The 57,228-nt window shown below is 71.3% G+C and carries 46 protein-coding genes and 1 pseudogene (1 of these 47 only partly in view); 23 read left to right on the plus strand and 24 right to left on the minus strand.

The annotated features are described in order from the left end of the window. The coding region (locus tag ACFVQG_RS18570) for a maltotransferase domain-containing protein (RefSeq protein ID WP_383383864.1) at nt 1-872 on the minus strand (872 nt) is incomplete at its 3' end. A gap of 206 nt (nt 873-1,078) precedes the next feature. Further along, nucleotides 1,079-2,290, minus strand: coding sequence for a S8 family peptidase (locus ACFVQG_RS18575; RefSeq protein WP_383383867.1), 1,212 nt, complete (start codon nt 2,288-2,290; stop codon nt 1,079-1,081). Between the two features lie 291 nt (nt 2,291-2,581). On the opposite strand from ACFVQG_RS18575, the gene ACFVQG_RS18580 reads away from it, so the two are divergent. Further along, complete coding sequence (locus tag ACFVQG_RS18580) at nt 2,582-5,206, plus strand: glycosyltransferase family 1 protein (protein ID WP_383383870.1); 2,625 nt, start codon at nt 2,582-2,584, stop codon at nt 5,204-5,206. 4 nt (nt 5,207-5,210) lie between these two features. On the opposite strand, the gene ACFVQG_RS18585 is transcribed toward ACFVQG_RS18580, so the two are convergent. From ACFVQG_RS18585 to ACFVQG_RS18600, 4 genes are all read right to left on the minus strand, one after another. After that, nucleotides 5,211-7,445 carry a HelD family protein gene (locus ACFVQG_RS18585; protein WP_383383872.1) on the minus strand — a complete coding sequence of 745 codons (2,235 nt, stop codon included), beginning with the start codon at nt 7,443-7,445 and terminating at the stop codon, nt 5,211-5,213. A 232-nt stretch (nt 7,446-7,677) separates the two neighbouring features. Further along, on the minus strand, nt 7,678-8,022 hold the full coding sequence (locus ACFVQG_RS18590; RefSeq protein ID WP_383383874.1) for a thioredoxin family protein: 345 nt from the start codon (nt 8,020-8,022) through the stop codon (nt 7,678-7,680). Beyond that, nucleotides 8,019-8,405, minus strand: a complete 387-nt coding sequence (locus ACFVQG_RS18595; protein ID WP_383383877.1) for a MerR family transcriptional regulator — start codon at nt 8,403-8,405, stop codon at nt 8,019-8,021. The genes ACFVQG_RS18590 and ACFVQG_RS18595 overlap by 4 nt, the downstream gene beginning before the upstream one ends. A 74-nt stretch (nt 8,406-8,479) precedes the next feature. Continuing rightward, complete coding sequence (locus ACFVQG_RS18600; protein ID WP_383385520.1) at nt 8,480-9,910, minus strand: cation:dicarboxylate symporter family transporter; 1,431 nt, start codon at nt 9,908-9,910, stop codon at nt 8,480-8,482. 131 nt (nt 9,911-10,041) lie between these two features. On the opposite strand from ACFVQG_RS18600, the gene ACFVQG_RS18605 reads away from it, so the two are divergent. Both ACFVQG_RS18605 and ACFVQG_RS18610 read left to right on the plus strand, forming a co-directional pair. Beyond that, on the plus strand, nt 10,042-11,661 hold the full coding sequence (locus ACFVQG_RS18605) for an ATP-binding protein (protein WP_383383879.1): 1,620 nt from the start codon (nt 10,042-10,044) through the stop codon (nt 11,659-11,661). Continuing rightward, the gene (locus ACFVQG_RS18610) at nt 11,658-12,353 is read left to right on the plus strand and encodes a response regulator (protein ID WP_383383883.1); all 696 of its coding nucleotides are present in this window, start codon (nt 11,658-11,660) and stop codon (nt 12,351-12,353) included. Before ACFVQG_RS18605 ends, ACFVQG_RS18610 begins: the two co-directional genes overlap by 4 nt. 1,090 nt (nt 12,354-13,443) lie before the next feature. Here the strand turns inward: ACFVQG_RS18610 and ACFVQG_RS18615 are convergent. Both ACFVQG_RS18615 and ACFVQG_RS18620 read right to left on the minus strand, forming a co-directional pair. After that, a pseudogene (locus ACFVQG_RS18615) lies at nt 13,444-14,538 on the minus strand (NB-ARC domain-containing protein); the annotation flags it as partial. 19 nt (nt 14,539-14,557) lie between these two features. Continuing rightward, nucleotides 14,558-15,118, minus strand: a complete 561-nt coding sequence (locus tag ACFVQG_RS18620) for a hypothetical protein (RefSeq protein ID WP_383383887.1) — start codon at nt 15,116-15,118, stop codon at nt 14,558-14,560. Between the two features lie 70 nt (nt 15,119-15,188). On the opposite strand from ACFVQG_RS18620, the gene ACFVQG_RS18625 reads away from it, so the two are divergent. From ACFVQG_RS18625 to ACFVQG_RS18650, 6 genes are all read left to right on the plus strand, one after another. After that, the gene (locus ACFVQG_RS18625) at nt 15,189-16,049 is read left to right on the plus strand and encodes a nucleosidase (protein WP_383383890.1); all 861 of its coding nucleotides are present in this window, start codon (nt 15,189-15,191) and stop codon (nt 16,047-16,049) included. A 37-nt stretch (nt 16,050-16,086) separates the two neighbouring features. Next, nucleotides 16,087-18,060 carry a tetratricopeptide repeat protein gene (locus ACFVQG_RS18630; protein ID WP_383383893.1) on the plus strand — a complete coding sequence of 658 codons (1,974 nt, stop codon included), beginning with the start codon at nt 16,087-16,089 and terminating at the stop codon, nt 18,058-18,060. A 69-nt stretch (nt 18,061-18,129) separates the two neighbouring features. Next, on the plus strand, nt 18,130-19,506 hold the full coding sequence (locus tag ACFVQG_RS18635) for an extracellular solute-binding protein (RefSeq protein WP_383383896.1): 1,377 nt from the start codon (nt 18,130-18,132) through the stop codon (nt 19,504-19,506). Then, entirely contained in the window at nt 19,503-20,378 is an 876-nt protein-coding gene (locus tag ACFVQG_RS18640; protein WP_383383899.1) for a carbohydrate ABC transporter permease, read from the plus strand. The genes ACFVQG_RS18635 and ACFVQG_RS18640 overlap by 4 nt, the downstream gene beginning before the upstream one ends. Before the next feature lie 6 nt (nt 20,379-20,384). Continuing rightward, on the plus strand, nt 20,385-21,212 hold the full coding sequence (locus tag ACFVQG_RS18645) for a carbohydrate ABC transporter permease (protein WP_383383902.1): 828 nt from the start codon (nt 20,385-20,387) through the stop codon (nt 21,210-21,212). A 377-nt stretch (nt 21,213-21,589) separates the two neighbouring features. After that, nucleotides 21,590-22,306 carry a helix-turn-helix domain-containing protein gene (locus tag ACFVQG_RS18650; RefSeq protein WP_383383905.1) on the plus strand — a complete coding sequence of 239 codons (717 nt, stop codon included), beginning with the start codon at nt 21,590-21,592 and terminating at the stop codon, nt 22,304-22,306. A 20-nt stretch (nt 22,307-22,326) separates the two neighbouring features. Here ACFVQG_RS18650 and ACFVQG_RS18655 read toward each other — a convergent pair whose 3' ends face one another. After that, nucleotides 22,327-23,352, minus strand: a complete 1,026-nt coding sequence (locus tag ACFVQG_RS18655; RefSeq protein WP_383383908.1) for an ATP-dependent 6-phosphofructokinase — start codon at nt 23,350-23,352, stop codon at nt 22,327-22,329. A 237-nt stretch (nt 23,353-23,589) separates the two neighbouring features. Here ACFVQG_RS18655 and pta point away from each other — a divergent pair, with 237 nt between their 5' ends. From pta to pyk, 3 genes are all read left to right on the plus strand, one after another. After that, complete coding sequence (pta, locus tag ACFVQG_RS18660; protein ID WP_383383910.1) at nt 23,590-25,683, plus strand: phosphate acetyltransferase; 2,094 nt, start codon at nt 23,590-23,592, stop codon at nt 25,681-25,683. Nucleotides 25,684-25,688: 5 nt separating this feature from the next. Next, on the plus strand, nt 25,689-26,900 hold the full coding sequence (locus ACFVQG_RS18665; protein ID WP_383383913.1) for an acetate kinase: 1,212 nt from the start codon (nt 25,689-25,691) through the stop codon (nt 26,898-26,900). 73 nt (nt 26,901-26,973) lie between these two features. Next, nucleotides 26,974-28,404 (plus strand): pyruvate kinase, encoded by a 1,431-nt coding sequence (pyk, locus tag ACFVQG_RS18670; RefSeq protein ID WP_383383916.1) that lies wholly within the window; start codon nt 26,974-26,976, stop codon nt 28,402-28,404. Between the two features lie 108 nt (nt 28,405-28,512). Here the strand turns inward: pyk and ACFVQG_RS18675 are convergent, their stop codons facing one another. The 4 genes from ACFVQG_RS18675 to ACFVQG_RS18690 form a co-directional block, all read right to left on the minus strand. Beyond that, the gene (locus tag ACFVQG_RS18675; RefSeq protein ID WP_383383919.1) at nt 28,513-29,838 is read right to left on the minus strand and encodes a hypothetical protein; all 1,326 of its coding nucleotides are present in this window, start codon (nt 29,836-29,838) and stop codon (nt 28,513-28,515) included. Continuing rightward, nucleotides 29,828-30,472, minus strand: a complete 645-nt coding sequence (locus tag ACFVQG_RS18680; protein WP_383383921.1) for a DUF6114 domain-containing protein — start codon at nt 30,470-30,472, stop codon at nt 29,828-29,830. Before ACFVQG_RS18680 ends, ACFVQG_RS18675 begins: the two co-directional genes overlap by 11 nt. Before the next feature lie 155 nt (nt 30,473-30,627). Next, nucleotides 30,628-31,263 carry a DUF6230 family protein gene (locus tag ACFVQG_RS18685; RefSeq protein ID WP_383383924.1) on the minus strand — a complete coding sequence of 212 codons (636 nt, stop codon included), beginning with the start codon at nt 31,261-31,263 and terminating at the stop codon, nt 30,628-30,630. A 602-nt stretch (nt 31,264-31,865) separates the two neighbouring features. Further along, complete coding sequence (locus ACFVQG_RS18690; protein ID WP_383383927.1) at nt 31,866-32,849, minus strand: tetratricopeptide repeat protein; 984 nt, start codon at nt 32,847-32,849, stop codon at nt 31,866-31,868. Nucleotides 32,850-33,042: 193 nt separating this feature from the next. Between ACFVQG_RS18690 and ACFVQG_RS18695 the strand changes: the two genes are divergently transcribed. Then, entirely contained in the window at nt 33,043-33,675 is a 633-nt protein-coding gene (locus ACFVQG_RS18695) for a TetR/AcrR family transcriptional regulator (protein ID WP_383383929.1), read from the plus strand. A 246-nt stretch (nt 33,676-33,921) separates the two neighbouring features. Here ACFVQG_RS18695 and ACFVQG_RS18700 read toward each other — a convergent pair whose 3' ends face one another. The 3 genes from ACFVQG_RS18700 to ACFVQG_RS18710 all read right to left on the minus strand — a co-directional run bounded on the left by ACFVQG_RS18700 (nt 33,922) and on the right by ACFVQG_RS18710 (nt 36,631). Beyond that, entirely contained in the window at nt 33,922-35,622 is a 1,701-nt protein-coding gene (locus ACFVQG_RS18700) for a methylmalonyl-CoA mutase (RefSeq protein ID WP_383383932.1), read from the minus strand. A gap of 105 nt (nt 35,623-35,727) precedes the next feature. Next, entirely contained in the window at nt 35,728-36,066 is a 339-nt protein-coding gene (locus ACFVQG_RS18705; protein ID WP_383383935.1) for a DUF3817 domain-containing protein, read from the minus strand. A 55-nt stretch (nt 36,067-36,121) separates the two neighbouring features. Then, complete coding sequence (locus ACFVQG_RS18710; RefSeq protein WP_383383938.1) at nt 36,122-36,631, minus strand: MarR family winged helix-turn-helix transcriptional regulator; 510 nt, start codon at nt 36,629-36,631, stop codon at nt 36,122-36,124. Nucleotides 36,632-36,817: 186 nt separating this feature from the next. On the opposite strand from ACFVQG_RS18710, the gene ACFVQG_RS18715 reads away from it, so the two are divergent. Beyond that, nucleotides 36,818-37,816, plus strand: coding sequence for a glycoside hydrolase family 6 protein (locus ACFVQG_RS18715; protein WP_383383941.1), 999 nt, complete (start codon nt 36,818-36,820; stop codon nt 37,814-37,816). A gap of 11 nt (nt 37,817-37,827) precedes the next feature. On the opposite strand, the gene ACFVQG_RS18720 is transcribed toward ACFVQG_RS18715, so the two are convergent. The 4 genes from ACFVQG_RS18720 to ACFVQG_RS18735 all read right to left on the minus strand — a co-directional run bounded on the left by ACFVQG_RS18720 (nt 37,828) and on the right by ACFVQG_RS18735 (nt 42,359). Next, nucleotides 37,828-39,783, minus strand: coding sequence for a galactose oxidase-like domain-containing protein (locus ACFVQG_RS18720; protein WP_383383944.1), 1,956 nt, complete (start codon nt 39,781-39,783; stop codon nt 37,828-37,830). Between the two features lie 3 nt (nt 39,784-39,786). Beyond that, nucleotides 39,787-41,598 carry a glycosyltransferase family 2 protein gene (locus ACFVQG_RS18725; RefSeq protein ID WP_383383947.1) on the minus strand — a complete coding sequence of 604 codons (1,812 nt, stop codon included), beginning with the start codon at nt 41,596-41,598 and terminating at the stop codon, nt 39,787-39,789. A gap of 126 nt (nt 41,599-41,724) precedes the next feature. Then, nucleotides 41,725-42,018, minus strand: a complete 294-nt coding sequence (locus ACFVQG_RS18730) for an MTH1187 family thiamine-binding protein (protein WP_383383950.1) — start codon at nt 42,016-42,018, stop codon at nt 41,725-41,727. Continuing rightward, nucleotides 42,015-42,359 carry a DUF3817 domain-containing protein gene (locus ACFVQG_RS18735; protein WP_383383955.1) on the minus strand — a complete coding sequence of 115 codons (345 nt, stop codon included), beginning with the start codon at nt 42,357-42,359 and terminating at the stop codon, nt 42,015-42,017. Before ACFVQG_RS18735 ends, ACFVQG_RS18730 begins: the two co-directional genes overlap by 4 nt. A 173-nt stretch (nt 42,360-42,532) precedes the next feature. Here ACFVQG_RS18735 and ACFVQG_RS18740 point away from each other — a divergent pair, with 173 nt between their 5' ends. The 4 genes from ACFVQG_RS18740 to ACFVQG_RS18755 all read left to right on the plus strand — a co-directional run bounded on the left by ACFVQG_RS18740 (nt 42,533) and on the right by ACFVQG_RS18755 (nt 45,159). Continuing rightward, complete coding sequence (locus tag ACFVQG_RS18740) at nt 42,533-43,165, plus strand: AIM24 family protein (protein ID WP_383385523.1); 633 nt, start codon at nt 42,533-42,535, stop codon at nt 43,163-43,165. A 1-nt stretch (nt 43,166) separates the two neighbouring features. Then, nucleotides 43,167-43,817, plus strand: a complete 651-nt coding sequence (locus tag ACFVQG_RS18745; protein WP_383383958.1) for an AIM24 family protein — start codon at nt 43,167-43,169, stop codon at nt 43,815-43,817. Between the two features lie 20 nt (nt 43,818-43,837). After that, complete coding sequence (locus ACFVQG_RS18750) at nt 43,838-44,590, plus strand: AIM24 family protein (RefSeq protein WP_383385526.1); 753 nt, start codon at nt 43,838-43,840, stop codon at nt 44,588-44,590. 92 nt (nt 44,591-44,682) lie between these two features. Further along, nucleotides 44,683-45,159 carry a MarR family winged helix-turn-helix transcriptional regulator gene (locus tag ACFVQG_RS18755; protein ID WP_383383961.1) on the plus strand — a complete coding sequence of 159 codons (477 nt, stop codon included), beginning with the start codon at nt 44,683-44,685 and terminating at the stop codon, nt 45,157-45,159. A 52-nt stretch (nt 45,160-45,211) separates the two neighbouring features. Here ACFVQG_RS18755 and ACFVQG_RS18760 read toward each other — a convergent pair whose 3' ends face one another. Further along, nucleotides 45,212-46,657: a sensor histidine kinase gene (locus tag ACFVQG_RS18760; RefSeq protein ID WP_383383964.1), complete on the minus strand. Its 1,446-nt coding sequence runs from the start codon at nt 46,655-46,657 to the stop codon at nt 45,212-45,214. Then, the gene (locus ACFVQG_RS18765; RefSeq protein WP_383383967.1) at nt 46,654-47,319 is read right to left on the minus strand and encodes a response regulator transcription factor; all 666 of its coding nucleotides are present in this window, start codon (nt 47,317-47,319) and stop codon (nt 46,654-46,656) included. Before ACFVQG_RS18765 ends, ACFVQG_RS18760 begins: the two co-directional genes overlap by 4 nt. Nucleotides 47,320-47,448: 129 nt before the next feature. Between ACFVQG_RS18765 and ACFVQG_RS18770 the strand changes: the two genes are divergently transcribed. Further along, complete coding sequence (locus ACFVQG_RS18770; protein WP_383383970.1) at nt 47,449-48,165, plus strand: PepSY domain-containing protein; 717 nt, start codon at nt 47,449-47,451, stop codon at nt 48,163-48,165. 177 nt (nt 48,166-48,342) lie between these two features. On the opposite strand, the gene meaB is transcribed toward ACFVQG_RS18770, so the two are convergent. Then, the gene (gene meaB, locus ACFVQG_RS18775) at nt 48,343-49,314 is read right to left on the minus strand and encodes a methylmalonyl Co-A mutase-associated GTPase MeaB (RefSeq protein ID WP_383383973.1); all 972 of its coding nucleotides are present in this window, start codon (nt 49,312-49,314) and stop codon (nt 48,343-48,345) included. A 51-nt stretch (nt 49,315-49,365) separates the two neighbouring features. After that, a complete protein-coding gene (locus ACFVQG_RS18780; protein WP_383383976.1) occupies nt 49,366-50,571 on the minus strand; it encodes an acetyl-CoA C-acetyltransferase in 1,206 nt (401 codons plus the stop codon). 149 nt (nt 50,572-50,720) lie between these two features. On the opposite strand from ACFVQG_RS18780, the gene mce reads away from it, so the two are divergent. The 4 genes from mce to ACFVQG_RS18800 form a co-directional block, all read left to right on the plus strand. Continuing rightward, nucleotides 50,721-51,161 (plus strand): methylmalonyl-CoA epimerase, encoded by a 441-nt coding sequence (gene mce, locus ACFVQG_RS18785; RefSeq protein ID WP_383383979.1) that lies wholly within the window; start codon nt 50,721-50,723, stop codon nt 51,159-51,161. A gap of 209 nt (nt 51,162-51,370) precedes the next feature. Next, on the plus strand, nt 51,371-55,216 hold the full coding sequence (gene scy, locus ACFVQG_RS18790) for a polarized growth protein Scy (protein WP_383383982.1): 3,846 nt from the start codon (nt 51,371-51,373) through the stop codon (nt 55,214-55,216). 183 nt (nt 55,217-55,399) lie between these two features. Continuing rightward, complete coding sequence (locus ACFVQG_RS18795; protein ID WP_210924660.1) at nt 55,400-56,335, plus strand: cellulose-binding protein; 936 nt, start codon at nt 55,400-55,402, stop codon at nt 56,333-56,335. An 85-nt stretch (nt 56,336-56,420) separates the two neighbouring features. After that, nucleotides 56,421-57,228 carry the 5' portion of an ABC transporter ATP-binding protein gene (locus ACFVQG_RS18800; protein ID WP_383383987.1) on the plus strand. It continues 152 nt past the right edge of the window, so 808 of the gene's 960 nt are visible here — the first part of the coding sequence; it begins with the start codon at nt 56,421-56,423; its stop codon lies off the right edge, out of view.

The raw sequence follows: 57,228 nt of genomic DNA on the forward strand, positions 1-57,228 counted from the left end.
TTGCGGAACGTGGTCCCGATCGGGTGGACGGGCGGCAGGTACACCACGTCAAAGCCCATCGCCGCGATCGCGGGCAGCCGACGCGCGGCGGTACGGAACGTCCCGTGCGGCTGCTCCGGCGTGCCCTCCGAGCGCGGGAAGAACTCGTACCAGGCGCCGTACAGGGCCCGTTCCCGCTCCACCAGCAGCGGCAACTCGTCCGAGGCGGTGACCAGCTCGCGCAGCGGGTAGCGGGCGAGCACCGCGTCCACCTCGGGCGTCAGCGCCGCGGCGAGGCGGGAGGCGGCCGGACGGGACTCGTCGCGCAGGGCGTCGGCGGCGGCCTGGACGGTGGCGCGCATCCCGTCCAGCGCGGGCACTTTGGCGGCGGCCCGCTCGTGCAGTCGTGCGCCTTCCTCCAGGACCAGGTCCGTGTCGATCCCGGCGGGGACCTTGATCCGGGCGTGGTGCCGCCAGGTGGTGACCGGATCGCCCCAGGCCTCGACGGTGTACGTCCACCGGCCGGGTGTGTCGGCGGTGACGGTGGCGCCCCAGCGGTCGGTGCCGGGGGCCAGCTCCCGCATGGGCGTCCAGGGTCCTGGCCGTCCTTCGGGATCCTTCAGTACGACATTGGCGGCGACGGCGTCGTGCCCCTCGCGGAACACGGTGGCCGAGACCTCGAACGCCTCGCCGGTGACGGCCTTGGCTGGTCGGCGTCCGTGCTGGACGACCGGGCGGACGTCCAGGACCGGTATGCGCCCGACAACGGTGTCGGCGCCCACGGAGGGTGGCTCCGGGGCGGGCGGACCGGCGTCGACGGGGCGCGCGGGGAAGGCCTGGTGGTCTTCCGCGCTGGGTGTCGGGGGTGCTGACGAGTGGTGCGTGGCGGGCATCACCGCTCCTGTTTCCGCGTCAACGTGGGTGGGCGGACGGCATGTGGGAGGTGGGCCATGCGTGAGGTGCCTGCGGGGTGTTCCGCAGGAGCCTTCCCACCCTATTCGGGTGAGCAATCCGGCACTTTGTTAACTACTCACGCGTATGTCTACACACAAGACCGGCCCCGACCGAGAGGGACGGAGCCGGTGGCCGGACTGTGCCACTAAGCGCCTGGTATGTGCAGAAGTCTGTTCGGTGAGCCACGGCCCTTGCCGGACACCTTTGCGGTCGCCGCGCCCTCGGTGAGCGCCCGGGAGACCTGGGCGGGCGAGGCCTTCGGATGGTCGGCGAGATACAGCGCGGCGGCCCCCGCGACGTGCGGCGACGCCATCGACGTACCGGAGAGGGTGGACCGTGCGGTGTCGCCGGTGTGGGCGGCCGAGGTGATCGCCACGCCCGGCGCGAACAGGTCCAGTGCGGGGCCGTGGTTGGAGAAGACGGCGCGGGTGTCGTCGCGGTCGGTAGCACCCACGGTGATGGCCTGGGACACCCTCGCGGGTGAGTGGAGAACGGCCGGAAGTCCACCGTTGCCCGCGGCGATGGTGTAGGTGACACCGGAGTTGATGGAGTCGCGTACGGCGTGGTCCAGCTGTGCGTTGCGGTGGCCGCCCAGGCTGAGGTTGGCCACGGCGGGGCCGGGGGTGTGGCGGGCGTGCCGGGTGACCCAGTCGATGCCCGCGATCAGCCGGGAGGTGGTCCCGGCCCCGGCGCTGTCGAGCACCCGCACGGCGACGACCTCGGCCTTCTTGGCGACGCCGAAGGTGCGGCCGACGGCGGTGGCGGCGACATGGGTGCCGTGGCCGTTGGCGTCGTTCGCGGTCCGGTCGCCGCCGACGAAGTCCCAGCCGTCGCGGGCCCGGCCGCCGAAGTCCCGGTGGCCGACGCGGACGCCGGTGTCGATGACGTAGACGGTGACGCCCTCGCCCGCCGACCGCGGCCAGGTGAAGCGGCGGTCCAGGGGGAGGCTCGGCTGGTCGACGCGGTCCAGGCCCCAGGAGGGCGGGGTGCGCCGGGTGCCGCCGACGAGGACACGGGTGTCCTGGACGACGGAGGCGACCGCGGGGTCGGCGGCGAGGCGTTCGGCCTGTCTCTCGGTGGCGTGGACGGCGTAGCCGTTGAGGACCGTGCCGTAGGTCCGGCGCACGCCGACCCCGTACCGCTCGGCGACGCCCTTCCCGGCCGCCGACCGGGCGTCGGTGTCCCCCTTGAGGGTCACCAGGTAGCTTCCGCTGACGGATCCGGGTTCCCCGGCGCCGAGTACGTGCCCCTCCGGGGCGGCCCGCGCGGGTGCGGCGGTGACCGAGAGCGCCGCCGTGCACAGCACCGCGGTCAGGCCGCACACCCAGCGCGGACGCCGTGCCCGCGTCCGTGCCATGGTCGGGACCCCCTCCTCACCTAGGCGCCCTCCTGCCCCCGTTCGCCGGAGGTGCCCGGCGTGGACCGGTACCCCCCTGGGCAGCCTCTCGTGCGGGGTGAAGCGCCACAAGGACGCCTACGGGGGCGGAATCGGCCATATCGGCCAGGATGGGCGAGGGAAGGTTGCGGCGATTTCCGGACGAACTGTCGGGTGACACTCCCAGCGGGAGCGGTGCCGACGCCGGTACCGTTCTGCGTCAGACGACGAGACCGCCGACGGCGGTCTCTTCCACAACCACCGAGGTGGAATGTGAAGGCGATCCGTCGATTCACCGTCCGTCCCGTACTCCCCGAGCCCCTCCAGCCCCTGATCGATCTCGCACGCAACCTCCGCTGGTCCTGGCATCCGGAGACCCGTGACCTGTTCCAGTCCGTCGACCCCGAACGCTGGGCCGCCTCGGACGGTGATCCGGTGCGGCTGCTGGGCAGCGTGGCGCCGGAGCGGCTCGCGGAGCTGGCCGGGGACCGCCGCTTCCTGCGCCGCCTCACCACGGTCGCGGGCGATCTGCACGACTACGTCAGCGGCGACCGCTGGTACCAGGCGCAGTCCTCCGAACTGCCCGCCGCCATCGCCTACTTCTCCCCCGAGTTCGGCATCACGGCCGCGCTGCCCCAGTACTCCGGCGGCCTCGGCATCCTCGCCGGTGACCATCTGAAGGCGGCCAGCGACCTCGGCGTGCCGCTGATCGGCGTCGGACTGCTCTACCGGCACGGCTACTTCCGCCAGACCCTCTCCCGGGACGGCTGGCAGCAGGAGCACTATCCGGTCCTCGACCCCAACGAACTGCCGCTCACCCTGCTCAAGGAGGCCGACGGCACGCCCTCCCAGGTCTCCCTGGCGCTGCCCGGCGGACGCTCGCTGGCGGCCCGGATCTGGGTGGCCCAGGTCGGGCGCGTCCCGCTGCTGCTGCTCGACTCCGACGTGGAGGACAACGACCACGGCGAACGCGGGGTGACCGACCGGCTCTACGGCGGGGGCAGCGAGCACCGGCTGCTCCAGGAGATGCTGCTGGGTATAGGAGGGGTGCGGGCGGTACGGGCGTACTGCCGCCTCAGCGGTCATCCGGCGCCGGAGGTGTTCCACACCAACGAGGGCCACGCGGGCTTCCTCGGCCTGGAGCGCATCGCCGAGCTGTGCAACGACGGGCTGGAGTTCGACGCGGCGCTCGAGGCGGTGCGCGCCGGGACCGTGTTCACCACCCACACGCCCGTCCCGGCCGGGATCGACCGCTTCGACCGTGAGCTGGTCGCCCGCCACTTCGGGCCCGACGCCGAGCTGCCCCGTATCGACGTGGAGCACATCCTGAACCTGGGGATGGAGACCTACCCCGGCGGCGAGGCCAACCTGTTCAACATGGCCGTGATGGGCCTGCGGCTGGCCCAGCGCGCCAACGGCGTGTCCCTGCTGCACGGGAACGTCAGCCGGGAGATGTTCTCCGGGCTGTGGCCGGGCTTCGACCCCGACGAGGTGCCGATCACCTCCGTCACCAACGGGGTGCACGCGCCCACCTGGGTGGCGCCGGAGGTGTTCCGGCTGGGGGCCCGGCAGGTCGGCGCCCAGCGCGCCGAGGACGCGCTGACGATCGGCGGCTCGGACCGCTGGGACGCCGTCGCCGACATCCCCGACCAGGACGTCTGGGAGCTGCGCCGCGGTCTGCGCGAACAGCTCGTCGAGGAGGTGCGCAGGCGGCTGCGGGTCTCCTGGCGGCAGCGCGGGGCGGGCACGGCGGAGCTGGGCTGGATCGACGGGGTGCTCGACCCGGACGTCCTGACCATCGGGTTCGCGCGCCGTGTGCCGTCGTACAAGCGGCTGACGCTGATGCTGCGCGACCGGGACCGGCTGATGGACCTGCTGCTGCATCCCGAGCGGCCGGTGCAGATCGTCGTCGCGGGCAAGGCGCACCCGGCGGACGACGGTGGCAAGCGGCTCGTCCAGGAACTGGTCCGCTTCACCGACGACCCGCGCGTGCGCCACCGGATCGTCTTCCTGCCGGACTACGGCATGGCGATGGCGCAGAAGCTCTACCCCGGCTGTGACATCTGGCTGAACAATCCGCTGCGGCCACTGGAGGCGTGCGGGACGAGCGGGATGAAGGCGGCCCTCAACGGCTGCCTCAACCTGTCGGTCCTGGACGGCTGGTGGGACGAGTGGTTCCAGCCCGACTTCGGCTGGGCGATCCCGACCGCCGACGGGGCGGCCACCGACCCGGACCGGCGCGACGACATAGAGGCCGCGGCGCTGTACGACCTGCTGGAGCAGCGGGTGACCCCGCGCTTCTACGAGCGCGGGACGGGCGGACTGCCGGACCGCTGGATCGAGATGGTCCGCCAGACGCTCAGCCTGCTCGGCCCGAAGGTGCTGGCGGGCCGCATGGTCCGCGAGTACGTCGAGCGGCTGTACGCCCCCGCCGCCCGCGCCCACCGGGCCGCCGACCCGGACTCGGCGCGCGAGCTGGCGGTGTGGAAGTCCCGGGTGCGGGCGTCCTGGTCGCAGGTCACCGTCGACCACGTGGAGACCTCGGCGACCGCCGCCACCGCCGAACTCGGCACCACCCTCACCCTCCGCGTCCGCGTCGGCCTCGGCGACCTCGCCCCCGACGACATCGAGGTCCAGGCCGTCTCCGGGCGCGTCGACTCCGAGGACCGCATCGCGGACGCCACGACCGTCGCCCTGAAGGCCGCGGGCGGCCCCGACCTGGAGGGCCGCTGGGTGTACGAGGGCCCCCTGTCCCTCGACCGCACCGGTCCGTACGGCTACACGGTCCGCATCCTTCCGGCGCACCGGCTGCTGGCGTCCGGCGCGGAGGTGGGGCTGGTGACGGTGCCTTCCGAGGAACTGGCCGAGGGGGTGGGGGGCGGGCTGCTGATGCGGTAGCGGGTCAGGCGGACGCCCGTGCCTGCAGCCCTGGCGGCAGCGTCCCGGTGTGCAGCACCCCCAGCCGCTGCGTCGCCCGGGTCAGCGCCACGTACAGGTCGCTCGTGCCGTACCGGCCCGGCTCCACCACCAGCACCGAGTCGAACTCCAGGCCCTTGGCCTGCCGGGGGTCCAGAAGGACGACGGACTGGGTGAGGTCGGGTTCGGTGCCCGCCGTGACGCCGTCGAGGCGGGCGGCGAGCGCGCGGTGCAGTTCGCGTGGGGCGATCACCGCGAGACGGCCCTCGGCCGGGGCCAGTTCCGGGACCGCCTTGGCGACCGCGCCGGGCAGGTCGTCGGTGGCGCGTACCCAGGGGCGTACACCGGTGGAGCGGACCGAACTCGGGGGTGTGAAGCCGGGCTGCTCGGCGCGGACGACCGCCGCCGCGAGGTCCATGATCTCGGCGGGGGTGCGGTAGTTGACGCCGAGGCGGGTGTGGTCCCAGCGGTCCTCGACATAGGGGGCGAGGATGTCGGCCCAGGAGCCGACCCCGGCCGCCTCGGCGGTCTGCGCGGGGTCGCCGACCAGGGTCATGGAGCGGGTGGGGCTGCGGCGCATCAGCAGCCGCCACGCCATCGGTGACAGCTCCTGTGCCTCGTCGACGATGATGTGGCCGAACGCCCAGGTGCGGTCGGCCGCCGCGCGCTCGGCCGCGCTGCGGTGGTCGTCCTCCTCCTGGCGTTCGGCGAAGCGTTCGGCGTCGATGATGTCGTGCGCGGACAGCACCTCGGAGGCCTCCGGGTCGTCCTCCTCCTTGTCGTCGAACTCGTAGGTGCGCGAGGCGTAGGAGACGTCGAGCACGCCCTGCGCGTAGGCGACCTGCGTCTCCCACTCGCGGGCCGCGCGGGCACGGGCGCGGCGGTCGTCCTCGCCGAGGAGTTCGGCCGCCTCGTCGAGGAGCGGTACGTCCGCGACCGTCCACCTGCGGGTCACCGGGCGGCGGATCGCGGCGGCGTCCGTCTCGTCGAGGTAGCCCTCCGGGGCGGCCAGGAAGTCCGCGATCAGGCGCTGCGGGGTGAGCGGTGGCCACAGCTGGTCGATGGCCGCCCAGACCTCGGGGTTCTCGGCGAGTTCGTCGCGGATCTGGGTGAGGTCGGCGGCGTCCAGCAGGCTGGAGCCGTCGTAGGGGTCGGTGCCGATGCGTTCGGCGTACAGCTCGGTGAGGGTGTTGAGGATGTGGCCCTCGAAGTGCTCGCGGGCGGCGTTGTGCGGCAGCTTGGCCTCGCGGGTGCGCTCGCGGGCGACGCGGACCAGGCCGTCGTCGAGCATCAGGACCTCGCGGTCGTGCTCGATCGCGATGACCGGGTCGGGCAGCGCCTGCCGGTCGCGTACGACGGTGGCGAGCACGTCGGCCATCTCGGCGCGGCCCTTGACGGCGGCGGCCTCGGGGGTGTCGGCGGCGGTGGCCTTCACGCCGGGGAACAGCTCGCCGACGGTGGCGAGGAGTACGCCGGTCTCACCGAGGGAGGGCAGCACCTCGCCGATGTAGCCGAGGAACGCCGGGTTGGGGCCGACGATCAGGACGGCCCGCTTGGCGAGCAGTTCCCGGTACTCGTAGAGGAGGTACGCGGCGCGGTGCAGGGCGACGGCCGTCTTGCCGGTGCCGGGGCCGCCCTCGACGACCAGGACGCCCTGGTGCGGGGCGCGGATGATCTCGTCCTGCTCGGCCTGGATGGTCTGCACGATGTCGGTCATCCGGCCGGTGCGCGCGGAGTTCAGCGCGGCGAGCAGCACGGCGTCGCCGGTGGGGTCCTCGTGGCCGGTGCGGGTGGCGTCGCCGAGGTCGAGGATCTCGTCGTGCAGGGCGGTGACCCGGTGGCCGTCGGTGGAGATGTGGCGGCGTCGGCGCAGGCCCATCGGGGTGTGGCCGGTGGCCAGGTAGAAGGGACGGGCCACCTCCGCGCGCCAGTCGATCAGGATCGGGGTGCGGTCGGCGTCGTCGGCGCGCAGGCCGATGCGGCCGATGTGGTGGTCCACGCCGGAGCTGAGGTCGATGCGGCCGAAGCACAGGGAGCCGTCGACCGCGTTGAGCGCGGCGAGCAGCATCGAGCGCTCCGCGACCCGGATGTCCCGCTCCAGCCGGGCCTGCATGGGCTTGTCGCCCTGCGCGAGCGCCTCGGTGACCGCGCTCTCGGCCGCGCCGCGCAGCACGTCCACGCGCGCGTACAGCCCGTCGATGAATTCCTGCTCCCCGCGCATTTCATCGTCTGGAAATTCGGCGTTTGACAATTCCGCTCCCGGCCGGATATACTGTGCTCACTTAAGCTTTTATCGCGACCGATTATTCGAAGTCGCGAACTGCTGAATATACGCAGAGAAATCCCCCGGGCGCAATTGCCCGGGGGATTTTTCGTGGACTGTGACCCTGTACTGCGGCCGTGAACCGTGGCCGTGGACTCTGGCCAAGGACTGCGGCCGTGGACTGTGGCGGCTACCGCGCCTCCGCGAGGCCCTCCGCCAGTTCCTCCAGCAGTCTGCGCTTGGGCCGCGCCCCGACCATCGCCTTCACCGGCTCACCGCCCCGGAAGAGCATGAAGGTCGGCATTGACAGCACCTTGTAGGCGTGGGTGGTCTCCGGACTGGCGTCCACGTCCAACTGCACCACCTTCAGCCGCTCGGCCTCCTCCACCGCCAGCGCGCTGAGCACCGGCGCCATCTGCCTGCACGGCGGACACCAGTCGGCGGTGAACTCCACCAGCACGGGAAGATCCGCGCCGATCACCTCCGCCTCGAAGTCCGCGTCCGTCACCTCGGCCACACCCGCCGCCTTGCTCACAGCTCCCGCCCTCCCAGTTCGCACAACGGTGACACGTCCTCGGCCATGGCCAGCCGTAGCCCGATCTTCGCCCGCACGGCCTGCAACTCCCCGATCAGCGCGTCCAGTTCGTCCAGCTTGCGCCGGTAGACCGCGAGCGAGGCGGGGCACAGGTCCCCCTCGGGGTGCCCGGCCCGCAGACACTCCACGAAGGGCCGGGTCTCCTCCAGGTCGAACCCGAAGTCCTGGAGCGTGCGGATCTGCCGCAGCAGCTTCAGATCGTGCTCGCCGTAGGTCCGGTGCCCCTTGCCGTCGCGCCGCGCGGGCAGCAGGCCGCGGGACTCGTAGTACCGCAGCGTCCGCGTGGTGGTCCCGGCCCGGGCGGCCAGTTCGCCGATTCGCATGCGGACGAACGTACGGCCTGACGCCGACGTCAAGGCAAGACGTCGGCGTCAGGCGAGTGGGCGGTCGCGGGGGCTCAGGCCTTGGCCAGCTCCTTCTCGCCGCCCGGACGCTGCTCCGGGACCTCGTCGGCGGCCGGGGCGGCGCCGTGCCCGTGGTCGTCGAGCAGGGTCTTCTCGTCGAAGGGCAGGCGTCCGGCGAGCACCTGCTCCACCCGCTCCTTGTCGATCTCCTTGGTCCAGGTGCCGATCAGCACCGTGGCGACGGCGTTGCCCGCGAAGTTGGTCAGGGCGCGGGCCTCGCTCATGAAGCGGTCGATGCCGACGATCAGGCCGACGCCGTCCACCAGGGCGGGCTTGTGGGACTGGAGCCCACCGGCGAGGGTGGCCAGGCCCGCGCCCGTGACACCGGCCGCGCCCTTGGAGGCGACCAGCAGGAACAGCAGCAGCGGGATCTGCTCGCCGACCGACATCGGGGTGCCCATGGCGTCGGCGATGAACAGGGACGCCATGGTCATGTAGATCATGGTGCCGTCGAGGTTGAAGGAGTAGCCGGTCGGCACGGTGATGCCGACGACCGGCTTGCTGACGCCCAGGTGCTCCATCTTGGCGATCAGCCGCGGCAGCGCCGACTCGGAGGACGAGGTGGACAGGATCAGCAGGAACTCCCGGCCCAGGTACTTGAACAGGGTGAGGATGTTCAGGCCGGAGACGACCCGCAGCAGCGCGCCGAGCACGATGAAGATGAACAGCACGCAGGTCACGTAGAAGCCGAGCATCAGCACGGCCAGGCTCTTGAGCGCGTCCACGCCCGCGGAGCCGGTGACGGCGGCGATCGCGCCGAACGCGCCGACCGGGGCGGCCCACATGATCATCGCGAGGATGCGGAAGACGAGGCGCTGGATGTGCTCGATGCCCCGCAGGATCGGCTGCCCGGCGTCGCCCATGGCCTGCAGCGCGAACCCGGCGAGCAGCGCGAACAGCAGGGTCTGGAGCACCTCGCCCGAGGTGAACGCGGACACGATCGTGGTCGGGATGATGCCGAGCAGGAACTCGGTGGTGTCCTTGGCCTCGGCCTCCACCTGGGCCTGGCCGGTCTCGCGCACCGCGTCGGTGACGGCGAGGCTGGAGCCGGGCTCCAGGATGTTGCCGACGACCAGGCCGATGCCGAGCGCCACCAGCGACATCACCAGGAAGTAGCCGAGCGCGATACCGCCGACGGCACCGACCTTGGCGGCCTTCCTCACCGATCCGATACCGAGCACGATCGTGCAGAAGATGATCGGCGAGATCATCATCTTGATCAGGTTGACGAATCCGGTGCCGATCGGCTTCAGCTCGACCGCGAAGTCCGGCGCGGCCAGACCCACGGCGATGCCGAGCACCACCGCGATGATCACCGCGATGTAGAGGTAGTGGGTGCGGTCCCGCTTCACGCGGGGCGCGGCTGGTGCCGTATCGGAAGTACTGGCGGCCACGGCTGCCCTCCTTGACGTCTTCGTCGGCATCACCGGCGTGCGGCTCACGTCCGGGGGATGGCTCGGGGAGATGGGGAACGCGGTGACTATCTCCCGGCGTGTGAGGGCGGTCACCCTTCCGTTCATTTAGTTCACGCTTGGGTGCCGTGCACACTGGCGGGGTGCGCCTCCCCGTCCCCCGGCCCCGCAGCCTCGCCGGTCAGCTCTTCGCCATGCAGGCCGTGCTGATCGCCGTGGTCGTGGCCGGGTGCGCGCTGTTCACGTACGTCAGCGACCGCAGCCAGGCCGAGGAGGCGGGGGGCCGCCAGGCCATGGCGGTGGCCCGCTCCGTCGCCGACTCCCCCTCGGTACGGGGAGCGATCGGCACCCCCGACCCGACGGCCACCCTCCAGCCGTACGCTCTGGACGTCATGCGCGACACCGACGTCGACTTCGTCACGATCATGAACCCGGACGGCATCCGCTGGACCCACCCCCGCGAGGAGGAGATAGGGCAGCGGTTCCTGGGGCACACCACGCCCGCCGTGCGGGGCACGGCCTTCACCGAGACCTACACCGGCACCCTCGGCCCGTCCGTCCGGGCGGTCGTGCCGGTCCTGGACGGCGGCCGGGTCGTCGGCCTGGTCAGCGCGGGCATCAAGGTCGAGGCGATCAGCAAGCGGGTGCAGGGCCAGCTGACCGCCCTGCTCGGCGTCGCGGCCGGCGCCCTCGCCCTGGGCGCGGTCGGCACCTACGTGATCAACGCCCGGCTGCGCCGCCACACCCACGGCATGAACGCGTCCGAGCTGAGCCGGATGCACGACTACCACCAGGCCGCCCTGCACGCCGTACGCGAGGGGCTGCTGATGCTGGACGGGCAGTACAGGGTGGCGCTGATCAACGACGGCGGCCGGGAGCTGCTCGGCGTCGCCGGTGACGTCGTCGGCCGGTCGGTCGCCGACCTCGGGCTGCCCGCCCCGCTCACCGGCGCGCTGCTGGCCTCCGAGCCCCGCGTCGACGAGGTCCACCTCACCGCGGACCGGGTGCTGGTCGTGAACACCTCACCGGTGTCCGGCGGCGAGCGGCGCGGCAGCGTCGTCACCCTGCGCGATGTCACCGAGCTGCAGTCGCTGATGGGCGAGCTGGACTCCGAGCGCGGCTTCACCCAGGCCCTGCGCTCCCAGGCCCACGAGGCCGCCAACCGGCTGCACACCGTCGTCTCCCTGATCGAACTGGGGCGCGCCGAGGACGCGGTCGAGTTCGCCACCGCCGAACTCGAACTGGCCCAGGCGCTCACCGACCAGGTCGTGGCCGCCGTCAGCGAGCCCGTGCTGGCCGCGCTCCTGCTCGGCAAGACCGCGCAGGCCAACGAGCGGGGCGTGGAGCTGGTGGTGTCCGGGGACAGCTCCCTCGACGACGGGCTGCTCCCGGCCGACCTGCCGTCCCGGGACCTGGTGACGATCCTCGGCAACCTCATCGACAACGCCGTGGACGCGGCGCAGGGCAGCGTGCGGGCGCGGGTGACCGTGACGGCGTACGCGGAGCGGGGGGAACTCGTCCTCAGCGTCTCGGACACCGGCGCGGGCGTCGACCCCGCCCACGCCGACCTGGTCTTCCAGCGCGGCTTCTCCACCAAACCGGCGGGGCCGGGCGGCCGGGGCCTGGGCCTGGCCCTCGTACGGCAGGCCGTGCACCGGCACGAGGGCACGCTGACGGTGACGGCGGCCGACGAGGGCGGCGCCGAGTTCGAGGTACGGCTGCCGCTGCGGGTGCCTGCCGTACGGACGGGAGCCGACCGATGACGACCGGCGACGAACCGATCCGCGTCCTGGTCGTGGAGGACGACCCCGTCGCCGCCGACGCCCACGTCATGTACGTCGGCCGCGTCCCCGGCTTCGTCGCCGTGGGCAAGGCCCACACCGGCGCGGAGGCGCGGCGCGCGCTGGAGCGGACGCCGGTCGATCTGCTCCTCCTTGACCTGCACCTGCCGGACGCCCACGGACTCCAGCTGGCCCGCACCCTGCGCGCCGCCGGGTACCACGCCGACGTCATCGCGGTGACCTCGGCGCGGGACCTCGCCGTCGTACGGGAAGGGGTCTCACTCGGGGTCGTGCAGTACGTACTCAAACCCTTCACCTTCGCGACCCTGCGCGACCGCCTCGTGCGCTACGCCGAGTTCCGGGCGGCGGCCGGGGAGGCCAGCGGCCAGGCCGAGGTCGACCGCGCCCTCGCGACCCTGCGCGCCCCTGGACCAGTGGCCCTGCCGAAGGGCCTGAGCGGACCGACCCTGGAGCGGGTGACGGACGCCCTGCGGGGGTCGGAGGAGGGGCTCACGGCGGCGGCGCTCGCCGAGACCGTCGGCATCTCGCGGATCACCGCCCGGCGGTACCTGGAGCACCTGGTGGACGCGGGGCGTGCGGGGCGGAGTCCGCAGTACGGGCAGGTGGGGCGGCCGGAGTTGGTGTACCGGTGGGCTCGGGAGCATCCGCGCTGAGGAGGCGGGCGGCTTCGGCGGGGCGTTCGCCCGAGTGAAGGCCTCGGCGGCGGCGAGTCGGCAGGCGCGGGCCGCCACCGGTTCTCCGGCGGCGGTGTGGGCGAGGGCGAGGTTGCGCAGAACGTTGCCCAGCCAGGAGCCGGAACAGGTCGCGGGCGACGGTGATGGCGGCGATCGCCTCCACGGTGCGGCCCGCCTCCCACAGGACCCTCGCCGAGTTGAGCCGCGCCATCGCCTCGCCGTGGCTGTCCGCGTCGTCGTGCAGCAGATCCCGGGCCTCGGCGTACACGTCGAGCGCCTCGCCACCCCGGCCCGCCATCTCCAGGCCGATGGCCAGGTTCATCAATGCCAGTCCCTCGGCGCGCCGATCCCCCGTGTCCCGGAGCAGATCGCGAGCCCTCGTGTGCGCGTCGATCCCCTCCACAGGGCGGCCCACCAGGTCGAGGGCGCTACCGAGACAGTCCTCCGCCTGGGCCTCGCTCATCGTGTCACCCATGCGCCGGGCGGCCACCACGGCTACGCCGGACACGATCAGCCAGTCGTCGAAGAGGCGGCGCCAGTTCAGGTAGAAGCCCAGGCGCTCGGCCAGCCGAACCGCCGCCTCCCCGTGCCGCTCCTGACGCCCCCACTCCACCGCCGCGACCAGCCCCGCCCGCTCCCGGTCCAGCCAGTCAACCGCCTGCGCCCGGTCCGCGAACGGCGGTGTCTCCGCCATCCCCGGCAGCCACTGCAGGCGTTCGTCGGCGGCACGGGCCCGGCGCAGATACCAGGCGAGCACCCGCTCCCGCGCCGCCCCCGCCTCGTCCTCCCCCACCACCCCCGCCCCGAACTCCCGCACCAGGTCGTGCAGCCGCCACCGCCCGCGTCCACCCGCCCGCTCCACGAGGTGGGCCCGCACCAGTGCCTTCAACTCCCGCACCGGCGCCGCCTCGGCCCCCACCAGCGCGGCCACCACCTCATCGGTCACGTCCGTCCCCGGTGCCACCGCCAGCAGCCGCAGCAACCGCGCCTGCTCGTCCGTCAGCCGCCGATACGACAGGTCGAAGGCGGCCCGCACACTCCGCTCCCCGTCGTCGAGGAACGCCAACCGGTCCCGGGACGCGGCGAGTTCGTCCACCAGCTCCGCCACGGGCTGCTCCGGGCTCTCCGCCAGCAGGGCCGCCGCGATCTGCAGGGCCAGCGGCAGATGCCCACACAGCTCGGCAAGCCGCCCGGCCCCGTCGGTGTCCCCCGGAACCCGCCGGTCGTCGGGACCGGCGATCCGCAGGGCGAGGTCGAGGAGGTCGTACGCGGCGTCCGGTGTGAGCTGCTCCAAGGGCACCAACCGCGCCCCGAGTTGAGGCAGTCGGCCCCGCGACGTCACCAGCACCCGATGCCGACCGTCCCCCGGCAACAACGGCCGCACCTGCTCCGGCGACGAAGCGTTGTCCGCCACGACGAGCACCGCCCCGCGCGACGCGAGCACCGACCGGTAGAGCACGGCACGCTCGTCCGCCCTGGCCGGGACGTGCTCGGGCGGCGTACCAAGGGCCCGCAGCAGCGACTGGAGTGCCTGGTCGGCGCTGACGGGGTCGGCGTCGTACCCGTGCAGGTCGACGAAGAGGACCCCGCCCGGGAACCACCCCTTCTCGCAGGCCAGATGGGCGGCCTCCACGGCCAGCGCGGTCTTGCCGATCCCGCCGAGCCCGGACACGGCGGCGACGAGCACGGCGGGCGACCCGACGGGCGCCGCCGGATCGAGGGCGGACAGCAGGACCTCCGTCTCCCGCCCCCGCCCGGTGAAGCCACCGGGCCGCGGCGGCAGCGAGGCCAGCGCCTCGGGTACCGCCCCTGCCTGCGGCCGTACCACCACCTGTACGCCGATGACGTCGCTCAGGAAGAGTCCGCCCCGGAAGTCGGTGTGGTCGCCGCCGTACCAGGCCGCCGCGCTCCCCGGCGCATGCCGCTCCATGGCCTCGGCGACGTCCGCGGCGAGCCGCGCGTCGGCAAAGAGCAGCGCGGCCAGCCGGTCCCCCCAATCCCGCACCTCCGCACGCCGGTGGGGATCGGCGGCGGCCTCGGCGAGGGCGGACGCGGAGACTTCGCCCTCCGGGGCCGCCAGGATCCGCGCCAGTTCCCCGACCGCACGCCGCCCGGCCTCGCCGCCCGCGCCCTCGGTGAGGGCCGCCAGTAACGCCGCTTTCATGAGGGTCAACGGTACGACGTCACGCGCGCGGCGGGGCGGGCCGCAGGTACATCAGGACCTGCGCCCCGAGCCCGGCCACGGCCAGCGCCTCCAGTACCGACAGGGCGAGGAGCAGCCCGCCCTCGTCGCCGGTCGCCCAGAAGACGGTCAGGGCCGCCAGGGGCACCCCGCAGAACGCGGTGAGGTCGACGACCGCCTGGATCGTCTTGCGGGAGCGGCGGCGGGTGTCGCCGCGGTGGTAGGCCTCCCAGCCGAAGGTCGTGAACCCGCTGCCGGAGGCGGTGAGCGCGGCCAGGCGGGGGCCGAGGTCGTCGCGCACGTAGTGGCCGATCGCGGTGATCTTCTCGTCGTTGACGAGGTAGGTCCACCCGAGGACCACGCACACCGGCGGCAGCGCGAGCAGCATCGCGGGCTGCTTCGCCTGGGCCGCGGCGGCGATGACGGCGGCGACGACCGCGAGGGTGACGTAGAGCAGGTTGTCCCGGAAGCCGATGCGGGCCTTCTGCTCGTCCTTGACCGTCTGGTACTCGGTGAGGAGCAGCTGGCCCACGGTGATGTCGCTCGGTCCCTGTCCCGGCACGTGCCTCGTCTCCCCCTCGTCCCCTGCCAACGCACGCTCCGCGCGGCGCACTTGGAAGTACCTTAAGGGGGTGCCTGAGACACGACCCACCGTGGCGGTGCTGACCGCGTTGTCCCTGGAGTACACGGCCGTACGGGCCCACCTGACCGGTGTGCGGAAGCGGGAGCACCCCCGCGGCACCCGGGCCGAGGTGGGGCTGCTGCCCGGCACCCCCTGGTCGGTGGCGCTGGTGGAGATGGGCGTCGGGAACCTGACGGCGGCGGCGCTCACCGAGCGGGTGCTGTCCTGGCTGGAGCCCGAGGCCGTCTTCTTCGTCGGAGTGGCCGGGGGGCTGAAGAAGGACATCGCGCTCGGCGACGTCGTCGTGGCGACGAAGGTGTACGCGGTGCACGGCGGCAAGGAGACGCCGGAGGGCTTTCTCGTACGGCCGGAGGCGTGGCGTGCCTCGCACCGGCTGACCGCGGCGGCGCGGGACGCGCTACGCGACGATCCGCGGGCCCATCTGAAGCCGATCGCGGCGGGCGACGTGGTGCTCGCGGACGCGAAGTCGGCCCTGGCCGAGCATCTGCGCACGCACTACAACGACGCCGCCGCCATCGAGATGGAGGGCTCGGGCGTGGTCAGCGCCGTCGATCTCGCCGGTGGCGACGCCCTGGTGATCCGGGGCATCAGCGACCGCGCCGACGGCCGCAAGTCCCGTGCGGACGGGGAGGGCTGGCAGCCGCGGGCGGCGGCGAGCGCGGCGGCGGCGCTGGTGGAGGTGTTGCGGGAGCTGCGGCCGTTCGGGGGGCGGTCGGGTCCCGGGGGCCGGGAGGCCGAGGACTCCGAGGAGGGGCCCCAACGGGGGGCGCGGTACGGCGGCGACCACCTCGACTTCCGGGGGAGCACCTTCCACGGGCCGTTCACCGGCAAGCGGGTGGGGGACGGGTAGCGGCGCGGAACGGGGCTTGGTCCATGGTCCGGTGCCGGTGGCTACGGCCGATCTGCCGCCGGTGCCGGTGGGGTTCACGGGGCGGGAGGAGGATCTCGCCCGGCTGATGCCGGTGCTGGACCCGGGGGCGGTGTCCGACCTTCCGGTGGTGATCTGCGCGGTGTCCGGGCTGGGCGGGATCGGGAAGACGTCGTTGGCGCTGTGCGCGGGACACCGGGCGGTCGGTGCGGGCTGGTTCCCCGGTGGCACGCTGTTCGTGGACTTCCGGGGGTACGACGAGGATCCCGTGACGGCGGACCAGGCACTGATCGCACTGCTGGACGGGATGGACGTGCGGGCCTCCGAGCTGCCGCAGACGGCGCACGCGCGGTACGCGCTGTACCGGCGGCGGCTGTCCGAGGAGCGGCGGCCGATGCTGCTGGTCCTCGACAACGTGTCGGACCCGGCGCAGGTGACCCCGCTCTTCCCCGGGGCCGACCAGCACCGGGTGCTGATCACCTCCCGGGACCGGCTGACCGACCTGGACGCCCGGCTGCTGGACCTCGACGTGCTGAAGCCGGAGGCCGCGGCCGGGCTCGTCGACCGGTCGCTGCGGCTGAGCGACGGCGACGACGACCGGGCCGCGCGGGAGCCGGAGGCCGTCGCCGAGCTGGCCGAGCTGTGCGGCCATCATCCGCTGGCGCTGCGGATCGCCGTGGGCATGCTGCGCAAGCGCCGCTACCGGGCCATCGCCTCCCTCGCGGGCGAGCTGCGCGCGGCGGAGGACCGGGCGGGGGCCCTCGGGGTGCGGCCGGTGTTCGAGGTGGCGTACGGGCAACTACCGCTCGAACAGGCACGGTTGCTGCGGCTGGTGTGCGTGGCGCCTACGGCCGAGGTCAGCGGGGAGGCGGCGGAGGCGCTCGCGGGCCTCGGGGCCGGCCGGACCGCCGAACTGCTGGAGGAGCTTGCCGCCTCGCACCTGGTGACCCCGGTACCGACGGACGGCGCGGTGCGGTGGCGGCTGCACGACCTGGTGCGGGCGTTCGGGGTGAGCGTGGTGACGGAGGAGGAGGCGGGGGCGGCGCGGGAGCGGCTGCTGGAGTTCTACGACCGGTGGGCGGACGCGGCCGACGACCGGCTGCGGTGGCTGCCGGGGCTGCCGGAGCCGGAGCGATTCGCGGACCGCGGGGCGGCGCTGGCCTGGCTGGACGGGGAGCGGGCGGGGCTGGTGGCGGCGGTGCAGTGGGCGGACGATGAGCGGCACGGGAGGGCGGCGGTGCGGCTGGCCTCGCGTCTGGCGAAGTACCTGTCCTGGCGACGGTACTTCGACGACCTGATCACCACCGGGCGCTCCGCCCAGGAAGCGGCCCACCGCACTGGGGACACCGGCGCCGAGGCCATCGCCTGGGCCGTTCTCGGCGGCGGCCTCCTGGAAGCGGGCCTGGACGAGGAGGCCATCGACGCACACGAGAGCGCCCTTGGCCTGTACCAGGTCACCGGGGACCGGCTCAGCGAGGCCGACGTGTGGAACAACCTGGGCACGACGCTGCGCCTGTTGAAGCGCGCCGACGAGGCCATCGAGGCCCATACGCGCGCCCGCGACCTGTACCGGGACGCTGGGAACCGCAACCGCGAGGGCCACGCGTGGAGCAGTCTCGGTCTCGCGCTGCGGTTCGCGGGCCGGACCCAGCAGGCCATCGACGCTCTGACCCACGCCCGTGACCTGCTCCGGAGCACCGGTGACCGCCACGGCGAGGGAATGGCGTGGCACGGCCTCGGCGACGCCCTGCGGCACGCGGGCCGGGCGGCGGAGGCGATCGAGGTGTACGGCGAGGCCCTCAAGGTCTGGCGCGAGTTCGAAGACCGGTACGCCGAGGGTCGGGCCCTGTACGGCCTGGCTCTCGTCCACAGGGACCTCGACCAGGACACCGAGGCCTACGCCTGCTACCTCCGGTCAGCCGACGCCTTCACCCGAGCCGACGCCCCCGCCGAAGCCACCCACGCCCAATCCGCCGCAGACGCATTGACCTGACCAGACTCCCCTCCTACGTTCACCACGCAGCCATCTCTCGGCCACAACGACGTGCGTCCGCAGGAGGTCATGCCCGTGCGCCCCACCGCAACCCCCGCCCTGCTCCTCGCCTCCGCCACCCTCGCCGCGACCGCCCTCACCGCCTGCGGCGGCGGCTCCGGCAGTGATCCCGACACCGTGAGGGTCTCCTTCAAGCAGTCCACGGACAACAACATCAAGGTGCTGGACACCTTCCTCGCGGACATCAAGAAGGAGTTCGAGAAGGAGTACCCGGACAAGAAGGTCGAGTTCGTCCCCATCAAGGCCCCGGACTCGGAGTACTACACCAAGCTCCAGCAGATGCTCCGCTCCCCCAAGACCGCCCCCGACCTGGTCTACGAGGACACGTTCCTCATCAACTCCGACATCACCAGCGGGTACTTGGAGCCCCTGGACCCCTATCTCGCCGACTGGCCGGACTGGAACCAGTTCATCGACACGGCGAAGGCGGCGGCCAAGGGCGAGGACGGCAAGACGTACGGCGTCCCCGACGGCACGGACACCCGGGGCCTCTGGTTCGACAAGGCCATCTTCGCGAAGGCCGGGCTGCCCGCCGACTGGCAGCCGAAGACCTGGGACGACGTCCTCGACGCGGCCCGCACGATCAAGGAGAGAGTCCCCGGGGTGACACCGCTCAACGTCTACACGGGCAAACCGGCGGGCGAGGCGGCCACCATGCAGGGCTTCCAGATGCTGCTCTACGGCACGAACGACGGCACCACCGACCCCCTCTACGACGAGGCGTCGAAGAAGTGGATCGCGGGCGGCCAGGGTTTCAAGGACGCCCTCGCCTTCGTCGAGACGGTCTACGAGGAGAAGCTCGGCCCCGATGTCGCCGACGCCCTCGACCCCAACTTCGGCACCAGGGTCCGCGGCGAACTCCTCCCCCAGGGCAAGCTCGGCATCAACCTGGACGGCTCCTGGCTGCCGCAGGACTGGCTGGAGGGCAGCGGCCACGAATGGCCGGAGTGGTCCGAGAGGCTGGGCCTGGCCGCCATGCCCACCCAGCACGGCCAGGCGCCCGGCAAGGTGAGCATGTCCGGCGGCTGGACCTGGGCGATCCCGGCCAAGGCGGCCAACCCCGACCTCGCCTTCGACTTCATCAAGACGATGCAGACCAAGGCCAACGCCCAGAAGTGGTACATCGCCAACTCCGGCATCGCGGTCCGCGAGGACGTCGCGAACGACCCCGCCTACGCCGACGCCCAGCCCGGCATCACGTTCTTCACGGACCTGGTGAGCCACACCCACTACCGCCCCGCCTACCCGGCGTACCCGAAGGTCTCCACGGCCATCCAGGAGGCGATGGAGGGCGTGACCACCGGTGATGTGTCGGTCGAGGACGCGGCGCGCGGCTACGACGAGAGCCTCAGGGAGGTCACCGACAACCAAGTGATCGAAAGGTGAACACCCCGGCCGTCGTCCGCAGGGCAGCCGTCCGGCTCCTCCCCCTCACCCCCGCGGTCGTCCTCCTGCTCCTCTTCCTCGCCGGGCCGATCGCGTACTGCGCCTACATCGCCTTCACCGACCTCCAGCTCACCGGGCAGGCCGAGGACTCCTTCGTCGGCTTCGAGAACTTCCGTACGGCGTTCGGGGACGAGGCGTTCCTGAACGCCGTATGGCTGACGCTCGTCTTCACGGTCGTGTCGGCGCTGATCGGCCAGAACACCCTGGGCCTGGCGCTGGCGTCCCTGATGCGGCGCGCGTCGAAGCCGGTGCGCACGCTGACCGGCGGGATCGTCATCGCGGCCTGGGTGCTCCCGGAGGTCGTGGCGGGCTTCCTCCTGTACGCCTTCTTCCGCCGCGAGGGCACCCTGAACGCCATCCTCGACTGGCTCCACCTGCCGTCCCAGAACTGGCTGTACACGCTGCCGATCCTGGCGGTGTCGTTCGCCAACGTGTGGCGGGGCACGGCCTTCTCGATGCTCGTCTACTCGGCGGCGCTGAACGAGATCCCCCAGGAGATCACGGAGGCGGCCGAGGTCGACGGCGCGGGCGGCTGGCGCCGCATGTGGCACATCACGCTCCCGATGATCCGCCGCTCCATCGGCACGAACCTGATGCTCATCACCCTCCAGACCCTCTCCGTCTTCGGGCTGATCTGGGTGATGACCAGGGGCGGCCCGAGTGGCAAGAGCCAGACGCTGCCGCTGTTCATGTACGAGGAGGCCTTCCAGAAGAGCATGATCGGCTACGGCACGGCGGTGGCCCTGCTCCTGCTGGTCGTCGGCTCCCTGTTCTCGGTGGTGTACCTGCGGCTGCTGCGGACGGAGGTGTAGCGCGCCATGCGATCTCGCAGAGCGGCACACCGGCTGGCCGCCGACGCGGGCCTGTTGGCGGTGGCGGCGGCCTTCGTCCTGCCCATGGCGTGGGTGATCCTGTCGTCGCTCGACCCGCACGCGGACCTGACGGTGACGGTGCCGGACGGGATGACCTGGGACAACTTCGACGCCGTCCTGACAGACGACGTCACCTTCACCCCCCTCCTCAACAGCCTGCTGCTGTGCGGAGGCGGCACCGCGCTGACGGTGGCGTGCGCGGCGCTCGCGGCATACCCACTGTCCCGCTTCCGGTCCCGCCTGAACCGCCCCTTCCTCCTGACGATCCTGTTCGCGACCTGCCTGCCGATCACGGCGATCATGGTCCCGGTGTACGCGCTGTTCGTCCAGGTGAGCCTCATCGACACGATGCGGGGCACGATCTTCTTCTTCGCCGCGTCGCAACTGCCGTTCGCGATATGGCTGATGAAGAACTTCATGGACGGGGTGCCAAAGGAACTGGAGGAGGCGGCATGGACGGACGGAGCGAACTCCCTCCAGTCCCTCATCCGCGTCGTGCTCCCCCTGATGGGCCCAGGGGTGGCGGTAGTGACCGTCTTCTCCTTCGTCATGATGTGGGGGAACTTCTTCGTGCCGTTCATGCTGCTGCTGACACCGGACCAGATGCCCGCCGCGGTGAGCATCAACGAGTTCTTCGGGAACCGGGGTTCGGTGGTCTACGGGCAGTTGGCGGCGTTCTCGGTCATCTACTCGACGCCGGTGATCCTGCTGTACGTGCTGGTGGCGCGGCGGTTGGGCGGGGGGTTCGCGCTGGGCGGGGCGGTGAAGGGGTGAAGGGGTGAAGGCGTCGACTCCGGTCGTAGGCGGGCGAGGTGCTGCCCGCCGACGCCGACTCCCGGCCGCGGGCCGCCGCCCGGCCCGCGGAAGCGGAAGCACACGACGCCCAGCCACACACCGCCGCCAACCGGCCCACAGGAGCGGAAGCACAACCCGCCGAAAGGCGACCCCGACCTGCCGGACCTGGCCGACGTGGACACCCCGGCTCCGGCTCGTCCACGAGCGGGTGGTGCCCGCGTTCGGCTGAGGGATCACACCGGGCCGTCAAGGGGTGACCGGACGGTAACCCTCCGGGGCAGCCAAAACCGTACCTTCCTACGATCTGTGATTGTGTCCGGACAGCCCGTAGTCACCGCGGCCGCCCCGGGCCTAGCTTGAGGCGGGTGCACCAACCCTCAGCTCGACCGAGCCAGCCGACCCCGCCCTTCAACTCCCTGGCCGCCCGCAGACTCCGCGCCGGACTCGGGATGGGGCCCGAGCATGTCGCCCACGGACTGCGCACCTCGTACGGGCTGCCGTATGTCACCGCGGATCTGGTGGTGGCGTGGGAGCGCGGGGCGGCGAGTCCCAGCGGCAGCGAAGTCACCGCGCTCTCGGGGGTGTTGTGGTGCTCCCCCGCCGAACTCGTCGGCCGTCCGCGCACCCTGCGTGAGCACCGGATCGCCCGGGGGGTCGCCCCGGAGGACGTGGCGCGGGCGGTCGGGATGGAGCTGCAGGCCTATCTGCGCCTGGAGGAGCACGACACCTGGCGCGGCAACGACCGCCAGTCCGCCGCCCTCGCCGACGCCCTCGAACTCGACCTGCCCGGCTTCGTCGCCGTGACGGGGCGGGAGCCGAAACTCACCGAGTTGCTGCGCGATGCCGTCACCACGCGCTGGCAGGGGTACGTGCGGCCGGTGAGCAAGGCGGTGCCCCTGGAGCGGGCACTCCTGGAGACGGTCCTCCGGGAGATGCACGGCGCCTACCAGGGGCAGATGACCGCGACGCTGAGCTGGGGCGGCGGCAGCGGTGACGCGGGCCAGCGCGGCCGGGACTTCCTGGACCGGATCGTCGACCACTTCTGGCAGACGGTCCGGTCCCATACCGCGTGAAGCAGCGGCCCGGGGCGGGTCTAGAAGACCGACTCCGCCTCGTCCATCCGGTCCTTCGGGACCGTCTTCAGCTCCGTGACCGCGTCCGCCAGCGGCACCATCCGGATCTCGGTGCCGCGCAGCGCCGTCATGTTGCCGAACTCGCCGCGGTGCGCGGCCTCCACGGCGTGCCAGCCGAAGCGGGTGGCGAGGACGCGGTCGTACGCGGTGGGCGTGCCGCCGCGCTGGACGTGGCCGAGGATGACCGGGCGGGCCTCCTTGCCGAGGCGGCGCTCCAGTTCGTGGGCGAGGGCGGTACCGATGCCCTGGAAGCGCTCGTGGCCGAACTGGTCGATCTCGCCCTTGCCGTAGTCCATGGTGCCGTCGGTGGGGTGGGCGCCCTCGGCGACGCAGATGACGGCGAACTTCTTGCCGCGGGCGAACCGCTCCTCGACCATCTTCACCAGCTGGGCGGGGTCGAACGGGCGCTCCGGCAGGCAGATGCCGTGCGCACCGGCGGCCATGCCGGACTCCAGGGCGATCCAGCCCGCGTGGCGGCCCATGACCTCGACGACCATCACGCGCTGGTGGGACTCGGCGGTGGTCTTGAGGCGGTCCATCGCCTCGGTGGCGACGCCCACCGCGGTGTCGAAGCCGAAGGTGCGGTCCGTGGAGGAGATGTCGTTGTCGATCGTCTTGGGGACGCCCACGACGGGCAGGCCCGCGTCGGACAGCATCCGCGCCGCGGTCAGCGTGCCCTCGCCGCCGATCGGGATCAGGGCGTCGATGCCGAAGTCACGGGCGATGTCGGGGGCGTTCTCGCAGGCCTCGCGGAGCCGGTCGCGCTCCAGCCGGGAGGAGCCGAGGATGGTGCCGCCGCGGGCGAGGATGCCGCTGACGCCGTTGAGGTCGAGGGGGCGGTAGCGGCCGTCCAGCAGACCGCCGTAGCCGTCCTCGAAGCCGATGACCTCGTCGCCGTAGTGTGCGACCGCTCGGTGCACGACCGACCGGATCACTGCGTTGAGGCCCGGGCAGTCGCCGCCTGCGGTGAGAACTCCGATACGCATCGTGCTGTGTCTCCTGCTCAATCTCGATGCCGGTGAGCCAGTGACGATTGTTTCATGCCGCACGCCGCTGCCACTCCGCACCTGGCGAGTGCTTTATCCATCGGCAGGGGTATTGTCAAGAGGGTTTCACTCACCTCGGTGGGCGATTTTTGCGACCCTGGAAACCGGCGACGCGGCCGAAGGACCCCCAGGCCACTCCACTCGAAACGTCCACCCGACACGAAACGGAGAGCACGCGTGACGCGCAGCGTGTACGTGACCGGCATCGACCGCGGCGACGGCCGCCAGGTCGTCGAGCTGGGGGTCATGGAGCTGCTGACCCGGCAGGTCGACCGCGTGGGCGTGTTCCGTCCACTGGTCCACGACGGACCCGACCGCCTCTTCGAGCTGCTGCGGTCCCGGTACCGGCTGAGCCAGGACCCGGCGACCGTCTACGGCATGGACTACCAGGAGGCCTCCGCCCTCCAGGCCGAGCAGGGCACGGACGAGCTGGTCTCCACCCTGGTCGACCGCTTTCATCTCGTGGCGCGTGACTACGACGTCGTACTGGTCCTCGGCACCGACTTCGCCGACACCCAGTTCCCGGACGAGCTGTCCCTGAACGCCCGGCTCGCCAACGAGTTCGGCGCCTCCGTGCTCCCCGTCGTCGGCGGCCGCAAGCAGTCCGCGCACGCCGTGCGGGCCGAGGCGCGCAACGCCTACCGGGCCTACGACGGGCTCGGCTGCGACGTGCTCGCGATGATCGTCAACCGGGTGGCCCGTGAGGACCGCGACGAGATCGCCGAACGGCTCTCCTCCCGGCTGCCGGTGCCCTGCTACGTGGTGCCCGACGAGCCCGCGCTGTCCGCGCCGACGGTCTCCCAGATCGCCCAGGCGCTGGGCGCGAAGGTGCTGCTCGGCGATGACTCGGGCCTGGCGCGGGACGCCCTCGGGTTCGTCTTCGGCGGGGCCATGCTGCCCAACTTCCTCAGCGCCCTGACCCCGGGCACGCTGGTGGTCACCCCGGGCGACCGGGCCGACCTGGTGGTGGGCGCCCTCGCCGCGCACAGCGCGGGCACCCCGCCGATAGCCGGCGTCGTCCTCACCCTGGGCGAGGCGCCCAGCGAGGACGTGCTGACGCTGGCCGCCCGGCTCGCCCCCGGCACCCCGGTCCTCTCCGTGCCCGGCAACAGCTTCCCCACCGCCGAGCAGCTGTTCTCCCTGGAGGGCAAGCTGAACGCCGCCACCCCGCGCAAGGCGGAGACCGCGCTCGGCCTGTTCGAGCGGTATGTCGACACCGGTGACCTCCTCACCCGGGTCAGCGCGCCCAGCACCGACCGGGTGACGCCGATGATGTTCGAGCACAAGCTCCTCGAGCAGGCCCGCTCCGACCTGCGCCGGGTGGTGCTGCCGGAGGGCACCGAGGAGCGGGTGCTGCACGCGGCGGAGGTGCTGCTGCGGCGCGGGGTGTGCGAGCTGACGCTGCTCGGGCCGGTCGACGCGATCCGCAAGAAGGCCGCGGACCTCGGCATCGACCTCGGCGACGCCCAGCTGATCGACCCGGCCACGAGCGAGCTGCGCGACGGCTTCGCGGAGAAGTACGCCGCCCTGCGCGCCCACCGGGGCGTGACGGTGGAGCTGGCGTACGACGTGGTGTCCGACGTGAATTATTTCGGAACGCTGATGGTGCAGGAAGGGTTCGCGGACGGCATGGTGTCCGGGTCCGTGCACTCCACGGCCGCGACCATCCGGCCCGCCTTCGAGATCATCAAGACCAAGCCGGACGCGTCCATCGTGTCGTCGGTGTTCTTCATGTGCCTGGCCGACAAGGTGCTCGTCTACGGCGACTGCGCGGTCAACCCCGACCCGAACGCCGAGCAGCTCGCCGACATCGCCATCCAGTCGGCGTCCACGGCCGCCCAGTTCGGCGTCGAGCCGAGGATCGCCATGCTGTCGTACTCCACGGGTACGTCCGGGACGGGCGCCGATGTGGACAAGGTGCGCGAGGCGACCGAGCTGGTGCGCTCGCTCCGGCCGGACCTGCGGGCCGAGGGGCCGATCCAGTACGACGCCGCGGTGGAGCCGACGGTCGCGGCGACCAAGCTGCCGGAGTCGGAGGTCGCCGGGCAGGCCAGCGTGCTGATCTTCCCCGACCTGAACACCGGGAACAACACCTACAAGGCCGTGCAGCGCTCGGCGGGCGCGATCGCCGTCGGGCCGGTGCTCCAGGGTCTGCGCAAGCCGGTCAACGACCTGTCCCGGGGCGCGCTCGTGCAGGACATCGTCAACACCGTCGCCATCACGGCGATCCAAGCCCAGTCCCCCCTCGTCGAGAAGGCGTCCCAGCAGTGAGTGCAGTGAGTTCGTCGCGAATCCTCGTCCTCAACTCCGGCTCCTCGTCGGTGAAGTACCAACTGCTCGACATGAGCGACAACGCCCGCCTCGCGGCGGGTCTCGTCGAGCGCATCGGCGAGGAGACCTCGCGGCTGAAGCACACCCCGCTGCACACCGGCGGCGAGAGCCGCGAGTGGACCGGCCCGATCGCCGACCACGAGGCTGCCCTGAAAGCCGTAGCGGCGGAGCTGGCCAAGGACGGTCTCGGCCTGGACTCCCCCGAGCTGGCGGCGATCGGGCACCGGGTGGTGCACGGCGGGAAGCACTTCACCGAGCCGACCGTGATCGACGACGCCGTGCTCGCCGAGATCGAGCGGCTGATCCCGGTCGCCCCGCTGCACAACCCGGCCAACCTCACCGGCATCCGCACGGCGCAGGCGCTGCGGCCCGACCTGCCGCAGGTCGCCGTCTTCGACACCGCCTTCCACACCACCATGCCGGAGTCGGCCGCCCGCTACGCGATCGACGTCAAGACCGCCGACGAGCACCGCATCCGGCGCTACGGCTTCCACGGCACCTCGCACGCGTACGTCTCGCGGGCGACCGCGAAGCTGCTCGGCAAGGACCCGGCCGACGTCAATGTGATCGTGCTGCACCTGGGCAACGGGGCGTCCGCCTCGGCGGTGCGCGCCGGGCGGTGCGTGGACACCTCCATGGGGCTGACGCCTTTGGAGGGGCTGGTGATGGGTACGCGCTCCGGTGACGTGGATCCCGCCGTCATCTTCCATTTGATGCGCGTTGGCAGAATGTCCACGGACGAGATCGACACTCTTCTCAACAAGAGGAGCGGGTTGATCGGGCTGTGCGGTGACAACGACATGCGGGAGATCCGCCGCCGTGTCGATGAGGGTGACGAACAGGCGCAACTCGCCTTCGACATCTACATTCATCGTTTGAGGAAGTACATCGGCGCCTATTACGCGGTGCTCGGCACGGTGGACGCGGTGGCCTTCACGGCCGGTGTCGGGGAGAACGCCGCGCCGGTGCGGCAGGCGGCGGTCGCGGGCCTTGAGGCACTGGGCCTGGCCGTCGACGACGAGCTGAACGCCGTACGGAGCGACCAGCCGCGGCTGATCTCTCCGGGCGGCTCGCGGGTGGCGGTCGCCGTGGTGCCGACGGACGAAGAACTGGAGATCGCCACCCAGACCTATGCGCTGGTCGGAAAGAGCAACTGAGCGCCGAGAACCTCACTTGTACATTCCGCCAGACGGAATATTCCGCGGCGAAACAAACCGATAGGATCGCCCCATGCGCCGTTCGAAAATCGTCTGTACTCTCGGCCCCGCGGTCGACTCCCACGAGCAGCTTGTCGCGCTGATCGAGGCGGGTATGAACGTGGCCCGTTTCAACTTCAGCCATGGCACGCACGCCGAGCACCAGGGGCGGTACGACCGTGTCCGGGCCGCCGCCAAGGAGACCGGCCGGGCCGTGGGTGTCCTCGCCGACCTCCAGGGCCCGAAGATCCGGCTGGAGACCTTCGCCGAAGGACCGGTCGAGCTGGTCCGTGGCGACGAGTTCACCATCACCGCCGAGGACGTCCCTGGTGACAAGACGATCTGCGGCACCACCTACAAGGGCCTGCCCGGCGACGTCTCCCGCGGCGACCAGATCCTGATCAACGACGGCAACGTCGAGCTGAAGGTCCTGGACGTCGAGGGCCCGCGGGTGAAGACGATCGTCATCGAGGGCGGTGTCGTCTCCGACCACAAGGGCATCAACCTGCCCGGCGCGGCCGTGAACGTCCCGGCGCTGTCCGAGAAGGACGTCGAGGACCTGCGGTTCGCCCTGCGCATGGGCTGCGACATGGTCGCCCTGTCCTTCGTGCGGGACGCCAAGGACGTCGCCGACGTGCACCGCGTGATGGACGAGGAGGGCCGCCGGGTCCCGGTCATCGCCAAGGTGGAGAAGCCGCAGGCGGTGGCGAACATGCAGGACGTCGTGATGGCGTTCGACGCCGTGATGGTGGCCCGTGGTGACCTCGCCGTCGAGTACCCGCTCGAGAAGGTCCCCATGGTGCAGAAGCGGCTCATCGAGATGTGCCGCCGCAACGCCAAGCCGGTGATCGTCGCGACCCAGATGATGGAGTCGATGATCACCAACTCGCGGCCGACCCGCGCCGAGGCCTCCGACGTGGCCAACGCGATCCTGGACGGCGCGGACGCGGTCATGCTGTCGGCGGAGTCCTCGGTGGGCGCGTACCCGATCGAGACCGTCAAGACGATGTCGAAGATCGTGCAGGCCGCCGAGCAGGAGCTGCTCTCCAAGGGCCTCCAGCCGCTGGTGCCCGGCAAGAAGCCGCGCACGCAGGGCGGTTCGGTGGCGCGCGCCGCCGCCGAGATCGCCGACTTCCTCGGCGGCAAGGGCCTGGTGGCCTTCACCCAGTCCGGTGACACCGCCCGTCGGCTCTCGCGCTACCGCGCCATCCAGCCGATCCTCGCCTTCACCACCGACGAGGCCACCCGCAACCAGCTCACCCTCAGCTGGGGTGTCGAGCCGCACGTCGTGCCGTTCGTGAACAGCACCGACGAGATGGTGGACCTGGTGGACCAGGAGATCGCCAAGCTCAACCTCTTCGACCCGGGCGACACCATGGTCATCACCGCCGGTTCGCCTCCCGGCGTCCCCGGCACCACCAACATGGTGCGGGTCCACCACCTGGGTGGGGACGCGGGCAACTGACCGTCGACGCAAGACGGTGGTAGCGGTGGTACGACGCCGAGGGCGCCCCTGTTCGGAACAGGGGCGCCCTCGGCTGTGCGGCTCCCGGGTGGGTTCGAGGGGCCGGGGTCAGTCCGTGATGTACTGGTGGAGCCCCGGCACGTGCAGGGTTCCGCCGAACTGGCCCGCCTGCACGACCTTCACCTTGGTGAAGTAGATGAGCGGGATGTCCAGGGGCGGCGGGTGCTCCGGGTCGAAGGTGATCGGTATCAGCCCGAGCAGATTGCCCGAGATGCTCTCCGTGTACATCACCGTGTCGCCGTCGCGGATCGTGGACGTCGAACCCTTGGCCGCCTGCACGTGGTAGGTCTTGCCGGACTGCGGGTCCTTCACCGTCTGGTGCAGGTCGCCTATGTCGGTGCCGTCGGATATGACGTACTTCAGCACCTTCTTGACCTTGCCGCTGGCCGTCTTCACCTCGACGATGCCCTCGTACTTGGCGCCCTTCAGCAGCAGCGAGCTGGCGTCCAGGTACCACGGGTCGTCCGGCAGCGGGACGGCGTTGTCGACGCCGCCCTCCTCGTCCGTGGCGACCGGGCAGTCCTCGAGGTCGGTCGTCTCGCTCGCGGACGGGGTGGGCGTGGGCGTGGGCGTCGGGGACGCGGTGGCGTCCTCGGCCGCCTCGCCCGCCTCGTCCACCTGGTCGGTGGTGTCCTCGACCGCGTCGGTGACCTCCTCGGCGGTGTCCCCGACGGGGTCGGACGTGCCCTCGCCCTCGTCGGCCTTGGTGTCCGCCGCCTCCGTGCCCGCCGGGGCGGACGCGGTGGGCGTGGGGGACGGGGACGCGGTCGCGGGCTCGTCGCCGCCACCCGTGATGCCGGAGACGACGCCGTCGACGACACCGGTGACGGTGTCCCCGATGGTCTCCAGGACGCCCTTGTCGGTCTCGGACGGGGACGGCTCGGGCTCGGGGGCCGGGTCGCCGGAGTCCTGGTCCGCGCCGGAGTCCTGCTCCGTACCGGAGGGCTGGGTGTCCCCGGCGGAGGACTCCGAGGGCTCGGGCGCGGTCTCGTCGTCGGAACCTGAATCCGGCGAAGAGGGCTCGCCCCCGCCCGGCGTCGCCGAGGGGGTCGGCGACGCGGACTCGGTCGCCGAGGGCGTCGGCGAGGTCTCCTCGGAGTCACCGTTCTCGGCGTCCTCCAGGGCCTCGATGCAGTCCTTGTACTCGTCGGCCGTCAGGCTCCGCGGCGCCGGACGGTCCTCGGCGAGGGCGAGCTTCGGGGTGAAGCCCAGTCCCATGAGGACCGCGGTCGGCATCGCCGCGAGGGCTATCGCCTTTCCGGCCGGCATGTGAAACCTGGTGAACAGCGGCTTCTTGGGTGCCGCGTGGCGCGGCCCGGTTCTCACACGGGACTCGTCCACCTCAGTCCCGTGGGTCACCTCGTCAGCCGGCACTGTGCCTCCCGTTCGCCTCGTTGGCCGGGCTCTTTGACAGATAGTCGCTCTCACGCACCCCGCCCTCGGGCCCGGCCTCCGCGGCCCCGGCGGCCGAGGGGCCGTCGGTGACCGTGGTGCCCTCGGCGGTCGGCGTGCCGTCGGCGAGGGTCGCCGGGGTCGCCGTCGTGCTCTCGGGAGCGCCGTCCCCGCCCGCGCCCGCGCCGTTCGCCGACCACGGCGCCTCCGGAGCGCCCTCGGCCCAGGCCACGGCCATCGCGCCGCCGATGAGGGCGAACAGGAAGCCGATGAGGAAGCCGCCGAGGTTGGACACCGGAATGGACACCAGCGCCAGCAGGATCGCGGCGACACCCGCGAAGACCCGGACGTGCTTCTGGAACCAGAGGCTGAAACCCAGGACGACGAGCAGCACGCCGATGATCAGCGATCCGGCACCGGCGGTGGTGGCCATCGCCAGCGTCAGATGCCCGATCTGGAGGTTTGCGTACGGGAAGTAGGCGATGGGGAGCCCGCCGAGGATGACGAACAGGCCGGCCCAGAACGGCCTGGTGCCCCGCCAGGCGCGGAAGTTGCGCCTGAATACCCGGAGGTAGTGCTCGTCACGGCCGGGCGCGGCAGGAGTCTCGGCGCTCATGGAAAACAGCTCCCTGGAACGGCGTTGCTGTGGTGGTGAGATGTACTGCGGATGCTGGGCGCGGGGATACGCGCAGCAAGGTGAACCATCGTGAAGAAGGCCGATGGGAGTGAACGGGCGGGGCGCCGTTGACGCCCCCGCCCGTCATCGAGTGCTTAGTAGCACTCCTTGACACCCGTCGACAGCGACATCTTCAGGCCGCTGAGCTTGAAGGTTCCGGCGGTGGTCGCCCACGCCGTCTGCTTCACGTCCTTCAGGGTCACCGAGTCGGCCTGCTGGGCGAACCCGAAGGGGTTGGACTGCTCGCTTCCGCCCTTCATGCCCGGACCCTTGGAGGCGTCCTTCGCCGCCACACCGATGTCGATGCCGCGGAACGTCGCGTCGGCCTCGAGCTGGGCGACGTCGATGTACAGGTTCTGCGCCTTGACCGGCGTGTCACCGTCGCCCGCACGCAGGATCAGGCTGACGTTCCCGAGCACCGGAATGTTCGGGGTGACGACGGACTGACACAGGCTCTTGATGGTCGCGGACTTGAACGCCGAGACGGCGACGGGGTGAACCGTCTTCTTGCCGTCGAGCGTGTAGCCCTCGTCCAGCGCGCCGTACTGCGAGAAACCCGTACCGTCGAGCTGCTTGGTCGTGACCTTGAACGACTGACCGGAAACGCTGAACGACGCCGCGAGAGCGCCCTGCGCCAGGGCGACACCTATTGCTGCCGTGGCGGCAACGCTGGGCACCATGACCACAGCGAACCGCTTCCATCTGGTCCCACCACGCACCTGGGACTGCATATTTCCTCCTTCTCGGACGTACATCTCCTGTCCTGACCGACCCCCGAAAGGCGGCCCGGCCGGGCAGGGATGGGAGAAGTGCTCCGTCCTCGGGAAGGAGAACGCCCGCGCTCGGCGGCGCGAACCCGCGCCCGAATCACCGGCGATCACCCCCGAGCGACAACCACTGGTCGCGCCTGACACGCATCACGCACAACCTTGCCGGACAGGCTTCGCCGCTCGGGCGAAGACCCCCCTGTCCAAGAGCCGGCGCCACTGCCGTCCGGCTCTGCTCGGTGGGGATCCAGGGAAACCCGCGACCCGATTGGCTGTCGGGGGGACGGGAACGGACCGAGCGTGGCCGATCGTGGTGCATTCTCGCCGCGCGCACAAGGGGGTTCGTTACTCGCTAGTAACGGCCGGATAACCACGCCACGACCCATACGGACCGGACGGCAACGCTCGGTGTCACGAGAGGGGAGGACAAAACATTTGATCGAGGGACAGAATCCGACAGACCAACGGCATCGACTTACTTGCAGTAACAGCGGCCGCGATTACCAAGTTTTGGCAAAGCGCGACCGCTTTGACGTCCCGTCGGCAGTTCCGTCACTCGGACACCGTCAGAACAGGGCCCGTGCCAGCGCCCGTCGAGCGGCGGTCACCCGGGGGTCGTCGGCCCCGATGACCTCGAACAGCTCCAACAGCCGCAGTCGTACGGCGTCCCGGTCGTCGCCCGCGGTGCGGCGCACGGTGTCGATGAGCCGCGCGAAGGCGTCCTCGACGTGCCCGCCGACCAGATCCAGGTCGGCGGCGGCGATCTGCGCCCCGGCGTCACCGGGCTTCTCGGCCGCCTCCTTGCGCACCCGCTGCGGGTCCATGCCCTGCACCCGGCGGAGCAACTCGGCCTGGGCGAGGCCCAGTTTGGCCTCCGGGTGGGCGGGGTCGTCGGACAGGACGTTCTGGTACGCCCGGACGGCACCGTCCAGATCACCGGCGTCCAGCGCCTCCGCGGCGGCGTTCAGCGCCGTCTCGTGGGGACCGGCGGGCACCTCGGCCGCCTGCTCGACGGGGCCGCCGCCGCCCGGCTCGGCGTCCGGGTCGACGGTCAGGCCGGTCAGCCCGAACCGCTGCTCGGCGACGGACACCAACTGGTCCAGCGTCTGGCGGATCTGCGACTCGCCCGCGGCGCCCTGGAAGAGGGGCAGCGCCTGGCCCGCCACGACGGCGAAGACGGCCGGGATCCCCTGGATCCCGAACTGCTGCATCAGCATCTGGTTGGCGTCGACATCGATCTTGGCAAGGAGGAAGCGCCCGTTGTACTCGACGGCGAGCCGCTCCAGGACCGGGCTCAGCTGCTTGCAGGGCTGACACCACTCGGCCCAGAAGTCGAGGACGACGGGAACCTCGGTGGAGCGCTGGAGGACGTCACGCTCGAAGGTGGCCTCGTCGACGTCGATGACGAGATCGGCGGGGGAGATCGCCCCGCCCCCGCCCTGCCGGGCCGCTTCCGCGCGCGCCTGCTCGGCCTTGGCCTTGGCCTCCTGGGCCGCCTTCACCGCGGCGAGGTCGACGACGCCGCTCATGGACATGTTCCGTGGCTGCATGCGTCTATCCTCCCCCGATCCCGCGCATGAGTGAAAACGCCGTGGAATACGGCCGGTGCGTTCGATTCGATACGGGTCGTAGCGTAATACGGGTGGGGCGTGGGTGGGGGGCGTTTCGGTGCTGTTTCTGGAGTGGCAGCCGGTGATGTGCCTCACTCGTGGCGCCTGGGCGCGCGGCGGTTATGGTCGGGGGATGTCCACGCCCACCAGCCCTGTTCCCGCCGGGCGTGCCGGGCGGCCGCGCAGTGCCGCCGCGGACGCCGCGATCCTGGCCGCCACGCGGGCGGCCCTGGTCGAACTGGGGTGGTCCCGGCTGACGGTGGGCGATGTCGCGGCGCGGGCGGGGGTCGCCAAGACGACCCTCTACCGCCGGTGGCCCGGAAAGAACGAACTCGTCGTGGACGCGGTGGCGGAACTCTTCGACGAACTGCGGCTGCCGGACCGGGGCACGCTGGCGGCGGACATCGAGGGCGTGGTCCTTCAGTTCGCGACGATCCTGGCCCGCCCGGAGGCTCGCAGTGGCCTGATGGCCGTCGTCGCGGAGTCCACGCGCGACGACGCCCTCCGGGAGCGGATCCGGGCGTCCATCGTCGACCGTCAGAAGCGTCTCGTGCTGGAGGGGCGGGCCCGGGCCCAGGCCCGCGGGGAACTGCCCGCCGAGCCCGCGGACTCCGACCCCGGCCGTACCGTCGACCTCATCTTCGATGTGGTCGCCGGGGCGGTGGTCCATCGGTGCGTGGTGAGCGGGGAGCCGGTGGACGAGGAGTGGGTGCGGGGGTTCACGACGGTGCTGGTGTCCGGGTTGGCGGCGGCGTCCGCGGGGTGACGGCCGGGAGCGGGGTGCGGGTGGTGTGTGGCTGGTCGCGCAGTTCCCCGCGCCCCTGGACCGGCACAGTCACGCCTGCCTGACAGCACAGCGGCGAGAGCCGCAGCCGCCCTGGCCGCGGGCAGTCGTGCCGCTGGGGCGATGGGTTCCCCCCTGCTCGAGCGAAGCCGAGAGCCCGGGGGAGGGTGGGCGCAGCGGCACCCCGCCGCGCCGCGCAACACCCCCGCCCCGCACCAGCCGAGGGGGTCAGAAACCGGCGGGCTCCGTGTACACCCCCCACTCGTCCCGCAGCACCCCGCAGATCTCCCCGAGGGTCGCCTCCGCGCGGACCGCGTTCAGCATGGGCTCGATCATGTTGGAACCGTCGCGCGCGGCGGCGAGCATCGCGTCCAGGGCGGAGCGCACGGCCGCGTCGTCGCGGGCGACCCGCCGCTCCCCGAGCACGCGGTTCTGCTCGCGCTCCACCTCATGGCTGACCCGCAGTATCTCCAGGTCCCCGGTGACCGACCCGGTGTGGGCGTTCACGCCGACCACCTTCTTGTCACCCTTCTCCAAGGCCTGCTGGTACCGGAAGGCGGACTCCGCGATCTCCCCGGTGAACCACCCGTCCTCGATGCCCCGCAGGATGCCGGAGGTGACCGGCCCGATCGGGTGCTGTCCGTCGGGGTGCGCCCGCAGCCCCCGCTCCCTGATCTGCTCGAAGATCTTCTCCGCGTCCGCCTCGATCCGGTCCGTCAGCTGCTCGACGAACCAGGAACCGCCCAGCGGATCGGCGACGTTGGCGACCCCGGTCTCCTCCATCAGCACCTGCTGCGTGCGCAGCGCGATCTCCGCCGCCTGCTCGGAGGGGAGCGCGAGGGTCTCGTCCAGGGCGTTGGTGTGCAGGGAGTTCGTGCCGCCGAGGACCGCGGCCAGCGCCTCCACCGCCGTACGGACGACGTTGTTGTACGGCTGCTGGGCGGTCAGCGAGACCCCGGCGGTCTGCGTGTGGAAGCGCAGCCACTGGGCCTTGTCGGTCCGCGCGCCGTACACGTCCCGCATCCAGCGCGCCCAGATCCGCCGGGCCGCGCGGAACTTGGCGATCTCCTCGAAGAAGTCGACGTGCGCGTCGAAGAAGAAGGACAGACCCGGGGCGAAGACGTCGACGTCGAGGCCGCGGGACAGCCCCAGCTCGACGTAGCCGAAGCCGTCGGCGAGCGTGTACGCCAGCTCCTGCGCGGCCGTCGCCCCGGCCTCGCGGATGTGGTAGCCGGAGACGGACAGCGGCTTGTACGCGGGGATGCGCTCGGCGCAGTGCTCCATGAGGTCGCCGATCAGTCGCAGATGCGGCTCGGGCTGGAACAGCCACTCCTTCTGCGCGATGTACTCCTTGAAGATGTCCGTCTGCAGCGTGCCGTTGAGCACCGACGGGTCGACGCCCTGCCGTTCGGCGGCGACGAGGTACATGCAGAACACGGGCACGGCCGGGCCGGAGATCGTCATGGACGTGGTGACGTCGCCGAGCGGGATGTCCCGGAACAGCACCTCCATGTCGGCCGCCGAGTCGATCGCCACGCCGCAGTGCCCGACCTCGCCGAGCGAGCGCGGGTCGTCGGAGTCGCGGCCCATCAGCGTCGGCATGTCGAAGGCGACCGAGAGTCCGCCGCCGCCGTTGCGGAGGATCATCTTGTAGCGCTCGTTCGTCTGCTCGGCGTTGCCGAATCCGGCGAACTGCCGGATGGTCCAGGTCCGCCCCCGGTAGCCGGTCGGATAGAGCCCGCGGGTGAAGGGGTACTCCCCGGGCCAGCCGATCCGCTCGAAGCCCTCATAGGTGTCCCCGGGTCGGGGACCGTACACCGGCTCCACGGGATCGCCGGAGAGCGTGGTGAAATCCGCGTCGCGCTTGCGCGCGGCGTCGTACCGGGCCTGCCAGCGACGGCGGCCTTCCTCGATGGCGTGAGCGTCCATGCCTTCAAATTTACTTGGACGTCCTAGTAAATGTCGATGGCTGACAGCCGTACGTGTGTATGACAGACAGCCGTACGCGCGTTCCGTACGGCCGTACGCCTGCCGTCAGGCCTTGACGGCCGCGGGCTCCCCGTCCGTGAGCACGCCCTCCAGCTCGCGGCTGATCCGGCGCTCCACGAAGAAGGCGGCGGTCGGGATCGTCCCGGCCAGCAGCACCCACACCTGCTTGGCGATCGGCCACTTCGCCTTGGCGCCCAGGTCGAACGCGAAGACCAGGTACACGACGTACAGCCAGCCGTGCGCGATGCTGACGACCTGGGTGAAGTCGGCCGCGCCGCCGAGATCGAGCGCGTACTTGCCGATCATGCCGAAGGTCAGCAGGACGAGCAGCACACCGGTGACGTAGGCCATGACCCGGTAGCGGGTCAGCACGCTTTTCTTCATGCCGTCGAGCGTAACCACCCGTTCCGGGAGATCTTGGGCCGGGTCGCTTTCCCGGTCACTCGTCATCGAAGTCCCGCGCCGCGATCCGCAGCGGGCGGAGCATGGCGAAGATCTCCCCGCACTCCTCCGCGTCGTACGCGCCCAGCCCGAAGTCCATGGCCATCAGGTCGCGGGTGGCGGCGTCCACGACCTCGCGGCCCTTGTCGGTGATGGAGGCGAGGGTGCCCCGGCCGTCGTTGGGGTTGGGGCGCTTGGCCACCAGGCCCGACCTCACCAGGCGGTCGACCGTGTTCGTCACGGACGTCGGGTGCACCATCAGACGCTCACCGATCTTGGACATCGGCAGCTCGCCCTCCTTGGAGAAGGTGAGCAGCACCAGCGCCTCATAGCGCGCGAACGTCAGGCCGTACGGCTTGACCACCGCGTCGACCTCGGCGAGCAGGATCTGCTGGGCCCGCATGATCGAGGTGATCGCGGCCATGGCCGGCACACTCCCCCAGCGCTGTTGCCAGAGTTCGTCGGCGCGGGCGATGGGGTCGAACGGGAGGCTGAGCGGCTTCGGCACGTCACCAGACCTTACCGGCCGGTCACATGCCGGTCAGCCCTGTCTCGCGTTTCGGTCAGTCGACGGGTTGGGGTGTTGTGTCAGGATTGGCACGGTTTGTGAGTATTTGCTTGCCCACTGTCATCGATCGCGTCACCGTCACTGGCCGACCGGGCCGCCCAGGCCTCCACCGTCCCAGGGAGCAGCATGCGCCGGCTGATCCGCACCCTCGCGGCACTCTCCGTCCTCGGGATCGTCGCGGGCTGCTCGTCCGCACCCGATGTCAACGAGGCCTCCGTCGCCGGGGCCGCCTCCAAGGGGGAGCCCGCCCTGGCCGCCGCCCCGTTCTGGGTCGAGCCGGACAGCCCGGCCGTCCAGCAGATGGAGCGCTGGCGGCGACAGGGCCGCGCCCAGGACGCCGACCTGCTCCAGCGCATCGCCGAGCGGCCCGCCGCGCTCTGGCCCGCCGGGGAGATCGACCCGACGCCCCTGGTCAGCGCGGCCGTCGCCGGGGCCCGGCGCACCGGGCAGACGGCGGTGTTCGCGGCGTACAACATCCCGCACCGGGACTGCGGCCAGCACTCGGCGGGCGGCGCGGCGGACGCGGGCGCCTACCGGCAGTGGATCGGCAGGTTCGCCGACGCGATCGGCGACGCCAAGGCCCTGGTGGTGCTGGAGCCCGACGCCGTCGCACACATCATCGACGGGTGCACGCCCCCCGCGCTGCACGCCGAACGGGAGCGGCTGCTCAGCGAGGCGGTCCAGCGGCTGAAGGCGCAGCCGCACACCAAGGTGTACCTGGACGCCGGGAACCCGGACTGGATCCGGGAGCCGTTCAAGCTCGTGGAGCCGCTGCGGCGGTCCGGGATCGCCCAGGCCGACGGCTTCGCGCTCAATGTCTCCAACTTCCAGACGAACGACACCACCACGGCGTACGGGCTGCGGCTCTCCCGGGCGCTGGGCGGCAAGCACTTCGTCATCGACACCAGCCGCAACGGCAACGGCCCGCTGCCCGGCGTGTGGTGCAACCCGCCGGGGCGGGCGCTGGGCACCCCGCCGACCACCGACACCGACCAGCCCGCCGTGGACGCCTACCTGTGGATCAAGCGGCCCGGGGAGTCGGACGGGGAGTGCCAGGGCGGGCCCGCGGCGGGGCGGTGGTGGCCGGAGTATGCGTTGGGGCTGGCGCGGAACGCCGCCGACTGAGCCTGCCTCACTCAGGTGACGTGCAGCCACTTCGCCTCTGACGGCGTGCCCTCCTTGTCCGTCACGAAGAGCATGTACCAGCCGGGCGGTACGAGGGTGCGGTCCTTCGGCACGTCGAAGGTGACCGACTTGCCCTTCTTGGTCATGGGCAGGTCGATGGAGCGCTGTTCGACGTCCGTGGTGTGCGTGACCGCGCTCGGGCGCATCAGCCGGGCCGTGGCGACGCGTTCCGGGTGGTCGGTGCGGTACGTCACCCGGTGGTCGGGGGCCAGTTTCCGGGGACCGTCCGCAAGCATGGGGCGGTTCGCGGCGTTCTTGTGGAGCGCGGGCGGGGTGAAGACCTCCATGCGCTGCTCGAAGTGGCCGAGCTTGGTGTTCTGCTGGTCGTCGAAGAGCGGGTCCGAGCCGAAGGTGGCCACCCGGCCGTCGGGCAGCAACAGCGCCTCGGAGTGGTAGTTGCGGCCGATGGTGGGCGCCGCCGCCTCCCGGAAGGCGTTGGCCTTGGGGTCGTAGAACTGCGCCTTGAAGATGTTGCTGGCGCTGCGGCCGCGGTAGTCGCTGGAGCCGTTGGTCGTGAAGACGGAGTCGTCCGGCATGATCACGCTGTTGAGGTAGCGGGTGCCCTGGGGGAGGTCGGGGCCGTCCTCGAAGACCGGGTTGTCCTTGGTGAGGTCGACGACGGCCGTGCGGGGCGTGGACTTCTTCGACTCGCCCACCCCGCCGCCGCCGAGGATCATCACCTTCTGGTCCTGGGCCGGGGGCAGCAGGAGGGAGGCCGCGGTCTCCGTCTGGTCGGCGTCCTTCAGGCCGGGGACGCGCTGGAAGGTGTTGTTCTCCAGGTCCCACAGGCCCGGCGCGCGGCCCTGGTCGGCGGGGCCGTAGCCCGCGTTCGCGGCGGGGTAGAACAGCTTGCCGCCCTTGGTGAGGAAGAGGGCGGGGTAGGTGGGGAAGTACCGCTTGGGGCCCGGGTTCCACTTCCTGGTCCTCGGGTCGTAGATCTCGTTGTCGCCCGGGTCGATCATGCCCACGTCGTCCAGGCCGGAGACGGCCAGGATGCGGCCGTCGGGCAGGCCGACCAGGGTCGGGTACCAGCGGGCCTTGTCCATCGGCTCCACGGGGACGTACTTCTCCGCCACCGGGTCGAACTCGTAGGCGGCGCGGATGCCCTGGAAGTCCTGCTTGTCGAGGGTGATCTTCTCGGAGAGGCCGTAGGTGTTGGCCGCGTCCTCGCCCTTCAGCCCGACGATCTCGTACTGCGCCTGCTTCTCGGTGACGGACAGCGGGCCCTTCTCGACGGCCTCGACGAAGACCCTCGCCTCACTCGCGGTGATCCTGGTCTGCCAGGGCCGCATCCGCCCGCCGCTGTCGTACGTGATCTTGAAGCCGCGCTTGGCCTTGGGGATGGTGACGTCGAACTTGGTGACGTACTCGACGCCCGCCGGGGAGCGGAAGCGGGTGCCCTTCTTCAGGACGACCTTCTTGTCCGGGTTCTCGTTCTTGACGCGCATGCCGCCGCCCGCGCGGGTCACCTCGCCGTCGAGGAGTTCGTAGCGCGCGGTGCCGCCCGCGACCAGGAGGCGGCCGTCGGGAAGCTGGGCGTGGCCCGCGCAGAAGAAGTCGTCGGGGGTGGGGACCTTCTTGAAGGTGTTCGCCTTGGGGTCCCACAGGATGGTCTCGAACTCGCCCTTGTCGAACTTCCGCTGCTCGTTGCCGGAGCCCGCGACGATGAGCACCTTGCCGGTGTGCAGGAGCGCGGCGTGGATGGCGTTGGTGCGGTACTCCTCCGGGATGCCGACCTGGGTCCAGGAGCCGTAGCGCGCCTTGTACTCGGGCTGGGCGATCTTGTACGCGTGGTACTTGTCGCCCGCGAAGTCGAGGGCCGCGGGGGCGTTGAGGCCGACCAGGACGACGATGCCGCCGATGCCGAGGAGCTTCTTCTTGGTCTTCTTCGAGGGGTGGTAGGCCATGGCCTAGTTGCCTCCTGTGGTGGTGCTGGAGACCGGGGAGATGGCGGGGGCCGGTTTGACGATGGGGGCCGGGGCCGGGGCCGGGGCCGGGGCCGGGGCGGGGGCCGGGGCGGGGGCAAGGGGCTGGGGTGTCTGGCCGTACCGGGCTTCCCGGTGTCGGGTGGCGAGCCAGATCACCATCGGGGCCAGGGAGATCACCAGCGCCAGGGTCGCCCAGGTGCGCATGGCCGCGTGGGTGTGGCCGAGGACCAGGGACGCGGTGAGGGAGGCGGCGAGGAGGGCCGCCCAGCCCAGGTGGATACGGAAGGTGAGCAGCCGGTCGGGGCTGGCGTCGCCGCCCTTGGGGGTGACGACGAAACGACTGGGGCGGCGGAGGACGGCCTCGCCGAGGGACTTGAGGTAGATCGGGGCGGAGAGGGCGGACATGGCCATGCCCGCGAGGCCGCCGGAGCCCTCGGGTTCGTGGGGGGAGACGTTGTGGCGGCGGTTCCAGAGGTAGAGGCCGACCTGGAGGGCCGCCGCGTCGCTGTAGAGCATCAGCCAGACGGAGGCGGCGACCTGGGTGCCGGAGGCGCCGAACCAGAGGAAGAGGAAGCAGGACAGGATGCCGAGCAGCCAGTTGACGGCCGTCATCGGGTAGTAGACGAGCATGAGGGTGTAGGAGAGGAACCGTCCCGGGGGCATTCGGAACGGGGCCTTCCAGTACTGCTTGAGGAGCGTCTCGTACGTGCCGCGCGACCAGCGGAGTTGCTGGGTGAAGAAGTCCGTCCAGGAGGCCGGGCCCTCCCCCACGGCGAGTACGTCGGGCGTGTAGACCGAGCGCCAGTGGTTGCCGGTGCGGGGGTTGCGGGTGCGGTGCAGTTCGAAGCCGGTGGCCATGTCCTCGGTGATGGAGTCGTACAGGCCGCGGATCTGCTTGATGGCGGCGATGCGTACGACGTTGTTGGTGCCGACGAACATGGGGGCGCGGTAGCGGTTGCCGGCGCGCTGGATGAGGGCGTGGAAGAGGAACTGCTGGGACTCGGCGGCCTTGGTGACGGGGTTGTGGTAGTTGCCGTAGACCTGGGGGCCGACGACGAAGGCGACGTCCGGGTCACGGAAGTAGCCCATCATCCGGGTGAGGAAGTTGGGCAGCGGGACGTGGTCGGTGTCGACGGAGGCGAAGAAGTCGTACTCGTCGCCGTGCATCGCGATCCAGGCGTTGTAGTTGCCGTGCTTGGTGCGGGCCTTGTGGACGCCGGTGGGGCGGTTCCACTCCGGGACGCCGTGGCGGGTGAAGTGGCGTACGCCGAGTTCGGCACAGAGGGCCTTGGCGGAGTCGTCGTCGCCCTCGTCCAGGAGCCAGACGTCGAGGGGGCCGGTGTGCTGGATCCGCGTCGCGCCTTCCAGGGTCGCGCGGACCATGGAGAGGGGTTCCTTGCCGGGGACGTAGGTGGTGAGGAAGGCGACTCGGGTGCCGGGTTCGGGGAGTACGGGGACGGGGTCGCGGGCGACCATGGTGGCGTGGGCGACCGAGGCGACGTTGACGAGCATGAACAGCTCGATGAGGCCGATCGCCATGAGCATGGTCGTGTCCAGGCCGACGAGCCACCGGTCGGCGCCCTCGCGTTCGACCCAGTGGGTCGGCCAGACGAGGTAGACGAGCAGGGCGCCGGTGAGGATCGGCGCGAGGGACATCAGGAGGACGGCTCGTATTCGGTGGGGCTCCTGTGAGAGCAGCGACCTGTACTGCACCCGGTACGACGCGCCGGACGGCTCCGTGAGAGGTCCGGCCAGTTGGCTGTGGGTGTCGTAGTCGTAGCCCTCCGGCCGCACAGCGCCCTCCAGTGATTGATCGAACGAGTCGATACCCTCACAAAAGTGCACATAGCAGGACGTGTCGAACTGGACGCGTCCAGGTGGGTGGGCCGCGCGACCCACCCCCGCCGAGCGCCGACACCGCTACTCGGCCAGGTACCGCTCCACCGTCTCCACCTTCGACGTCAGTCCGTCCACGACCCCGGGACGGATGTCCGCCTTGAGGACGAGGGAGACGCGCGGCGCGCGTGACTCCACCGCCGCCACCGCGCGCCTGACGACGTCCATGACCTCGTCCCAGGACCCCTCGACGGAGGTGAACATCGCGTCCGTGCGGTGGGGCAGGCCGGACTCCCGGACCACCCGTACCGCGTCCGCCACGTACTCCCCCACGTCCTCGCCGACCCCCAACGGCGTCACGGAGAAGGCGACGATCACGCGTTCACGATCCCTTCCTTGCGGGCGCGGGAGGCAATGACCGCGCTCTCGGCCTCACGGCGCAGTCGGCGGTCGGCGAAGAAGCCGCCGGTGGGGAGGACGGAGAGGATGAAGTAGAGGGCGGCCGTGCCGAGGGACCACTTCGCGCGGTTCCAGGCGTCGGCCCAGAAGATCACGTAGAGGACGAAGAGGATGCCGTGGATCGCGCCCATCACGGGCACCGCGTTGAAGTCCGTCGTGCGCTTCAGCACCGAGCAGACCAGCAGCAGGAGGAAGGACACGGCCTCGGGGGTCGAGACCAGGCGGAGCCGGCGGAGGGCGGAGGCGGTCTTGATGTCCACGGGTCACCTTCGGTGGGAGAGGGATGGAGTCGTCTTGTGAAGGGGCGCACAAAGGCCCGTTCATTGTGGCAAACGGCCGTGGGCCCGTGCCCCTAGGGGTGCGGTCAGGGGGGAGCCGGGGCCAAGGGCCCTGTCCGCGGAGGGTGCGCTGGGGCTACCGTCGCAGCGTGGCGATGTTCCGACTTCAGGGCAGCAAGGTGCTGGCCGTCGAGATGACCGGTGACGCCGTGAAGGCGAAGAACGGCTCGATGGTCGCGTACGACGGTCAGATGGCGTTCAAGAAGATGAGCGGGGGTGGGGAAGGGCTGCGGGGGATGGTGACCCGGCGGCTCACCGGTGAGCAGATGACGGTGATGGAGGTGAAGGGGCACGGCACGTGCTGGTTCGCGGACCGCGCCTCGGAGATCAACCTCGTCAGCCTCCAGGGGGACAAGCTCTACGTCGAGTCGAGCAATCTGCTGGCGGCCGACGGCGGGCTGCGCACCGGGACCGAGTTCACCGGGCTGCGCGGCGCCTCGCAGGGCAACGGGCTGTTCACGACGACCGTCGAGGGGCACGGACAGGCGGCGATCATGTCCGACGGGCCTGCCGTGGTGCTGCGGGTCAGCGCGCAGTACCCGCTGACCGTGGACCCGGGGGCGTATGTGGCACACCAGGGGAATCTGCGGCAGTCCTTCCAGTCCGGTGTGACGTTCCGCACCTTGCTGGGCGAAGGTGGGGGCGAGGCCTTCCAGATGCGGTTCGAGGGGGACGGGCTGGTCTACGTCCAGCCCAGCGAGCGGAACACGATCGCGGGGGATGTGTGAGATGACCTTCCGTGAGATCAACTCGAAGATGATCGAGGCGACCGTCACACCCGGGCAGCGGCTGTTCAGTCAGCGCGGGGCGATGCTGGCGTACAAGGGCGAGGTGTCGTTCACGCCCAACACACAGGGCGGCCAGGGCGGCGTCATGTCGATGATCGGGCGCCGGGTGGCCAACGAGGACACCCCGCTGATGACCGTCGAGGGCAGCGGCACCGTGCTCTTCGGGCACGGCGGACACCACATCGAGGTCATCAACCTCACCGGGGAGACGCTGTACGTCGAGGCGGACCGGCTGCTCGCCTTCGAGGGCACCCTCCAGCAGGGGACGATGTTCATGGGCGCCCAGGGCGGCGTCATGGGGATGGTCCGGGGCCAGGTGACGGGGCAGGGGCTGTTCACGACGACGCTGAAGGGGCAGGGCGCCGTCGCCGTGATGGCGCACGGGGGTGTGTTCGAGGTACCGATCACCCCGCAGCGGCCGGTGCATGTGGACCCGCAGGCCTATGTCGCGCACTACGGCGACGTACGCAACAAGCTCTCCACCGCGCTGGGCTGGCGCGACATGGTGGGCCGTGGGTCCGGTGAGGCGTTCCAGCTGGAGCTGAGCGGGAGCGGTGCGGTGTTCGTGCAGGCGTCGGAGGAGAAGCTGTGACAGTGGTGACCCATGACCCGATGAGCCTTCCGGTCGACGACAACGTGAACGCGTACACCTTCTGTGTGGAGCTGAAGGGGAGCCAGTGGTTCCTGCAGAAGGGGAAGATGATCGCCTACTACGGGTCGATCGACTTCAACGGCGTCGGACACGGTCGGCTGGACCGGCTGGTGCGGACTTCGTTTCATTCGCCGTTGCACGCGAGCGACTGGGTCGTGGCCGAGGGCTCGGGCAAGATGCTGCTCGCCGACCGGGCCTTCGATGTGAATTCGTACGACCTGGAGGAGGGCAACCTGACCATTCGCTCGGGCAACTTGCTCGCTTTTCAGCCAAGTCTTTCGCTCAAGCAGTCGATCGTGCCGGGTTTTCTGACGCTCATCGGAACCGGGAAGTTCGTGGCCGCGTCCAACGGTCCGGTGGTGTTCATGGAACCCCCGATCCGGGTGGACCCGCAGGCACTCGTCGGCTGGGCCGACTGCCCGTCTCCGTGCCATCACTACGACCACGGGTACATGACGGGCGTGATGGGCGGTCTACGTGCGCTTACGGGCCTTGGCGGGGCCTCCGGGGAGGAGCACCAGTTCGAGTTCGTCGGGGCGGGCACGGTGCTGCTCCAGTCGACCGAGGCGCTCATGGCGGAGCAATCCGTCGGGGCGACTCCGCAGCAGGCCGGGGTGCCGGGCGGCGGGCCCGGCGGGGGGCATGGACCGCAGTCGGGGGCACCGCGCCTTCCCGGACAGCTGGGGGACCTCCAGCGTCGCTTCGGGCTGTGAGCGGTAGTCTGCGGAGTGTGACATCGAACGCGTGCGCACTGTCACATCATCCTCATTAGTTCGCCTTTCAACTTCTTAGGTAGACTTCATTCATGGAGACCGAGACGGCCACGCGCTGGCTGACCGATGCGGAGCAGTGCGCCTGGCGCACTCATCTGGAGGTCAACAGACTGTTGACCTACCAGCTCGAAAAGGACCTCCAGCCGTTCGGCCTGACGATGAACGACTACGAGATCCTGGTGAATCTCTCCGAGTCGGAGGACCTGCGGATGCGGATGAGCGACCTCGCGTCCGCCACCCTCCAGTCCAAGAGCCGCCTCTCGCACCAGATCACCCGCATGGAGAACGCGAACCTGGTACGCCGTGAGAACTGCGAGTCCGACCGCCGTGGGCTCTACGCCGTTCTCACCGAGCACGGCATGGAGACGATGAAGAAGGTCGCCCCGCATCATGTGGCGTCCGTCCGCAGACACTTCATCGACCTCCTCAACCCCGAGGCCCTGACCCAGCTCGACAAGGCCCTGAAGCCGATCGCGGAGCATCTGCGGGGGCAGCGCGGGCGGCCGTGAGGCCAGCGGGCCCAAGGCGTGTGGGCGGCAGACGGGACCTGCCCAGCACGCCCTAGCCCAGCGGCAGGCGGAGTTCGAACAGGGCGCCGCCTGCCGGGGACCGCGTCGCCGTGAGGGTGCCGCCGTGGCGGGTGGTGACGTCGCGGGCGATGGCCAGGCCGAGTCCCGCGCCGCCGTCGTCGCGGCTGCGGGCGCTGTCCAGGCGGACGAAGCGTTCGAAGATCCGTTCCCGGTCCGGCTCCGGGACCCCTTCGCCGTCGTCGGCGACCTGGACCACGGCCCAGTCCCCGGTGCGGTGGACGGCCACCGTCACCTCCGAGCGGGCGTGCCGCTGGGCGTTGTCCAGCAGGTTCGCCAGCACCCGGCGCAGTTGGCTCCGCGATCCCGGCACGTCGAGGGGCGTCGAGGGCAGGACCGCGACCTCGGTCCTGCCCTCCGCCTCCTCCCGCGCCAGTGCGGTGAGGTCCACCCGGGCGTCCGGGGCCGGACACTCCCCCGCGTCCAGGCGGGCCAGCAGGAGCAGATCGGTGGCGAGGCGCTGGAGCCGTACCGTGTCCTCGACCGCGCCGTCCAGGTCCAGCAGCTCCGGGTGCGCGGCGGCCACCTCCAGTTGGGTGCGGAGGGAGGCGATCGGGCTGCGGAGTTCGTGCGAGGCGTCCGCGACGAAGCGCCGCTGCCGCTCCACCGAGGCCTCCAGCGCGGTGAGGGTCTCATTGGTGGTGCTGGCCAGCCGGGCCACCTCGTCGTGGGTGTCCGGCTCGGGGACGCGCCGGGACAGGTCCGTGGACGCGGTGATCTCCGCCATCTCCCGCCGGATGCCCTCCACCGGGCGCAGCGCCCGCCGGGTGACCAGCCAGGTCACTCCGCCGACGACGCCCAGCAGCAGCGGGAAGCCGATCAGCATCGCGGTCAGCGCGGTGCGGACGGCGCTCTGCTCGGCGGCCAGCGGCGCCCCCGCGTACACGGTGAGCCTGCCCTGGTCCTCGACCTCCACCTCGACGCGGGCGAAGACGTAGTCGCCCGCGTGGCCGTCGACCGTGGCCGAGCCGTCGGTGAAGCGCGTTCGGTCGTCGATCTCGCCGGGCTGGAGGGCGGTGGCGTCGTCGCTGTCGTCGCTGTCGTCGCTGTCGTCGTCATCGTCGTCGCTGGGGGGTTGCCGGGTGGGTGACGGCTGGGGGCGCGGGGTCACCTGGGTGGTGTCCGTGCCGGTGATCCGTTCCAGGTCCTCCGTCGCCGCCACCAGCGTGCCGTCCTCCGCGATCACCTGGACGGGGGTGTCCTCGTCGTCCAGGGACAGTTCCTCGTCGTACGACCTCCTGGTGGCGAGCTGGGCGGCGACCTCTCGGGCGGAACGTTCCGCCAGCATCTCCGCCTGCCCGGTCAGGCTGGTGTACAGGGCCAGCACGACCCCGGCCGCGGTCGCCGCCAGCGCCACGGCCACCACCAGCGTCGCCGCGAGCGCCGCGCGGGCCCTGACCGAGGCGAGGGCTCGTCTCATCGCGGTGCCTCCAGCCGGTACCCGGCGCCGCGTACCGTCCTGATCAGTGCGGCGCCCAGCTTGCGGCGCAGGGCGCTGATGTAGACCTCGACGATGTTCGGGTCACCGTCGTACGCGAAGTCCCATACGTGCTCCAGGATCCGGGCCTTGGACACCACCTCACCGGCCCGCACCGCCAGTTGCTCCAGGACCGCGAACTCCTTGGCCGTGAGGGTGATCTCGGTGCCGTCCAGGGTGACCCGGTGGGCGGCGGTGTCGAGGGTGAGCGTGCCGAGGGTGAGGACGGGGGAGGCGCCGGTCTGGCCGCGGCGGCGGAGCAGGGCGCGGATCCTGGCGACCAGGACGACGTAGGAGAAGGGCTTGGTGAGGTAGTCGTCGGCGCCCGTGTCCAGGCCCTCCGCCTCGTCGTACTCGCCGTCCTTGGCGGTGAGCATCAGGATCGGTACGTCGTGGCCCGCGGCACGCAGGGCGGAACAGACGCGGTAGCCGTTCATGCCGGGCAGCATGATGTCGAGGATGACCAGGTCGTAGGGCGATTCCGTGGCCTGGTGCAGGCCGTCCGGGCCGTTGTGGACGACGTCCACGGCGTAGCCCTCCGCCGTCAGGCCCTTGGCCAGGGACAGGGCGAGGCGTCTCTCGTCCTCCACGATCAGCAGGCGCATGCGGCAAGGGTGGCAGACCGTAGCTGAAGTGATCTTCAGGTGGCTTCAGGGGGGCTTCAGGTCGGGTGGCGCAGGTTGGGGGGCGTCGGTCGGAACGGGCCGGTGTCGTCTGACTCGGGGAGGAACCTCATGAAGCGGAACATGGTCGTCAGCGCGCTTGCCGTCGCGGCGGCGGTGGTGGTGGGCGGGGGGACGCTCGCGTTCGCGGGCGGTGGGGACGATGACGGGCGCGACCGGGCCGCCGTCTCCTCGGAAGGCTCGGTGTCCTCGGAAGGCGCGGTGTCCTCGGAAGGCGCGGTGGAGGTGACCGCCGTGGAGGCGATCGAGGCCGCGGTGAAGGAGCGGGCCGGGACCGTCGTGTCGGCGGATCTCGACGACGACGACGATCGTGGTGGTTGGGAGGTCGAGATCGTCGGCTCCGGCGGTGGTGCGTCGTACAGCGTCCGCGTCGATGCGGTGACCGGGCGGGTGCTCGGCAGCGGTGCCGGTGACGACGACGAGGGCGGTGCGGAGGAGCGGGCCGCGTTGTCGGGGGCGTCCGTGAGCGCCGCGCAGGCCGCGGAGAAGGCGTCCGCGAAGGGGTTCGTCACGTCGGTGGACGTGGACGACGACGATCGGGGGGTCAGCTGGGATGTGGAGACGGAGGGGTCCGGTGGGGGTGAGCGGAGCTGGAACGTCCATCTGAGGTCGGGGGCCGTTACGGCGGACGCGGATGACGACGGTGGGGACGATGACACTGGTCGTGGTGATGACGACCGTGGGGACGAGGACGCCGGTCGTGGTGATGACGACCGTGGGGACCAGGACGCCGGTCGTGGTGATGACGACCGTGGGGACGACGACTGACCTCGCCCCCGCCGCCCCTACCCGTTCCCGTCCCCCGGGGGCTGCCGCTCCCAGACCCCCGCTGCGGCCCTGAACGGGCCTCGTCCTCACCCGACGGACGGGCTGGGATGCGCGGGCCCGGCCGACCTGCGCGAGGACCGCCCACACGCGGGCGGGCCGAGACTTTCGCCCCGGCCGCTAAACGGCCCCCGTCTCCCCCGACGTCAGCCCCGTCACCAGCTCGTCCGCCGCGCGGTACGGGTCCAGGTCGCCCGCGACGATGCGTTCCGCAAGGGCGCTCAGGCGGCGGTCGCCGTGGAGGTTGCCGATGCGCTGGCGGAGGGCGGTGACGGCGATGGTCTCGACCTCGCGGGAGGCGCGGGCGTGGCGGCGTTCGGTGAGGACGCCGTGTTCCTCCATCCAGGCGCGGTGCTTCTCGAGGGCCTCGACGACCTCGTCGACGCCCTCGGCGCGGGCGGCGACCGTCTTGACGATGGGCGGGCGCCAGTCGCCGGGGGCGCGGGACTCGCCGAGGCCGAGCATGTGGTTCAGCTCGCGGGCGGTGGCGTCGGCGCCGTCGCGGTCTGCCTTGTTGACGACGTAGACGTCCCCGATCTCCAGGATTCCGGCCTTGGCGGCCTGGATGCCGTCGCCCATGCCGGGGGCGAGGAGGACGACGGAGGTGTCCGCCTGGGAGGCGATCTCCACCTCCGACTGGCCCACGCCCACGGTCTCCACCAGGATCACGTCGCAGCCCGCCGCGTCCAGGACGCGGATCGCCTGCGGTGCCGCCCAGGCCAGGCCGCCCAGGTGGCCCCGGGTCGCCATCGAGCGGATGTAGACGCCGGGGTCAGAGGCGTGTTCGGACATGCGGACGCGGTCGCCGAGCAGGGCGCCGCCCGAGAAGGGGGAGGACGGGTCGACGGCCAGGACGCCGACCCGCTTCCCCTGTTTGCGATACGCCGTCACGAGGGCCGACGTGGACGTGGACTTGCCCACACCGGGGGAACCCGTGAGGCCGACGACGTAGGCGTTGCCGGTCAGCGGGGCCAGGGCCGCCATGACCTCCCTGAGCTGCGGGGACGCCCCCTCCACCAGGGAGATGAGGCGGGCCACGGCGCGCGGTCGGCCCTCCCTCGCCTGGGCCACCAGTGTGGAGACGTCCTGCATCACAGCTCCGTTCGCGAGAGGTTCGAGTGCAAAGGCGGGCGACAGCGGCGCTTACGGCTTGGGTACCCGGATGATCAGTGCGTCACCCTGGCCGCCACCGCCGCACAGCGCCGCCGCGCCCACGCCGCCGCCGCGCCGCTTCAGTTCGAGGGCGAGGTGCAGGACCAGGCGGGCGCCGGACATGCCGATGGGGTGGCCGAGGGCGATCGCGCCGCCGTTCACGTTCACCTTTTCCGTGGAAACCCCGAGGTCCTTCATTGACTGGGCGGCCACCGCGGCGAAGGCCTCGTTGATCTCGATGAGGTCCAGGTCGGAGACGTCCAGGCCCTCCTTCTTCAGGGCGTGCGCGATGGCGTTGGACGGCTGCGACTGGAGGCTGTTGTCGGGGCCCGCCACATTGCCGTGGGCGCCGATCTCGGCGATCCAGTCCAGGCCCAGCTCCCGCGCCTTGGCCTTGCTCATCACGACCACCGCGGCGGCACCGTCGGAGATCTGCGAGGACGTGCCCGCGGTGATCGTCCCGTCCTTGGTGAACGCCGGGCGCAGCTTGCCGAGGGACTCCACCGTGGTGTCGGCGCGGATGCCCTCGTCCTTGCTGAACAGGATCGGGTCGCCCTTGCGCTGCGGGATCTCCACCGGGGTGATCTCGGCCTCGAAGGTGCCGTTCTTCTGGGCGGCGGCGGCGCGCTGGTGGGAGAGGGCGGCGATCTCGTCCTGCTCGGCGCGGCCGAGGCCGAGGCGGGTGTTGTGCTTCTCGGTGGACTCGCCCATGGGGATGTTCTCCCAGGGGTCGGTCAGACCGTCGTACGCCATGGCGTCGAGCATCTGGATCGCGCCGTACTTGAAGCCCTCGCGGGACTTCGGCAGCAGGTGCGGGGCGTTGGTCATGGACTCCTGACCCCCCGCCACGACGATGTCGAATTCGCCCGCGCGAATGAGCTGGTCGGCGAGGGCGATGGCGTCGAGGCCGGAGAGGCACACCTTGTTGACGGTGAGTGCCGGGACGTTCATCGGGATGCCCGCCTTGACCGCGGCCTGGCGCGCCGGGATCTGCCCTGCCCCGGCCTGGAGCACCTGGCCCATGATGACGTACTGCACCTGGTCGCCACCGATCCCCGCACGGTCGAGGGCGGCCTTGATCGCGAAGCCGCCGAGGTCGGCTCCGGAGAAGGACTTCAGAGAGCCGAGCAGCCGCCCCATCGGGGTGCGGGCACCCGCGACGATGACGGACGTCGTGCCGTTCGTTGCAGAAGACATGAGCTGCGATCCCCTTACCGGCCTGCACAGGCCGAGGAGTGAACGAGGGTTTACTTCGAATGTACTGATGGCACTCCGTGCCGTCACCGGCCGGTCGGTGTGATCGCTGGCACGTTGCGTAACCACCCCGGGAGCGCTGCACTGAATCCATGCTGACGCGAATCGACCACATCGGAATCGCCTGCCACGATCTCGACGCGACCGTCGAGTTCTACAAGGCCACGTACGGCTTCGAGGTGTTCCACACCGAGGTCAACGAGGAGCAGGGCGTCCGCGAGGCCATGCTCAAGATCAACGATACGTCGGACGGCGGCGCGTCGTACCTCCAGCTGCTGGAGCCGACCCGGGAGGACTCCACGGTCGCCAAGTGGCTCGCGAAGAACGGGGAGGGCGTCCACCACATCGCTTTCGGTACGGCGGATGTGGACGGGGACGCCGACGCCATCAAGGACAAGGGCGTACGCGTTCTGTACGAAGCGCCCCGGCGCGGCTCCATGGGGTCACGAATCACCTTCCTGCACCCCAAGGATTGCCATGGCGTACTCACAGAACTGGTCACTTCGGCGCCCGTTGAGTCACCTGAGCACTGATGCTCGTACATAAGGGCCGGTAGGGTTGGGTGCGGTCGCCGCCCACCCGCGGCGACCGCATTTCCGGGGTCCCGGTTTCGGGGGGCGAGCGCCGGGGCAGCAGCCCATGCTCCGCCGTTGATCTGACACCATTCCCCGGGGGCCCCGTTCGGCGGATGGACGGTGCTCGTTGGAGAGACTTGCGACCAGGGGACGGATGGGACCGCGCAGTGCGGGGCTACGAGAGCCAGGAGCGAGAGCCGGCGGCTGACGTCGACCACCTCACTCGGTTCGAAGCCGAGATGAAACGGCTGAAGACCGAGCGGGAAAAGGCGATCCAGCACGCCGAGGACCTCGGCTACCAGGTCGAGGTGCTGCGGGCCAAGCTGCACGAGGCGCGCCGCACCCTGATGACCCGGCCTGCCTACGACAGCGCCGACCTCGGCTACCAGGCCGAGCAGTTGCTGCGCAACGCGCAGATGCAGGCCGACCAGATCCGCGCCGACGCCGAGCGCGAGCTGAGCCAGGCCCGGGCGCAGACCCAGCGCATCCTCCAGGAGCACGCCGAGCAGGCCGCCCGGCTCCAGGCCGAGCTGCACCAGGAGGCGGTGACCCGGCGCCAGCAGCTCGACCAGGAGCTGGCGGAGCGGCGCCAGACCGTCGAGTCGCATGTCAACGAGAACGTGGCGTGGGCCGAGCAGCTGCGCGCCCGCACCGAGTCACAGGCCCGCAGGCTGCTGGACGAGTCCCGCGCGGAGGCCGAGCAGGCGCACGCCGCGGCCCGCGCGGAGGCCGAGCGGCTGACCGCCGAGGCGCGCCAGCGGCTGCAGAGCGAGGCGGAAGCGGCGCGCGCGGAGGCCGAGCAGTTGCTGCGGCGGGCCCGGACCGACGCCGAGCGGCTGCTGAACGCCGCCTCCACCCAGGCGCAGGAGGCCACCGACCACGCCGAGCAACTGCGCAGTTCCACGCTGTCGGAGTCGGACGCCGCCCGCCGTCAGGCGCAGGAGCTGAGCCGGGCCGCCGAGCAGCGGATGGCGGAGGCCGAGGAGGCGCTGCGCAAGGCGCAGTCCGAGGCGGAGAAGCTGGTCACCGAGGCCAAGGAGGCCGCGGCCAAGACCCTCGCCGGTGCCGAGGCGGCGAACGAGACGCGTACGCGCACGGCCAAGGAGCAGGTCGCCCGGCTGGTCAGCGAGGCCACCAAGGAGGCCGACACCACCAGGGCGGAGGCCGAGCAGCTCGTCGCCGACGCCCGCGCGGAGGCCGAGAAGATCGTCGCGGAGGCCGCGGAGAAGGCCCGTACGATCACCGCCGAGGAGACCGCGAGCCAGCTGGCCAAGACGGCCAGGACCGCCGAGGACGTACTGAACAAGGCGGCCGAGGACGCCAAGAACACCACGAAGGCCGCGGCCGAGGAGGCCGAGCGGATCCGCCGGGAGGCGGAGACCGAGGCCGACCGGCTGCGCGCCGAGGCGCATGACATCGCCGAGCAGCTCAAGGGCGCCGCGAAGGACGACACCGCGGAGTACCGCGCCAAGACCGTCGAGCTCCAGGAGGAGGCGCGGCGCCTGCGCGGCGAGGCCGAGCAGTTGCGCGCGGACGCGGTCGAGGAGGGCGAGAAGATCCGCGCCGAGGCCCGCAAGGAGGCCGTGGCGCAGATCGAGGAGGCGGCGAAGACCGCCGAGGAGCTGCTCGCCAAGGCGAAGGCGGACGCGGACGAGCTGCGCCAGGCGGCGACCTCGGACAGCGAGAAGGTCCGCACCGAGGCCATCGAGCGGGCGACCACGCTGCGCCGCCAGGCCGAGGAGACCCTGGAGCGCACCCGCCAGGAGGCCGAACGGCACCGCGCCGAGGCCGTCGAGCGCGCCGAGTCCATCACGGCGGACGCCGAGCGGGCCGCGCGCGAGCTGCGCGAGGAGACCGAGCAGGCGGTCGCGGCCCGCCGGGCGGAGGCCGCCGAGGAACTGACCCGGCTGCACACCGACGCCGAGGACCGGCTCGCCACCGCCGAGCAGGCGCTGAGCGACGCCCGCGCGGAGGCCGAGCGGATCCGCCGGGAGGCCACCGAGGAGACCGAGCGGCTGCGCACCGAGGCCGCCGAGCGCATCCGGGCGCTGCAGCAGCAGGCCGAGACGGAGGCCGAGCGGCTGCGCGACGAGGCCGCCGCCGACGCGTCCGCGTCCCGCGCGGAGGGCGAGTCGATCGCCGTACGGCTGCGGTCGGAGGCGGCGGCGGAGGCCGAGCGGCTGAAGTCGGAGGCGCAGGACAGCGCCGACCGGGTACGCGCGGAGGCGCAGGCCGCCGCCGAGCGGCTGGCGACGGAGGCGTCCGAGACGCTGGCCGCCGCGCAGGAGGAGGCCGCCCGGCGTCGCCGCGAGGCGGAGGAGCTGCTGGGCGCGGCCCGGCAGGAGGCCGACCAGGAGCGGCAGCGGGCCCGCGAGCAGAGCGAGGAGCTGCTGGCGTCGGCGCGCAGGCGCGTGGAGGACGCCCAGGCCGAGGCCGTACGGCTGGTCGAGGAGGCCGACCGGCGCGCCACCGAGATGGTGTCGGCGGCCGAGCAGCACGCCCAGCAGGTGCGGGACTCGGTCGCGGGGCTGCACGAGCAGGCGCAGGAGGAGATCCAGGGCCTGCGGTCGGCCGCCGAGCACGCGGCGGAGCGCACCCGTCGGGAGGCCGAGGAGGAGGCGGACCGGGTCCGCGCCGACGCCTACGCCGAGCGGGAGCGGGCCAGCGAGGACGCGGGCCGGGTGCGGCGGGAGGCGAGCGAGGAGGCCGAGGCCGCGAAGTCGCTCGCCGAGCGGACGATGGCGGAGGCGATCGCCGAGGCGGACCGGCTGCGTTCGGACGCCACCGAGCACGCCCAGCGGGTGCGCACCGAGGCCTCCGACACCATCGCGCAGGCCGACCAGGACGCGGCACGCACGCGTGCGGACGCCCGTGAGGACGCCAACCGGATCCGTTCGGACGCGGCGACGCAGGTGGACACGCTCATCACCGAGGCGCGTGCCGAGGCGGAGCGGCTGACCACCGAGACGGCGGCCGAGACCGAGCGGCTGCGCGCCGAGGCGAAGGCCCGCGCGGACAAGCTGGTCGGGGACGCCACGGACGACGCGGAACGGCTGCGCGCCGAGGCCGCCGAGACGGTCGGCTCGGCCCGCCAGCACGCCGAGCGGATGCGCTCCGAGGCCGAGCGGGCCAGGGCGGACGCGGCCCAGGAGGCGGAGCGGGTGACGGCCGCCGCGCGAGAGGAGGCCGAGCGCACCCTGGACGAGGCGCGCCGGGACGCCAACAAGCGGCGTTCGGAGGCGGCCGAGCAGGTCGACAAGCTCATCACGGAGACCACCGCCGAGGCCGACAAGCTGCTCACCGAGGCGCAGGAGCAGGCGCTGAAGACCACCGCGGACGCGGAGTCGCAGGCCGACACGATGGTGGGCGCGGCCCGCAAGGAGGCCGAGCGGATCGTCTCCGAGGCGACCGTCGAGGGCAACGGGCGGGTGGAGAAGGCCCGTACGGACGCGGACGAGCTGCTCGTCGGCGCCCGCCGGGACGCGACCGCGATCAGGGAGCGCGCGGAGGAGCTGCGCGCCCGGATCACCTCCGAGATCGAGGAGCTGCACGAGCGGGCCCGCCGGGAGGCGGCGGAGACCATGAAGTCGACCGGCGACCGCTGCGACGCGCTGATCAAGGCCGCCGAGGAGCAGTTGGCCAAGGCGCAGGCGAAGGCGAAGGAGCTGGTGTCGGAGGCCAACTCCGAGGCGGGCAAGGTCCGGATCGCCGCCGTCAAGAAGGCCGAGGGCCTGCTGAAGGAGGCCGAGCAGAAGAAGGCCACCCTCATCAAGGAGGCCGAGGAGCTGAAGGCCGAGGCGATCCGGGAGGCGAGGCGGACCGTCGAGGAGGGCAAGCGGGAGCTTGAGGTGCTGGTGCGCCGCCGCGAGGACATCAACGCGGAGATCTCCCGTGTCCAGGACGTGCTCGAGGCGTTGGAGTCCTTTGAGGCCCCTTCGTCCGGCAAGGACGGCGTCAAGGCGGGTGCCACGGTGGGGGCCCCACGTTCGGGTGGCAAGTCGTCGGACGGCTAGCGGCGGAGTCCGATTCCGGTGTTTTCTGGAGCATTTGACCGACTCTTTGGCAAGCGATCCGACGCTCAGCCACCCAAAAGGGGTGTCATTCTCCAGATCAAACACGTATCCGCTCGATGACACGCCGTTCTGACCCCTAGGATTCCACCTATCACCTCACCGGTCTCATTCGACAGGAACCCCATGAGCGACACTTCCCCCTACGGCTTCGAGCTTGTGCGGCGTGGATACGACCGCGCTCAGGTGGACGAACGTATCTCCAAGCTCGTCTCCGACCGTGACAGCGCTCTCGCCCGCATCACCGCTCTGGAAAAGCGCATCGAGGAGCTGCACCTCGAAACGCAGAACGCCCAGGCTCAGGTGACCGACGCCGAGCCGTCGTACGCCGGTCTCGGCGCGCGTGTCGAGAAGATCCTGCGCCTCGCCGAGGAAGAGGCCAAGGACCTGCGCGAGGAGGCCCGGCGCGCGGCCGAGCAGCACCGCGAGCTGGCCGAGTCGGCGGCCCAGCAGGTTCGTAACGACGCCGAGTCGTTCGCGGCCGAGCGCAAGGCCAAGGCCGAGGACGAGGGCGTCCGCATCGTCGAGAAGGCCAAGTCCGACGCCTCCCAGCTGCGTGCCGAGGCGCAGAAGGACGCGCAGTCCAAGCGCGAGGAGGCGGACGCTCTCTTCGAGGAGACCCGCGCCAAGGCCGCGCAGGCCGCCGCCGACTTCGAGACCAACCTCGCCAAGCGCCGCGAGCAGTCCGAGCGTGATCTGGCCTCCCGTCAGGCCAAGGCCGAGAAGCGCCTCGCCGAGATCGAGCACCGCGCCGAGCAGCTCCGCCTGGAGGCGGAGAAGCTGCGCACCGACGCCGAGCGCCGGGCCCGCCAGACGGTGGAGACCGCGCAGCGCCAGGCCGAGGACATCGTGGCCGACGCCAACGCCAAGGCCGACCGGATCCGTTCGGAATCCGAGCGCGAGCTGGCCGCCCTCACCAACCGCCGCGACTCCATCAACGCCCAGCTGACGAACGTGCGCGAAATGCTGGCCACGCTCACGGGCGCCGCGGTGGCCGCCGCCGGTACCCCGGCCGAGGACGAGCCGATCTCCCGCGGAGTGCCCGCGCAGCAGTCCCGGTAACCAGCCGGAGTACAGCTGACGAACACCCACGGAGCCCTCTGCCACTGAGGTGGCAGAGGGCTTTGTCCCGTTTTAGCGTGGCCGCATGATCGAGCTGGAGGGGCTGACCAAGCGGTACGGCGAGAAAGTCGCCGTCAACAACCTCACCTTCGCCGTCCGACCGGGCATCATCACCGGGTTCCTCGGTCCCAACGGCGCGGGCAAGTCCACCACCATGCGGATGATCCTCGGCCTGGACCACCCCACCGCCGGTGACGTCCGCATCGACGGCAAGCACTACGACGCGCTACGGGACCCGCTCACCTATATCGGCGCCCTCCTGGACGCGAAGGCGGTGCACGGCGGCCGGAGCGCGTACCACCACCTGCTCTGCCTGGCGCAGAGCAACGGCATCCCCAAGCAGCGGGTGCACGAGGTGCTGGACACCGTCGGCCTCACGGCGGTCGCCCGGAAGAAGGCCAAGGGGTTCTCGCTGGGCATGGGGCAGCGGCTCGGCATCGCGGGCGCGCTGCTCGGCGACCCACGGATCCTGATGTTCGACGAGCCGGTCAACGGGCTCGACCCCGAGGGCATCCACTGGATCCGCAACCTGATGAAATCGCTGGCCGCGCAGGGCCGTACGGTCTTCGTCTCCTCCCACCTCATGAGCGAGATGGCGCTCACCGCGGACCATCTCGTCGTCATCGGCCAGGGGCGGCTGCTCGCCGACACCTCCATGGCCGACTTCATCGCCCGCAACTCGCGCAGTTACGTGCGCATCCGCACCCCGCAGCGCGAGCGGCTGCTCGACGTGCTGCACGCGGCCGGGATCACGGTGGTGGAGACCGGCAACGGCAGCCTCGAGGTGGACGGCGACAAGTCCGAGGGGATCGGGGAACTGGCCGCCCAGCACC

It is taken from the genome of Streptomyces sp. NPDC057877, from assembly GCF_042796855.1.
Classification (GTDB): domain Bacteria; phylum Actinomycetota; class Actinomycetes; order Streptomycetales; family Streptomycetaceae; genus Streptomyces.

Bases quoted from the DNA above. Each gene is read 5' to 3' on its own strand.
- ACFVQG_RS18765 (WP_383383967.1), bottom strand. From the start codon at position 47,319: ATGCGCCTGCTGATCGTGGAGGACGAGAGACGCCTCGCCCTGTCCCTG.
- ACFVQG_RS18695 (WP_383383929.1), top strand. From the start codon at position 33,043: ATGTCCACGCCCACCAGCCCTGTTCCCGCCGGGCGTGCCGGGCGGCCG.
- ACFVQG_RS18690 (WP_383383927.1), bottom strand. From the start codon at position 32,849: ATGCAGCCACGGAACATGTCCATGAGCGGCGTCGTCGACCTCGCCGCG.
- ACFVQG_RS18645 (WP_383383902.1), top strand. From the start codon at position 20,385: ATGCGATCTCGCAGAGCGGCACACCGGCTGGCCGCCGACGCGGGCCTG.
- ACFVQG_RS18750 (WP_383385526.1), top strand. From the start codon at position 43,838: ATGAGCCTTCCGGTCGACGACAACGTGAACGCGTACACCTTCTGTGTG.
- ACFVQG_RS18600 (WP_383385520.1), bottom strand. From the start codon at position 9,910: ATGCCGACGAAGACGTCAAGGAGGGCAGCCGTGGCCGCCAGTACTTCC.
- mce (WP_383383979.1), top strand. From the start codon at position 50,721: ATGCTGACGCGAATCGACCACATCGGAATCGCCTGCCACGATCTCGAC.
- ACFVQG_RS18715 (WP_383383941.1), top strand. From the start codon at position 36,818: ATGCGCCGGCTGATCCGCACCCTCGCGGCACTCTCCGTCCTCGGGATC.
- meaB (WP_383383973.1), bottom strand. From the start codon at position 49,314: ATGCAGGACGTCTCCACACTGGTGGCCCAGGCGAGGGAGGGCCGACCG.
- ACFVQG_RS18770 (WP_383383970.1), top strand. From the start codon at position 47,449: ATGAAGCGGAACATGGTCGTCAGCGCGCTTGCCGTCGCGGCGGCGGTG.
- ACFVQG_RS18755 (WP_383383961.1), top strand. From the start codon at position 44,683: ATGGAGACCGAGACGGCCACGCGCTGGCTGACCGATGCGGAGCAGTGC.
- ACFVQG_RS18585 (WP_383383872.1), bottom strand. From the start codon at position 7,445: ATGCGCGGGGAGCAGGAATTCATCGACGGGCTGTACGCGCGCGTGGAC.
- ACFVQG_RS18745 (WP_383383958.1), top strand. From the start codon at position 43,167: ATGACCTTCCGTGAGATCAACTCGAAGATGATCGAGGCGACCGTCACA.
- ACFVQG_RS18595 (WP_383383877.1), bottom strand. From the start codon at position 8,405: ATGCGAATCGGCGAACTGGCCGCCCGGGCCGGGACCACCACGCGGACG.
- ACFVQG_RS18720 (WP_383383944.1), bottom strand. From the start codon at position 39,783: ATGGCCTACCACCCCTCGAAGAAGACCAAGAAGAAGCTCCTCGGCATC.
- ACFVQG_RS18705 (WP_383383935.1), bottom strand. From the start codon at position 36,066: ATGAAGAAAAGCGTGCTGACCCGCTACCGGGTCATGGCCTACGTCACC.
- ACFVQG_RS18685 (WP_383383924.1), bottom strand. From the start codon at position 31,263: ATGCAGTCCCAGGTGCGTGGTGGGACCAGATGGAAGCGGTTCGCTGTG.
- ACFVQG_RS18700 (WP_383383932.1), bottom strand. From the start codon at position 35,622: ATGGACGCTCACGCCATCGAGGAAGGCCGCCGTCGCTGGCAGGCCCGG.
- ACFVQG_RS18795 (WP_210924660.1), top strand. From the start codon at position 55,400: ATGAGCGACACTTCCCCCTACGGCTTCGAGCTTGTGCGGCGTGGATAC.
- ACFVQG_RS18680 (WP_383383921.1), bottom strand. From the start codon at position 30,472: ATGAGCGCCGAGACTCCTGCCGCGCCCGGCCGTGACGAGCACTACCTC.
- pyk (WP_383383916.1), top strand. From the start codon at position 26,974: ATGCGCCGTTCGAAAATCGTCTGTACTCTCGGCCCCGCGGTCGACTCC.
- ACFVQG_RS18780 (WP_383383976.1), bottom strand. From the start codon at position 50,571: ATGTCTTCTGCAACGAACGGCACGACGTCCGTCATCGTCGCGGGTGCC.
- ACFVQG_RS18610 (WP_383383883.1), top strand. From the start codon at position 11,658: ATGACGACCGGCGACGAACCGATCCGCGTCCTGGTCGTGGAGGACGAC.
- ACFVQG_RS18740 (WP_383385523.1), top strand. From the start codon at position 42,533: ATGTTCCGACTTCAGGGCAGCAAGGTGCTGGCCGTCGAGATGACCGGT.
- ACFVQG_RS18760 (WP_383383964.1), bottom strand. From the start codon at position 46,657: ATGAGACGAGCCCTCGCCTCGGTCAGGGCCCGCGCGGCGCTCGCGGCG.
- ACFVQG_RS18635 (WP_383383896.1), top strand. From the start codon at position 18,130: ATGCCCGTGCGCCCCACCGCAACCCCCGCCCTGCTCCTCGCCTCCGCC.
- ACFVQG_RS18655 (WP_383383908.1), bottom strand. From the start codon at position 23,352: ATGCGTATCGGAGTTCTCACCGCAGGCGGCGACTGCCCGGGCCTCAAC.
- ACFVQG_RS18575 (WP_383383867.1), bottom strand. From the start codon at position 2,290: ATGGCACGGACGCGGGCACGGCGTCCGCGCTGGGTGTGCGGCCTGACC.